Origin of the sequence: Fontibacillus forbon, from assembly GCF_046559655.1 — a bacterium.
Lineage (GTDB): Bacteria > Bacillota > Bacilli > Paenibacillales > Paenibacillaceae > Fontibacillus.
On the sequence record NZ_JBKGFV010000005.1, the window covers coordinates 461,372 to 502,577 of the forward strand.

Here is a 41,206-nt window from a genome sequence, read left to right on the forward strand (position 1 = left end):
TTTGGTACTCCTTCATGTCTTTGAGCGTAGAGTCGGATGCGAACCACCGTTTATAGTCGTAAGCCATGGATACGGCCTGACCGCCCCGGGAATGGCCGATGAGGGCGATTTGTCCAAAGTCGACCGCATCGTAGAACGGGGTGTCCGGATTCTCCGCAAAGCTGCCGATTTGTTGCAAATGCTTGAGGAGCATCCAGGCCCGGACCTTCATGTCATTGTCAGGGATGCCGGTCCACACGGAGTAATTGAGGAAATTCTCGTCCACCGAAACCGCGATGAAGCCGCGGCTGGCAAGCAATTCGCCGAGGTAAGCGTAACCGTCATCCGAGTAATCCTCCATGAGATGGTTACCGTGAACAATGAGCGCCAGCGGGAATTTCCCTTCCCCTTCCGGCATCCATACCCGCCCGTTCAAGGGCAGGGCGTGCTCGTTAAATCCCCAATAAAAGGTTCTGAAGCGGGACCACTTCTTGATGTAAGCGGACGCGTCCACCGAACTCGAGATCAGGTCGGTATCCTGCCCGTATTCCGGCTGCCAGAAATCCCGGCCGCTGCCGTAATAAAATGATTTTATTCCGTAAGGCCCGGGTTCGGCAGGATCGGTAGCCGTAGCCGTGATTTCCGGGAAGTCCGCCAGGTCTGCGGAGCTGGCGGGCTCGGCTTTATCCGGCCAAACCGCCGCGGACAAACAGATCAGAACCACCACGCCGGCGAGACAGGCTTTGAACCGTAAGGGGATTCTCCGTGATGCTAACATCCCAAGCAAAAGGCCGGACAGTATTCCGGCCAGGGTCACGACAGCCGAAACAATGGCCGAGATGGCGAAGGCTTCGTCCTCCTGAAAGAAAATTAGAAAGATGGCGGCCAAATCGAACAGGATGGCACCGAGAAAAAGGCGGGGAGCGGGAAGTCCGGTCAAAGACAGAAGCAGTGCGACCAGGTGCGCAACCACAAACAACGCGGCGGTACCTGCGAAGGCGAACGTCATAATGTCGAAAGCGGCGCCCAATCCCGTCGGCATTCCCAGCGCGGCGAGGGTAAACGCGAAGATGCCGGCCCCCCAGGGGCCGGCCATGCTGATCCGCCAAAAGGCGGTATCGTACTTATACGTTCGCCGGATGCGTTCCCGCAATCTAGAGCGAAGCGGTATTTTCGGTTGTTTGACGACAACGTATTCTGTCTGGAATTCCAGTTCCATAGTCTCCCCCAGCTTTTCTCTATATAAAGTGTCTATATTCGCGCGCATTAACAACCTTCATTGTAACACGCATAGAGGCGGGAGAGGAACAGGAGAATACCGGGTGATCAGCGGCGGGCGGACTCCCGTTTGAAGCGGAAGAAGGACCAGACCGTCAGTACGCACATCACGGCCAGACAGACGCCGATGCTGATCCGGTTTTGCGCGTCGAACAAAAAGAGCAGGGCGATGACGGACAGACAAATCACGGACGTAAACGTGATATAGGGATAGCCCCAGACAATAAATCCGGGTTTGACCGGATAAGTTTTTCGCAGTTTCCACTCTGATAACAGAATGCTGATCCACACGAGCAGAACGACAAATCCCGGTACGGCCATCAACAGGCGAAATAGGTTATCTTGCGCAAAGTATGCGATCATGGAACCCAAGATTAGCACGACCGCACTCAGTTTCAGGCTGTTTATCGGTACGCCTTTGGCGGACAGACGGGCTAGCCCCGCCGGGGCTTCACCATCGACGGCCATCGAATGCAGCATGCGCGTTGCTCCGTAGATTCCGGAGTTGGCCGCGGACAATACCGCCGTGATCAGGATGAAGTTCATCAGATGCGCCGAGCCTTGCAATCCCGCTGAAGTAAGCACCTGGACAAACGGGCTGGTATGCTCGCTTAGCGTATTCCATGGAATCAACCCGCAAATGATCAGGATCGGCAGGGTGTAGAACAAGACGACCCGGAGAATAAAGCTCTTTACGACTTTTGGAAGAACTTTCTCCGCATCTTGCGCTTCCGACAGCGTTAGTCCGATCAACTCGGAGCCGCCATAAGAGAACATGACGACAAGCAGTGCGGAAAAGATCGCCGTCCAGCCGTTGGGGAAAAATCCGCCGTAGGCGGTGAAGTTATGTTGCCATGGCGCACTCGCACCCGGGATGATCCCGAACAGCATACAGGCGCCCAAAACGATAAACACGATAATCATGGCGATTTTGATGCCCGCAAGCCAAAATTCGAATTCGCCGTAACCGCCGACGCTCATCATATTGACGGCCAGAATGAATCCGGCGCTTGCCAGGCTGAGCACCCATAGCGGGACGTCGGGTAGCCAAAATTGCAGAAAGCTGCCCGCCGCGATTACTTCGATCACGCAAACGGTGAGCCACATGAAACAATACAGCCAGCCAATGATGAACGAAACGCGTTCACCGAACGCTTTGCGAATAAAGTCTTTCATATTTAGTCCGGGGTACACGGTAGCCATTTCGGCGATGGCGCCCATGACGACCAGAAGCAATAAACCGGCCAGGGCATAAGAGAAGATGACGCCGGGTCCGGCCAGGCTGACCGTTTCGGCGCTCCCTTTAAAGATGCCTGTTCCGATAACCCCGCCCATCGCCATAAAACTGATGTGTCTCGGGAGTAATTTTTTTTGCAAGGGAGTAGGATTGGATTTCAATAGTATGGCCTCCTGAATAGCTGCGTAATAGATTTGCACTTGAACTATATTACAACAAAAACAGCTTCCATGTAATGATATATAACCCCTGTTGATTATTATCATTTTTCGTTGATTGGGCAGATAGTAACCCTGCGTTCATTTCTTTAAAATAAAGTTAGACGGAGAAAGCAGTTGGAGGAGGAACAGATATGGCGCAACTATCCGTAAAAAAGCCGATAGATTCGGCGCGCAGCAAACCGGGAGGGTTTGCCCGTTTTTTTAAGCAAATTGATTTGCAGCTTATGGTTATACCCGCTTTAATTCTGATTTTCATTTTTAGTTACATTCCGATGTACGGCATTTTGATCGCTTTTCAGGACTACAAGATTGGGCGAAGTTTTTCCAGCAGTCCCTGGGTGGGATTCAAACACTTTATTTACTTTTTCAATTCTCCGGAGTTCGGCCCGGTCATGAGAAACACGATCGTGATCAGCTTGCTGAAATTTTTCATAGGATTCCCGGCGCCGGTCATTTTAGCCTTAATGCTGAACGAAGTCCGAAAAATGGCGTTCAAACGGGTAGTCCAAACGATCACTTACCTGCCGCATTTTATGTCCTGGGTCATTCTGGGCGGCTTGGTCAGCGCCATGCTGGCCGTGGATAACGGAAGTATAAACATGTTGCTCGAGAAGCTTAATCTCATAGACAAGCCGATAAATTTTTTGTCGCTGCCGCAGTATTTCTGGGGCATTCTCGTAACGACGAATGTGTGGAAGGAAATCGGGTTCGGCTCCATTGTGTACCTTGCGGCGATTGCAGGCGTTGATCCAAATACATATGAAGCCGCTTCCATCGACGGAGCGAGCCGTTTTAAGCAAACCTACCTGATCACCATTCCGTCCATTATGCCCGTGGTCATCATTTTCATGATCCTCGCTATCGGGAACCTGCTGAGCGCCGGCTTTGAAGATATTTTGATCCTCGCAGCCAATCCGGCGATCAGGGATGTGTCCGATGTGTTGGATACGTACGTGGTGCGGGTCGGGATCGACAATTACCGATACTCGTATGCAACTGCCGTCGGAGTATTTAAAGCCGTAGTTAGCGTCGGTTTGCTGACCATGGCGAATTTCATAGCACGACGGTCGGGCAACAGTTTGTGGTAATCGGGATATATTCAGAGGAGGTTGCTTGATATGAGGGACACCATGGGTGATCGCATTATGATGATCTTTATCTATACATTTCTTATTCTGCTGGCGGTTTCGACGCTTTATCCTTTCCTGAACGCCGTTGCGGTATCTTTTAACCAGGGGATCGATACTTCCAAAGGCGGAGTTACGCTTTGGCCGAGAGTATTCACCTTGGAAAACTACAAAGTCGTATTTAAGGACGACCGTTTGATGAGCGGATTTATGATCTCGGTTCTCCGGACCGTTATAGGTACGGCAACCGCCATTCTGTGCACGGCAATCTTCTCTTACGGCATGTCCAAAAAAGAACTGATGGGCCGAAAATATTATATGGTCATGTGTATCATCACGATGTACTTCGGCGGCGGTCTTATTCCTACTTTCATGCTGATTCGGAACATCGGTTTGATGAACTCGTTTTGGGTTTTCATTATTCCTTCTTTGATCGGCGTATGGAACATGATTATCTTCAGAACTTTTTTCCAAGGGCTTCCGTCCGGGCTGGAGGAATCGGCAAAAATCGACGGATGCGGCAACTGGGGCACCTTGTTCCGAATTGTTCTCCCATTGTCGGGGCCGGTTATCGCAACTTTGGCGCTGTTTACCGCCGTGGGACACTGGAATGAATGGTTCCTTGCCGGGATTTACATCTCCGATCAGGATAAGTACCCGATTCAAACCATACTGCGGCAGATTCTGTTATCGAACATCGTTTCCGAACAGGCCGGTTCCCTGGATGCTTCGTCGCTGGCCCATTTGCAGCGGGCCAAAACGATTACCAGCAAATCGCTTTCGATGGCGACGATGATCGTTGCGACGCTTCCGATTATCTGCGTGTATCCTTTTGTGCAAAAATACTTTGTCAAGGGCGTACTGGTCGGTTCGCTGAAGGAGTAGGCTTAAATGGACAACCGACATTTCGAGCGGGTTTAGAGCACAAGCTTTAACCATAGATCAAATCATTTGTATTCTGAAAGGGGAAAGCAGCGATATGATGAAGAGGAGAAAATGGCTGGTTACTGTTTTATCGGTACTGACGATTATTGCGCTGATTGCAGGTTGCTCCGGTAAAAACAGCAACAACGCCAAGCCGGCCGACCAGACCGGCAACAGTCCGGAGCCGACAAACACAGAGGCTACCTCCGAAGGACCGAAGCTCTACGAGCTTGGAAAAGAACCGCTTAACATTTCTCTGTTCGGCAATTACGACTGGTATACGATGCCTAAGTGGGGCGATGACGTCACCACGAAATGGGTGCAGGACAACATGAAGATCACGGTAACGGAAGTGCCGAACGGCGGCAATGCTGCGCAAAAGCTGAATACGATGATCGCTTCGGGCGAATTGCCCGATATAGTTTGGGGCGAACGGGGTACCGATGTCGAACGGCTCCGCGAAGCGGGATTGCTCGTGCCGCTGGACGATTATATCGATAAATATCCGAACTTGAAAAAATGGCTCGATCCGAAAGCGTTGAACATGCTCCGTTCGCCGGACGGCAAGCTGTATCAATTCCCGAACTGGTACACCAACCGTCCGAACGGGAACGCCGGCTGGGTCATAAACAAGGAGATCTATACGTCGCTTGGTTCGCCAAAGCTCGAAACGACGGACGATCTTTACGCCTATTTGAAACAGGTTAAAGAAAAATATCCGAACGTGATTCCGTTTGAAACCGACCTCGCCGCGGAAGGACACGGTCTGGACCAAATTTATTCCGCCTTTAAGGAAAATAACTTGGGCTTCACCAGATTCTTTGCCGTTCCGGATGGCGACAAGATGAAATCGATCTATAAGGATGAGCCTTTCCGCGAGTCCGTGGTATTTGCCGCAAAATTGTTCCGCGAAGGCTTGATGACGCAGGATGCGTTTACGCAAACCCGCGACCAGGTCGACGAGAAGCTGATGAACGGCCGGGTAGCGGTATACGCTACGGCAAACCCTACGGTCTATGCGATGGCGGCGGATACCGAATTGAGAAAGAAAGACCCGAACGATCCGAATTTGGGATACTTCATGGTTTGGCCGATTCACAAAGAAGGATTGGATAAGAACAAAATTTATCCGGGGACTTACAACAAACTGGGCTGGAACGCAGCCGTCATCACGACGAGCGCCAAAGATCCTGAAGCGGTCTTCGCCTTCCTCGACTGGTGGACCGGTCCGCAAGGAACGACGCTGCAATTCTGGGGCGTAGAAGGCGAGTACTGGCAAGGTTATGAAGCCGATGGATATACGCCTAAGTTTACCGAGAAGTACGCTACCCAAAAAGATAAGCTGGCCGAGTACCAGAAGTTCATGGATCCGGTAATGTGGGTCGGCAACACGGTATTCGCGGACGACACGAAAGGCAAGTACGAAACGACCTTGGCCGAGAATGAACGGAACTGGGCGACTTACTGGCAGTATCAAATCACCTGGAAAACGCAAGGGGACGCTACGGAATTCGTCAATATGCCGCCAAGCCCGGACAGCGAAGCAGGCATTGCGTTCCAGCGCGCCAAAGATATCTGGGATCAAGTGAGAGCGCAAACCCTGTATACCAAGTCCGACGAGGAAACGTTAGCCTTGCTGGATAAGGCGGATGCGGATACGATGGCCGCCGGATTCGATAAGACGCTGGAACACTTCGCCAAGAAGTGGAGCGAGAACTTGGCGATGATTAACGGCAATTAATCTTTATCAAGAAAATGAAAGGGCCTGGTTCATCCGGGCCCTTTTTCCCTATCTTTCCCGGACGGTTATTTGTCTGTTCAGGGACATATCGGAACGGTATACTGGATTCAAGATCCTATCCTTGGGAGGATTCTCGATATGTATAAAGTGTTGTTGGCCGATGACGAATTGCTTGATTTGGAAGGGATGAAGCGGTTTATACCGTGGAATGAGCTTGGACTTGAAGTCGTTGATGCCGTCAGCAACGGTTTTATGGCTTGCGAGGTGATGGACCGGCAGCCGATCGATATTCTGGTTACGGATGTGAATATGCCGAATATGTCCGGGCTTGAGCTGGCCCGAATCGCCATCGAAAAGAAGGCGAATGTCAGGATTATTTTTGTAAGCGGTTATCAGGATTTCCATTACGTCAAAGAGGCCCTGTCGTTAAAGGCATGCAGTTATGTGCTGAAACCGATGGATGATGAGGAACTGATCGCCTCGCTGATCGGAATTACCGAGGAATTGAAGCTGGAGGCGAAGCAGCGGGAAGCCGAGGAGAATTACCGCCATATGAAGCCTATGGCCAAAAACGACCTCCTCGTCCGGCTGCTGGAAGGGGAGTTGGTCTGGGATCATTCCGACAGTCTGATGAAACTGGCGGCTTCCTATGATCTGGACCACTTGAAAGGACCGCTTCGCGCCGCAGTGCTTGAAATTGATGATTTGCACTGGCTGAAATCGAAGGATCTGGAGAACGATGCCCATAAAAAACTTGAAAGCTGCCTCAAGCAGCTTTACGAAGTGATCTACAGTAACGGGCTTCACAGCTGCAAATTGACGAGAAACCGGATGGCCGTCGTTCTGCATGGCTCCGGTCTGGGACGAAGTCTTGAAGAAATCCGCGGCTCGATCGATTCCACGATCTCGATGTCTGTAACGGTGGGGTTAGGCGAAGAAGTAGAGCATATCTCCGAACTGACGATATCCTATAAACAGGCGTTGGAAGCGTTGGACGGCAAAATGTTTTTTGGCCGCGGTCAAGTCATCAATTACGAGGATGTCAGAAGGGCGCCTGAGCTAAACGACGCCAAGACACTGGATATTCGTCTGGACGCCTTGTTCAAGGCGATGGCGAATTATGATCTCGTTCGCGTCCACGACGAAATCGACAATTTGTTCAAGTCGGTTTCCACGCTGCGTTCCAAATTTACGGTGTATAATCTGGCGATGTATATCGTGTTCAAACTCGACCATTATTTGCAGGAATTGGATGAGGACCTGTTTGATATGTTGGGGATGGAACTGCACAGCCTCGATGTTGTGCTTAAATTCGAAATGATGGGGGATATCCGTTCCTGGCTCGTCCGTAAAGTGTTTGAAATCTCCGAAATGATCCGGAAAAAGCGAGCTACCAAAAACAGCCGTCTGATCCGGGAAATCTTGAAGACGATGAAGGAGCGAATCAAAGAGAATATCACGCTGAAGGATATCGCGGAGCAATTTTCATTTTCTCCGAACTATCTGGGACATCTGTTTAAAGAAGAAACGGGCAAAAATTTCAGCGAAATGCTGATCAGTATGCGCATGGAACAGGCCCGGGAATTGCTCAAAAACCCGACTTCGAAAATTTATGAAGTTGCCGATCAGGTCGGCTACCGCTATATTCCTTATTTTAGTCGGCAGTTCAAGGAGACGTACGGGATTACCCCGATGGAGTTCCGTAAAGGAGAGCAGTGACGGAGGAAATGATCATGCCCACTTCAGTGAAGAAGCAGCAGCTTAAATATATTCCGTTCGGTTATAAACTGATGATTACCTACATGGTGTTCATTATTTTGCCTGTGATTGCCATAGGCTATTTTTCGCATTCTATGTATCAGGATTCGATCCGCCAGCAAACAAGGAACAATATTCAGGGAACCTTGATTCAAATGAAGGACAACATCGAGTACAAATTAAAAGACGTGGACCGGGTATCGGCGATGTTGTATGGCGACTATTCCCTGATTACCCAACTCAGGCATTATGAAAAAGGATGGGAGAGCTACGAGCGGACCACCAAAATCCTCAAACCCAAATTTTCGATCGCGGTGAAATCTACCGGATTGAATATCGCGATGTATTTATTTTTGGCGAACGAAACGCTTCCGGAGGTTTATTACGGTTCGCTCGACAACGAGCGGCCGGATGAACTCGAAGGAAATTATAATATATACCATTTGAAACGGATTGAGGATAAGCCCTGGCACAGAGAGTTTCCGCCGGAACAATTCGGGGAAACCAAGCTGTGGCAACGGGTAGAGCGGGATATGGAATTCGGACGGATTTCTTTGCTGCGCAGATTGGTCGATTTCGAAAAGCCGCTGGAGCTGAAGGAAATCGGGTTTATGAGAATCAGCGTCAGTACCGAGGAACTGTTTCAGTCGGTGGATTATAGTAAAATCGGGAATGGCAGCGCACTTGTCATCAAGGACGAATACGGGAGAGTTCTTTACCAGTCGGGGACGGTTCCGAAAACGTCCAATGAAAGTCATCCGAATGCGGAATATTTGACCATTCAGGAATCGGTCGGAGACCAGTCCTGGCAGCTAAAGGCCTATGTACCCATGACGGTAATGGAGCAGGATTCGAAAAAGGTGCGTATGTTCATTATCCTGATCTGTTTTTTGTGCCTGGTTATTTTCACCTTTGCGGGCATGTTCATCTCAAGATATTTTTCGATTCGGATGAACAAAATCGTATTCGTGCTGAACGCATTCCGCGAAGGGGATTTGCGCAAACGGATGGGCTACCGGGGGAAAGATGAATTTTCGCAAATTGCTTCGGCGCTGAATGAAATGGGCCGCAACATTGACCAACTGATCGAGCAGGTGTACGTAACCCAAATCGAAAAAAAGGAAGCCGAACTGGAATCGCTGCAAGCCCAGATCAACCCGCATTTTCTCTATAACACGCTGTCTTCGATCAGCCGCTTGGCCCAGTTCGGTGAAGTCGACAAGCTGCAGCGGATGGTGCTGGATCTGGCGAAGTTTTACAGGTTATCCCTGAATGAGGGACGGACCGTAATCCCGATCCGCAGCGAATTGGAGCAGGTTCAAGCCTATATGAATATCCAGACGACCAAATTCGGGGATTCGGTATCCATTTTTTACGATATTGACCCCGAGATTATCAATTTTGTTACCGTGAAGTTAATCTTGCAGCCCTTTATCGAGAATGCGCTGGAGCATGCCTGGTTCGGAAACAGCATCCATATTCGCGTTTCCGGGAAGCGGGAAGGAGCGAACATCGTATTCAAAATCATCGATGACGGCATCGGGATGTCCGAAGAGCTGATCCGGCAAATCTTTGATCCGGTGGAAGGTCTAAACACAGGGTATGGCATCAGGAACGTCAACAGCCGGATCCAACTCCATTTCGGCGCCCAGTACGGAGTTACTATCGGAAGCAGGCCGGGTATCGGTACAACGGTCCAGATCATAATACCTGCCGAACGTTGAATGTCATTGCATAAGGGGTACTTTATTCCTGATTTGGCTGACAGGCGTTTACGGGAAGTGCAAAGAGGGTAAGAGTAAGAGAAATGCGGCGCCGCGGCGAATCGGGATGCTGAATGTTGAATTTCGCATTGTGATTTGCAGCTAAGGCCAGTACCTTTTTTTGCAAAGGAGTTATGACATGAATCTCAGCGTACATAGCCCCGTGCCTTATCATTCCCAATACCCCAAGTCATCAGCGGCTAATAGGGAAAAAAGAAATGATAATCATAGTGCTTCTCTCAGTTTCCATGACATTTTACTTGAGAAAATGAAAACGAACCGGGAGCGGCAGCCATCCGGAGCAAATAGGATTACTGCGTCTGGACAAGTCTAAAGGCATGATTCATTACTTTGCTAAATAGTTTCTCTTCATTAAAATAGTTCCCCCTAGTCCAAAGTCATCGTCTGTTAGCGAAACAGCGACGGCTTTTGGACTTTTTTTCTTTTCCTTCGAATTTCTTGACAGATAACGGCATCTCGGTTTTAATAGTCCAATAGTTTTTAAATTCGATCAGGAAAGGCGTAGCTTATGAACGCAAACTTGAGACAAATTCATCCGTTATCATGGACCATCATCATTGGGACGATTTTTGGCCGGATGGCAACTTCGATGAGCATACCCTTTCTCTCCATCTACCTGATCAACCGGTTGGGCGCTTCGCCCTCGCAGGCAGGCATTGTGGTTGCGGTAAGTTCGCTGATTGGCGTATTTGCAAGCTTTTATGGCGGCTACATATCGGATGTCATCGGTCGCAAGAAGGTGCTGTTTATTTCAATTTTCGGTTGGGCTGTCGTATTTGTCGGTTTCGCTCTGGCGAATCAAATCTGGATGTTCTTCGTCATTAACGCGCTTAACGGACTTTGCCGCGCGATGTTCGAGCCGACGTCCCGCGCCCTGCTGGCGGACATCACTCCGCAAGAGAGTAAACTGCTCGTATTCAATCTCCGCTATGCCGCCATTAATCTGGGGGTCGTGGCCGGGCCGATTCTTGGATTGCAAATGGGCAATTCCAATTCGGGAAGCGCGTTCTACATAGCCGGCCTTGTTTACTTTTGCTATGGGGCGGTTCTGGTCGCCCAGTTTCTGGTGCATAAAGAGATTGGCGGGGTGTCGGAGCAAAGCAGTGACAGACTGACTCTAAAAGGGGCGCTGCGGATCACCGGAAGGGATCGTACATTTGTATATGTCTTGATCGGGATGATCTTTTGCGTGCTGGGTTACGGACATTTCAGCTCGACGCTGGCACAGTATTTGGAGTTAAGTCCAAGCTTCACGGACGGGGCCAAATGGTTCGGTTATATGCTGTCGCTGAATGCGGTCGTGGTATTGGTGGTTCAGTTCCCGCTGGTCCGGTTCTCCAGCCGCTTTTCTCCTATCGTGCCGCTGATTGCAGGGAATCTTTGCGTATCCTGCAGCCTGCTCGTATTCGGCCTTGTTCCTAATATTTGGACGATGATGTTTGGGGTTGTCCTGTTTACGATCGGCGAAGTTTTAATGTTCACCATGACGGATGTGCTGGTGGATCGGATCGCTCCGCATGAACTCCGGGGGACCTATTTCGGTATGTTCGGATTTAACAATCTTGGGAATGTTATGGCCCCATTGCTGGGCGGGTTTCTACTGGATGCGATTGGCGTAAGTCAGCCCTTACTGATCTTCGGGATCATCGCGCTTACAGCGGCGTTCGGACTGCCGTTCTTGCTTTTGGCCAAGCGGCATCTGCCTGAAGAACAAGCTCGAAGGGAATGACCGGAAATGATGTGAACGATGTTATATCCTTTTTATGGAATATGGAAGATATTTATGTAAAGTGCTGCTTAAGCGTGAAAGGAGGATCCGAAAAATGGTTTGGGTTATCGATTTCGTACTCGCTGGGCTCCATGCAAAGTCTGCAGGATCGACTGGGGCGATAACTTGCATGGAGCGGTAATGAATTATCGCCTATTTAAACGGAATGGCTATTTCCATTCATAGTTGATTACCGCAGGCTTTGCTCCCTTAAATTCAAAAAGAAATTAAGGAGCGGAGCAAAGATGAAATATATCAAAGCGGAAGTCGTTTTACCGGAAGATTTATTGAGAGAACTCCAGAAATATGTTCAAGGAACTACCCTGTACATTCCTATGTGTGAAGGGGTACGCAAAAAGTGGGGCGAAAACTCCGGAAGCCGGGATTTGCTGAGTCATCGAAATCAGGAAATTCGCAATAAATTCCGAGAGGGACACTCCATTGATTTTCTCGCCGAGTCCTTCTGTCTCTCTTACGACAGCATTAAGCGCATCGTCTATTCGAAACAACGATAAAATCAAAGCCCGACCGCTGATCTCTAGCGGCGGGCTTTTTTGTTTTTACAGCACCGATGTGTCAAGAACAGGTAGGAACCGAACTTGATGTATCGATCGCAAGTTTGATCCATTAAGGTTAAAGGCATAAGCCAGGCATAAAGGAACGATGGGTTATGGTTTCTGCGGAAATAGCTTTAATACTCGATAAGTATCGCCATAAGATCAAAGCGGTCGGCATGCATCATGAAAAAATAGTGGAACTCAGGCGCATGCTGAGTCACGGTACTGCCGAACAGTCACGGCTGCGATTTGCCGCCGAAGGGATGTGGTCGCAGCAAAAACTGCTTACGGCGGGGCTGCCGATTAGCGCCTTCTTTTTTTGTCCGGAATGCGCATATAGCCAGGAAGCGGTGCAATTGGCCGAGAAAATGATCCATGCGGCCGGCGAGGTATACTTGATTTCCCAAAAGGTACTTGAAAAGCTGGGCGACCGGGATAAACCCGACGGCTTCCTGTCGATTGGGGAATTGCCCATGATTACGGCACAGGAGCTTATCCTGCCGGATAACGCTCTGGTTATGGTACTGGACGGCCTGGAGTCGCCCGGTAATATCGGCACCATCCTGCGGAGTTGCGACGGAGCGGGAGTGGACGCTGTATTGATCTGCAACACCAAAGTAAAACTGACCCATCCCAAACTAATCAAAGCCAGTATGGGGGCGGCATTTGTGGTCCCCGTGGTTTGTTTTGCGACAGCGGAGCATTGTGTGGATTGGCTGGTTTCCCGGGGGTACGAGATTTATCTGGCTGATTCCTCGGCGGAGGAAGGTTATAAGGCAGCCCGGCGGCGCGGCGGCAATACGGCCCTCGTTGCGGGCAGTGAACGCTATGGCCTTTCCGAAGCTTGGCACGGTGGAGGGGAAGCGATCCGCAAAGTTTCGATCCCGATGCACGGGATATGCGATTCCTTGAATGTCGGGATTGCCGCTTCGATCCTCATTTATGAGCTAAGTACTACACCGTTGGGATAGATGCCGTTAGAGACCGGATGAGGTGTTGCCTTTGGTTTTCGCCTGTCTGGGCCAAATGAAGTAGCTGCATGTGATGATAAAATCGATGCCCAGCACAAGGCACCATAATTTAAGTACGCCGCTTAGCGCCTCGGTTCTGGCAGGGTCATCAATCCAATAAATGAGGCCGATGAGCAGTCCGGCTCCGATCAGGAACGACAGGATATGGCGGAAGAAGCCTTTAAGATAATGCTTTGCGTAGTCCATTCCGTACCGTTTGACCGGTTTTGCGGCGACCTCTTTGGCGATATAGTACCGGAATCGTTCATCGGCCCAGCCGATCATGACTTTGCCGAAAGCGATCGATACGCCGATATAGACGGCGGCAATGGCATGGGCCGTAGTGGCTTCAGCTCCGCGATGCAAATCGAGGCCGGTCATGACCAGGAGGATCAGATCGATCACTGGAGTCAACGCCAGCAGGAATAACCCCAGCTTTGGCAATTTGAAAAAATATCGTACGGTCAGACCGGCAATGATGACGACCCAAAAGGCAATTTCGCAGGCAACAATCATCCAGGCTACGTTAGTCATATTCTCTCCTTTTTGAAAAATAAAATTTGATGGTTTTGTTTTTATATAATACATTTGTATTAAAAAAATGTCCATCACGTTTTTTTTCTGATACACTGGACATATGCCAAAACAAGTAGATCATGAACAAAGAAAACAAAATATCGCGGAAGCTACATGGCGGGTCATTGTAAACGAGGGTATGGAAGGAGCCACCGTGCGGAACATCGCCAAAGAAGCCGGCTTGTCGCTAGGCGCGCTGAGGCATGACTTTCCTTCCCAGGAGAGCCTCTTGGCTTACGCTATGAACCTGGTGAAGGAGAGGGCAGGGCAACGTATCGCGTCTATAGCGGCTCAGGATATTCCTGCCAAGGACAAAGTACTTGGCATGCTGTTGGAAATCGTACCGACCGATGACCAAACAAGGGCGGAAATGGAGGTATGGTTTGTATTCACGGCCTATTACAGCCATAAGCGGGATAGCTTCGATGCTCAACATGACGGGATATTTAGCATGGTTAAGATTATTCTTGCTCATCTAGACCAAGCTGGGCTATTAAAGCAGGGAGCTCGGATGGACATGGAGGCGGAGATGCTGTACGCGTTGGTGGACGGCCTGGCCATGCATGCTTTGCTCGATCCGCAGCGACTGGACAAAGAGCGGGTCACCCGGGTGCTGGAAAGCTATCTGGATTCCATAAGCCATTTTCCGGCAGAAAAATAGTGAGACGTCCCGATGAGCCGGGACACCTGCCCAATCTTTCTTGGAGTTTGGCACGTATACTGTGTCATGACCTAGAGGAGGTGAGGGATTTTTGACGGCGACGGCACGTGGAAATCTGGCCCGGAAGTATCTGGGTAAGCCGGTTCGGATCAAGACAAAAACCGGAGCAGTCTTCTACGGTAAGATCGTGAAAGTAGGAAACGGCAGGCTGTATCTCAAGACCGACGCGGTTCATAGCAAAGGCAGCAAGGCCCACGCGACCTTTGCTCCGATTATTTTACCTCTGGTACTGTTCGATTTGCTGGCGATCCTGCTGCTGGAGAGAAGACCGAGACGGAGGAGAAGACGGCGGTAATCAAAAAAACGGTTGGCGCAATGAACAATTTGCCCAACCGTTTTTGATTACAAATAACTGTATTACCTACAGTTAATTCGGGAGTTGAAGCTCTTTTTGTGAATTAACTGGAAAACCTCCAGCTAAATACGAGATTTTTGCAGATATCGGCCTGAAACGGAAGATATAACTGTAGGTTTTACAGTTATTATCTATCATGAGCCATTTAGTATGGAAATTAGCTGCATGAAATCCTGTTAATCTTCTTCAGGTGCTTCGGAAATAGTCCAGTCCCATCGCTTCGCGCACCTCGGACAAGGTTTCCCGCGCAATCTCCCGGGCCCGTCTCGTCCCCTCCATGAGGATCTCGTCGAGGTCGCGAGGGTTGCCCGCATAACGGGAGCGCCGTTCGCGCATCGGCTCAAGCAGCGTGTTGAGCGAGGCCGCGAGGCGAAGTTTGCATTCGGTGCAACCGATCGATCCGCGTTCGCAGGCTTCCTGGATTTCCGGGGCTTCCGAAGGCTCGAATACTTTGTGGTATGCAAAAATCGTACACACCTCTGGATGTCCGGGATCATGTCTTCGGACCCGGGCCGGGTCTGTGACCGCCCGGCGGATTTTATGGGACAATTGTTCCGGCGTAATGTCCAGTTCTATGGCGTTGCCGAGGCTTTTGCTCATCTTCGCGTTGCCGTCGGTGCCAACCAGCCGCGGCGTTTCGCTGATCAGCGCTTGCGGTTCGGGAAATACGGGCCGGTACAGCTCATTGAACCGGCGCACGACTTTCCGGGCAAGCTCCAGATGAGGGAGTTGATCTTCGCCTACAGGGACAATCGAGGCTTTGCAGAAAGTAATGTCGGCCGCCTGGCTTACAGGATAGCCTAGAAAACCGTAATACAGTTCGTCGAGGCTGTTGCCTTTCGACTCGGATTTGATCGTAGGGTTGTGGCGCAGTGCATTTACCGTGACGAACATAGAGAAGAAAACGGTCAGTTCGGCGATTTCCGGAACCATGGATTGGACGAATATCGTAGCCTGATTAGGATCGATCCCAACCGCCAAATAGTCGAGGGCCACCTCGCGCAAATGCTCCCGGATAGAGTCCGGTCTGTCAAAATGGGTTGTCAGCGCCTGAACATCGGCGAGAAGAATATAAGAGTCATACTTGTTTTGCAGTATCACGCGGTTTTGCAAACTGCCGACGTAATGGCCGAGATGAAGTTTTCCGGTCACGCGGTCGCCCGTAAGCATCCGCTCTTTGTGTTTCTGGTTCATTTGATTTCCTCCTTAAATTGAGAACCCGATTCTCCGAAGAGAACAGGTCATTGTAAACGGGAACTGAACAGCGAATCGAGCTGCGCCACCACCAGCCATCTTCCACGGCCATCACCTCCTTGAAAAAATAAAAAAAACTCCGTCCGCATAAGGACGAAGTTATCGTGGTACCACCTTAATTGACCGTTCCGCCTCTGTAATGGGGGGAAGGGCCGTCTCGACCGGTACGGAGAATGAACCTGAACTATTATGAAATCCCGATATTCTCGATACCTGTCCCTTGATAACGGCGGGAATCCCGGCTATACCTACTTTGTCCTGGGCGGACAGTTCGGCAAAGCAACTCCGAAGGCCATTCGATCAAACGCGGAATACCGGTTCACAGCGGCCACCGGCTCTCTGAAATCCCTGCATGTCTGTCTACTTACCCTTCATCACAGTTGTTCACAAATATAGATTTATATTACTTCTACAGCCGCGCAAGGTCAACGTAAAATGAAACCGTAAGAGAAGTCTCTTTCGGCCAAGCCGGAACTCGTCTGCATAATCGGCCAAGTTCCCTCATAGACATGTATCAGTTTAGGAAATCAAACTGCAGAGGGGATGATCTCATGCGTCGGATCGCAAAGATGCTGACTATTTTGATCGTGTTAAGCATCGTACTGGCCGCATGCGGGAAAAAGGATGCCGCCGGCGTCGTCAAGGATTTGGACAAAGTGGTTACCAAATTGGAAAGCTATCAGGGCTCCGGCATCATGACGTTGTATACAGGTGAGAAGCCCCAGGAGTACAAAGTCGAGGTCTGGTATCAAAATCCGTCCTTTTACCGGATCGCGCTTACCAATGCCGAGAAGGACGTGACCCAGATCGTTCTCCGCAATGAGCAGGGCGTATACGTTCTGACTCCAAGCCTGAACAAAAGCTTCCGCTTCCAGAGCGATTGGCCGGAAAATCAGGGCCAGGTATACCTTTATCAAACATTGGTACGAAGCATTTTGAGCGACGGCTCCCGTCAATTCGTGAGCGACAAGGACAGCTATGTATTTGAAGTTGCGGCCAATTATAATACGCATGCGCTCGTGCGTCAGAAAATCTGGCTGGCAAAAGATAACTATGCGCCAAAACAGGTGCAGGTTTCGGATTCTCAGGCTAAGGTAGTCGTCGAGGTCAAATTCGACAAATTTGATTTTAACACCAAGTTCGATAATAAATCTTTCGATATGCAGCATAATCTGGATACGGCGGCCCAGGATGCCAAAGGAACGCTGCTGGAAGTCGATGAGAACGGTATGCTGGTTGAAAAGGCACCGGAGGCGGACCAGAATGAACAGGCATCGGAGGATACCGCTACTGGGGGGGAAGATGAAACAGGAAACGCTGCGCTTCCGGCAATATCCGATCCTTTTGGCGTAATCATTCCGACCTATTTGCCTGACGGTGTTGTTTATCAGGATGATAAAATCGTCGAAGACAGTGACCGGAGTCTGGTGCTTCTGCGCTATGACGGTACATATCAATTCACGCTCACGGAAACCAGGTCTCCGGACCGGACGGCCTCGCTGGTTCCCGGCGAATTGATTGACCTTGGCTTTACTGCCGGATTGTTGACCGGCGATGAACTTCAAACGTTGACGTGGACCACGGACGGCTTGGAGTTCCGGATTACGAGCGATAATCTTCCTGTCACCGAAATGGTGAAGATCGCCGCTTCTATGCAGGACCAAACGGGTAAATAATATAGTATAGTAGGCGGATTACGGACGTTCAGGTGAAATGCATCATCTGGAACCCGTCTATTCGCCTCTTTCTTCATTAGATGCCTTCTCTCGGATTTGACAGCCGCTCCCCGGGACATTACCATTAGTGTATTGTTTGAGTATTTATTTTGGAGCATGGACTTTCAATCATTAGAGAAGGTGACCTAGAAGTGCAAGTGATGTATCGACCGACCCGGGCATTAATTGATTTGGACGCATTGTATTCCAATTATGCGGAACTGCGGCAGGGATTGCCGGCAGACATGAAACTGCTCGCATGTGTAAAAGCTAATGCTTATGGACATGGCGCAGTGACTGTAGCGAAGGAACTAGAACGGTATGGAGCGGATTATCTCAGCGTCGCTTTTCTGGATGAAGCGCTGGAACTTCGCCATGCCGGGATCAAACTCCCGATCCTGGTGCTGGGATACACGCCGCCTCATGGCGTGAGAGCCGCATGGGAGCATGATATCACGTTGAATGTGTTCAGCCAGGACGTGCTGGAGTATATCGGAGACCTTGATCCTTCGGCATTTTCGCACAGACTAAAAGTCCATATCAAAATCGACTCCGGCATGGGACGCCTTGGCTTGCTTCCCGGAGAAGAAGCGGTTGCGTTCGTTCGCACTGCACAGCAGATTCCGCATCTGGAAGTTGAGGGGTTGTTCACTCACTATGCCACGGCGGATGAAGAAGACAAGAGCTATACATTGGAACAATACCGGCGTTTTCAGGACGTGGTCGATGCGCTGCGGGAGGATGGATTCCACATCCCGATTATACATACGGGCAACAGCGCCATTGCCATTGATTTGCCGGAACTGTCGTGCCGAATGGTGAGAATCGGCATCGCTTTATACGGTCTTTATCCTTCAGACGAAGTCGAGAGGGACCGTATTAAGCTAAGCCCCATTTTAACGTTGAAGACGGAATTGGTGAGGGTCAAAACGATGCCCCCCCATTCCGCCATTAGTTACGGGGCTAAATATGTAACCGACCGGGAGGAAAGAATAGGTACGCTCCCGATCGGCTATGCCGACGGTTATTCCCGGATGCTTGGCGGCAAGGCGCAAGTATTGATACGCGGACGCCGCGTTCCTGTGGTCGGAACAATCTGTATGGACCAATGTATGGTATCGCTACAACCTTTGGCCGATATGGCCGAAGAAATTCAAGCCGGCGAGGAGGTTGTGCTCATCGGCCAGCAGTCCGGCGGGCAAATTACCGCAGACGAACTGGCCTCCGCATTAGGAACCATCCACTATGAGTTGGTATGCATGCTGGCCCATCGTGTTCCCCGAGTGTACGTCAGCTCAGGGAAATCCGATATTGTGGTCAACCCTCTTTTGCCATAAAACCAGAGGGTATGACAAAAACCAACAAAACTTTTTTCCTGTATGAAGGAATTTATGCCAGTACTAGCGAATGAATAAACATGGAAATGATCAGGTATGTACGGCAATGTCATTTTTGTTTATAATGAGATGCAGCATACTTGATATACTGACGGCATATACTTCTTTTGTATATATTTCCTTGAATAATGCTATACTGAATGACAAGGAATCAGGGTCGACAAGGTTTTGGGGGTGGAAGTTAGGGATGGCCAACATGCATAACACCAAAAGAATCATGATTAGTTTACCGGATCATCTTTTGCAAGAAGTGGATGGAATCGTGGCGATGGAGAATTCCAATCGCAGCGAGTTGATCAGGCAGGCCATGAAACTGTACTTGAATGAGCGGAAGAAAAGATTTATCCGTGAATCGATGCAGCGCGGCTATATGGAGATGGCAAAAATCAATTTGTCCATGGCCTCTGAAGCATTCCATGCGGAGGAAGATGCAGACATCACTCTGGACCGCCTAGTAAGCGGGGTGTAACCATTGATCGTAAAGCGCGGCGACGTTTTTTTTGCAGACCTCTCCCCTGTGGTAGGTTCCGAGCAGGGAGGGGTAAGACCGGTGCTTATTATCCAGAATGATATCGGCAACCGATTCAGCCCTACGGCGATCGTTGCCGCCATCACGGCACAAATTCAGAAAGCGAAGCTGCCGACTCATGTAGAGATCGATGCGGCGACGCATGGATTTGACCGGGATTCCGTTATTTTGCTGGAACAAATCCGCACGATCGACAAACAGAGATTAACCGACAAAATTACGCATTTAGACGAAGAGACGATGAAAAAGGTGAATGACGCTTTGTTGATCAGTCTCGGTTTAATTGATTTTTAACTATACAGCCAGGCAGGGTCGATGATCCTTGCCCGGCCGGGCGCTCCGAACGGCTTGTTCGGGGCGCTTTTTTCTGCTTGAAAAAAGCAGCGGCATGCCTCTATGAAAGAAGCAAACCGCTGTTGATGTATCGTATTGCTTGAAGTGATATCAATCCGTGCGCAATGCGTAGATCGGCCTCAGCTTGGCGGCCTTGTTGGCCGGGATCATGCCGAATAGGATACCGATGAATAAGGAGAACCCGAATGATATAAACACGATCGGCATGGAAACCGAGGTGGAAAGGGAAGAGTAATGACCGATCAATGAGCTTGCTCCATAGCCGAGCCCGACCCCGATCAAACCTCCAAGGCCGCTTAATGCCGTGGACTCGACCATAAACTGCAACAGAATGTTTCTCTTTTTTGCTCCGATAGCCTTGCGTATTCCGATCTCACGCGTCCGTTCGCTCACGGAGACGAGCATAATATTCATAATCCCGATCCCGCCTACTAGCAGGGAAATGCCGGCTATTCCGCCTAGCGCAAGCGAGAGCATTTGCGTCGTGGAGTTTAAAGTGTCGAGCATTTCCTGAGAATTAAATACGGTGTAGGCATTATCCGCGTTCAAGAACTTTTTATCGAGCGCGGCCTCCAGCGCCGTTTTTACTTGATCGATTTGCTTCGTATCTTCAATCTGAACGGTGATAGAACGGACGCCCCGGCTTCGCAGAAAGCGTTCCGCCGTGCTGATCGGAATCAGGATTTTATTATCGTTGGAACCGGTCAGGCTGGAACCCTTCGATTCCAGCAGGCCGACGATTTTGAAGCTGGTCCCGTTTAACTGGATACTTTGGCCGACGGGATCTGCCGTTCCAAGAAAGGTGCTGGCCGTTTCAGTCCCGATCAAAGCGACCTTCATCCTGAATTCATTGTCCAGATCCAGAATGTAACGCCCGGCCTGGACGTGGAAATCCTGCACCTCTTCATACGACGGCGCAATGCCCTCGATGGACACGGTATCGTTGACCGTGTCTTTTTTGGCTGTGGCGGACCCGCTCACCACGGGGGATACCGCCTTTACTCCCTCGATGTCGGCAAGCTGCATCGCTTCCTCGTAAGACAGCGAAGTCGTATTCCCGCGTCCGGTAATGCTGACGGTCAACAAATCCGTACCCAGACCTTCGAGCTGTTCCGTGATTTGTGAGGTAGTTCCTTGCCCCACGGATACAAGCGTAATGACGGAAGAAACCCCGATAATGATGCCAAGCATGGTCAGCAATGACCGTATCTTTGAACCGATAATACTTTTCCAGGCCATTTTGATGCTTTGCAGCAAATTCATACCGCAAGCCCCCGATCCTCGACGATCATCCCGTCCTGAATGCTGATGATTCGCTTGGCCTGCTCCGCAATGGAGAGGTCGTGGGTAATGATAATGATCGTATGTCCCAGCCGGTTGAGTTCTTTCATTTTTTCCATAACTTCGATCCCGGTTTTGCTATCCAGCGCTCCAGTGGGCTCATCGGCCAAGAGTACGGGGGGATTTCCTGCGATTGCTCGCGCAATGGCTACCCGCTGCTGCTGTCCGCCGGACAGCTCGGAGGGCTTATGATGCATCCGGTCGGCCAAACCAACCAGGCCAAGCGCTTCCTCGATGGCTTTTTTTCGCTCTTTGGACGGTACATTGCGGTAAATAAGAGGGAGCTCTACATTTTCGAATGCCGTAAGCTTGGGTAGAAGATTGAACTGCTGGAAGATGAATCCGATCTTTTCATTTCGGATCACGGCCAGTTTATTGTCCGATAGCTTTTTGACATCTTGGCCATCGAGCAGATAAGTTCCTTCATTAGCTATATCCAGGCAGCCGAGCATGTTCATCAAGGTAGATTTGCCGGAACCGGAAGGACCGATGATGGCCACAAATTCTCCCCGATGAATCTGGAAACTGATGTCACTGAGAACGGGAACAAGCTCTCCGGCCATGCGGTAGCCGTGTCCGAGAGAGGAAACGCTGATCATAGGCTGCTGCAATTCAGACACTATCTTCCACCTCCGCCGCGTCCGGATCCTCCGGTGGACATGTCGCCGCCAGGCATCCCTCCGCCACCGCCGGACATACCTCCACCGCCGCCTGGAAATCCTCCGCCGTCAGGGGCAGCGCCGCCTCCGAATCCACCGAAGCTGCCTTGCATCATTTGTTCCTGCTGCTGATTTGCTGAGGAGGATGTACTGATGACCGTCGGAATGACGACCTCGTCTCCTTCATTCAACCCGCTGACGATTTCGATGGAGGTTTCATTATGGACGCCGATTTCGACTTCCCGCATGTTTGCTCTGCCGGTGTTTCTTGTTCTTTGCTGGGACGAGGCATTAGGTTTGCCGGCAGTGGCGTCTTGCGAACTGTCGGCCGGCGGCCCAATCGGCATTTCCCGCTCACTCGTCGCTGGGGTCTGCATTTCCCCGTCGCCCGTCGGTTGGGACGGCATATTCGCATCCCCGGTCGCCGGGCTTCTTCCGCCGGTACGATCGCCCGCTGAGGCCGACTCCGTATCCGCCGACGGCAGAATCACGAAGTAGGTGTCGTCTCTTTTTTGTACGGCTTCCACCGGTAAGGTCAGAATGTCACTTTTGTCCGAAAGGACAATCGACGCTTCAGCCGACATGCCGACCCGCACGCCGTCAGACTGATTCAATTTGACCGTCACGTCGAACAGGGACACTCCATTGGAAGCGGAGCCTTCATTCGCAATGGCGGACACTACGCCGTCAATGCTCTGGTCAGGAAGCGCATCGAGTTGAACGGTCGCCTTCATCCCGATTTTTACTTGCGGGATATCCAACTCGTCCACTTGAATTTGAACGCTCAAATTTTGATAATCGTTAATTACGAATAGTTCACTTCCGCTATTCGCCTTTTCGCCCGCTGTTATGCTGACCGTAGTAACGGTACCGTCCATAGGCGAAACCAAAGGATCCGGAGGAACCATATCTTCCTTGATTGAAGCTATTTCTTTCTCGGTGCTCTTGATGTTTAATTCCTGTTTATTGATGGATTTCTGAACCTCGTTCAACGCTTCCTCGGAGGCCCCCTCATAAACCTGGCGTTTGTATTGTGCTTGCAAATCCAGCAGATCCATTTTTTGCGACTCTAAGGAGCTCTCTTTGGTTTCAAGGCTATCCGATAGGTCTTCGGCCTCAAACGTCAACAAAGTCTGGCCTTTTTTGACGATATCGCCGGCTTTGACCAGTACTTCTTTGACTTTGCCTTCATCTTTGGTGCGCACGTTCTGGCTGTCCGTCGATATTACCGACCCGGAGCCCGATACACTGACAAGGATGTTCCCTTTGGCTACCTTGGTCGTCCGTTGAACGGGCGTGTTTGCTTCCGTATTTTTGTCCGGAAGAATCAGCAGCAGGACTGCCAGGGAAATTAATATAATACCAACCGCGCCGCCGCCTATCCATATCCATTTTTTCTTTTTCATCGGCTCACTCCAACTTCCCAGGGGTTTATGAGACATAAGATCGTATGTATCAAGAACCATCGTAAGCGGCCAAGATTAAAGCAATCTGAAATGAAACTTAAAGCTATCTGAATCCAAACTTAAAGTTAGCTGAAAATTTTGCCATTCTATAGCAGACTTCAATGCATAAAAATGCGTGTTCAAAAAATCGGCGTTTCCGAGTTAACGATTTTCATTGCTTCGTGATCCAAGATGACTTTTTGAATAACCTCCTAAAAATGGTTGGCGCCAAACAGTTAGATGAAGTACAATAATCATAGTTTATGGAGGAGGTACTTTTTTAATGGATCAGAATCCGTCAGATCAGTATCAATATTCGACGTTTAATAATTACCCGCAGGGCTACACGCCTGCGCCGCAAGGACCAGCCAAAACAAATGGAAAATCGATCGCTTCGCTCGTTCTGGGTATTTTGTCCATCGTAATCCCTTACGTAGGTTTTCTTATGGGAATTGTGGCTATCGTGTTCGCCAGCCTGTCATTTAAAGAGCTGAAAAGAACCGGGGAGCAGGGACGCGGTCTATCGATCGCCGGCCTGGTTTGCGGAATTATCGGTACGGCGATTTACGGTATCATTTTGTTGCTTCTGATTTTGGCCGTATTTATTTTTGCATCCGCAGGGATGGAGAACTACTCCACATTTTAATGAAGCAAGAAGGAAGGAACACCGCCGCCTGTACTTGGGTATCAGGTCCGGTGTTTTTCTTGTTTTTGCGGGGATGGCAATCACAAAACCGCACCGGCGCTGGAAAAGGCGAAGGAAGTTTGTGATAATAAAGAGATAAGGCATTTTTTGAATGAAAGAGGGATATCATTGTCGCAATCGCAATCGGATACGAACGCAACACAGGAGAAGCAAGGGTCGGGAGACCGTGAACGTATTGTGCAGCAGGTGGCAAAGGAGCTTACTCTGTCCCTGAAGCAGGTACGGACTACGATTTCGTTGCTGGATGAAGGGAACACGATTCCGTTTATTGCCCGGTACCGGAAAGAGATGACGGGCGAGCTCGATGAGAACCAGCTTCGCGATATCGAGGAACGTACGAACTATCTCCGGAACCTGGAAGAACGGAAAGCGGAGGTTATCCGCATCATCGCGGAGCAGGACAAGCTGAGTGAAGAGTTGGAGGCAGCCATACGCAAAGCGGTCAAGCTTCAGGAAGTGGAAGACTTGTACCGTCCTTACCGGCAGAAACGGAAGACACGGGCCAGCGTCGCCAAGGAAAAGGGACTTGCCCCCCTTGCCGAATGGCTGCTTTCCCTGCCGAAACAGGGCAATGCTTTGACGGAAGCCGCTAAGTATATCCAGCCTGACAAAGGCGTTGAAACGGCGGAAGAAGCATTGCAAGGCGCTATGGATATCGTGGCGGAAAATATGGCGGATGAAGCAGCGACGCGGGCTTGGGTCCGCAAGTATACGATGGATCACGGCATGATGGTATCCGAGGCGAAGTCGCCGGAGGCCGAGTCCGTGTACGAGATGTATTATAACTACCGGGAAGCGGCCAAAAGAATGCCTTCTCACCGGATTCTTGCGATGAATCGTGGAGAACGGGAAGAGGTGCTCAAGGTCTCGCTCGAAGTCGAAAATGAGCCGATACACCGCTATATCGCGGGACGATGGATCAAGGGCGGCTCCGCGGTGGGGGACGTGCTTCACGCCGTTGTGGAAGACGCTTATAAGCGCCTCATCGCCCCTTCCATCGAGCGTGAAGTGCGCGGCGAGCTGACGGAAAGAGCCGAGCAACAGGCGATTTCCATCTTTGCCGGCAATTTGCGCAGCCTGCTGCTGCAGCCTCCGGTCCGCGGCAAAGTCGTGCTCGGCGTCGATCCGGCCTACCGGACCGGCTGCAAGCTTGCGGTCGTAGACGATACAGGCAAATTGCTCGAGGTTGCGGTGACCTATCCGACACCGCCGAACAACAAGAAGCGGGAAGCGGCCGCCAAGATTAATGAGCTGATCGACCGGTACGACGTATCGCTGATCGTTGTCGGCAACGGAACCGCTTCGCGCGAGACGGAACAGTTCGTGGCGGAAATCATCGCGGAACGGAAGGATAAGCAGCTCGCTTATTTGATCGTCAATGAAGCCGGGGCGAGCGTGTATTCCGCCTCCAAATTGGCGCAGGAAGAATTCCCCGATCTCGACGTTGCCGAGCGGAGCGCCGTTTCGATTGCCCGCCGGCTGCAGGATCCGCTAGCCGAGCTCGTCAAGATCGAACCGAAGGCGATCGGGGTCGGGCAGTATCAGCATGACGTATCCCAGAAGCACCTGGACGAAAGTTTGACCACGGTCGTGGAGTCGGCTGTAAACCATGTCGGGGTTGACGTGAATACGGCTTCTCCGTCACTGCTCTCGTACGTCTCGGGAGTAAATGCGACGACGGCCAAGAACATCGTCAAATTCCGCGAAGAGAACGGGCGGTTCCGCAGCCGGAAACAGCTGCAGAAGGTGCCGCGGCTCGGCGCCAAAACTTATGAGCAGTGCATCGGGTTCATGCGGATCAGCGAAGGCGAGCATCCGCTTGACCGCACGCCGATTCACCCTGAATCGTATGAGGTGGTGAACCGGTTGTTCGCGGAGCTGGGCGTGAGTCTCGATCAGCTCGGCTCCAAGGAACTGGCGGCGAAGCTGGCCTCGCTGAGTCCCGAGACGCTGGCGGACCGGCTGGAAGTCGGAGTACCGACTTTGCGCGACATTCTCGATAGCCTTCAGCGTCCGGGCCGCGATCCTCGCGAGGAACTGCCGCTTCCAATCTTCCGCACCGACGTGCTGAAGATTGAAGATTTAGCACCGGGCATGGAGCTTCAAGGCACGGTGCGCAACGTGATCGATTTCGGCGCCTTCGTCGATATCGGGATCAAGAACGACGGACTCGTTCACATTTCCCAATTGAGCGAAGGCTTCGTGAAGCATCCGATGGACGTTGTATCCGTCGGCGACAATGTGACCGTCTGGGTGCTCAACATCGATATCAATAAAGGCCGGGTCGGATTGACCATGCGCAATCCGAAGGGCCGCCAGGACTAGCGAGACGCAAGGCAAAAAAAGCCCGCCGATTCCGGCGGGCTTTCATTTTGGTTTGGCTCCTTGTCATGGGCAGCAGGCTCCCTGACACAGATAGGCTGCTTACTTACTGCAAGTTGCTGGATTCGTTGTTTCCGTCGCGGCGATTATAATAGAAAAACCAGCAATCATTGAGCAGACGGATCTGGCGGCGGTCACGCTTATGGAAGGCGCGCATGATTTGGTTGCTGAGCCATTTGGGCAACACGATCTCCTCCTCCGGCGCTATTTGTAGGTAGCATATGGGTGAATGCCGGAAACGGTGCATGTCCAAGTCTCTGCTTATGAAGTTACGCGATGCCTTCTTCTTCGTACCACTGTTCCAATTGAGCTTGAAGGGCGCGAATTTCCGTCAGGAGAGAGATCAGCGGATAATTTTCTTCCTGGATGGAGGAGAACGCCGATTCCAGTTCATTAATATAATCCAGGCCGCCGGTAATTTGCAGCGATTCTTGCAGCAGATCCAGGCCGTCGCATTCCGCGATGGCTTGCGGCAAGGATGGAATTTGCTCTGCCGTCAATTTGTCGATCTCTTTATTCAGCCGCAGGTTCAGTGCGCTTAACTGATAGGCGTAGTCGCCGGGCATTTCCACGAACAATAGTTTCCGGTCCTGCTGTAAAATAACGTATCTCATAACGGCCATGTCACATTGATCTCCTTTTCGTTCATTCCTACTTGACAGTGTAGCGTAAGGAGAAGTTAAAATTCAAGTACATCCTAAGAACAGGGAGGAGTTTAAACCTTGAACGACAAGCAGCTTCAAATCTGGGTGGAAGAGATTTCACTCCGCAGTTTCGGCGTGCCGTTCCGTCATCGGGCCAGGTTTAACGGACGGCTCAGAACGACCGGGGGAAGGTATTTTATGAAGAGCCATGATATCGAAATTAATCCAGCCCAGTTGGAAACCTACGGAATGGACGAAGTGGAGAAGATCATCAAACATGAGCTGTGCCACTACCATCTGCATTTGACCGGGCGTGGATACAGACATCGTGACCCGGAGTTCAAGGCGCTGCTGCAAAAAGTGGACGGAAGCCGCTACTGCCAGTCACTGCCGGGACAAGCCCGGCGTAAACCGCTCCCTTACCGGTATAAGCTGGTTTGCTCCAGCTGCGGGATGGAATATCTTCGTAAACGCCGGGTAGACCCGAAGCGCTACCGATGCGGCAAATGCAAGGGAGTTCTGAAACTGGGCAATGTGTGAGGAGGGTCTTCCTAAACCAAGGAGAAGATAGTGGAATATGCTATAATAAAAATACCAAAATTCAAGGAGTGATATCCGTGGCCAAATCGCAAGCGCAGAAATTGCGACAGAAACAGGTCCGGGAAGGAAAACGGAATCCGGAGCTAAGCCGCAGCCCGTTCGCCTTCACCGACATGAGAACGAGAAAAACGAAGAGTAAGCAGGAGCAACTGAACACGAGCAAGCATAAGAACCGGATTTCCTATTATGGAGATGATGGTTCTTTTTTATTTTTATGAGAATGCTCCGGATCTTGACCTTTGGCCATCGTAAAAAACACTTCATAACTTTCCCGAGGTTCGGAGGTTTCGTTTTTTTGATGCTTCATGCAAAACTGATAGATCCAATCCGTTAATTCCTTCGCTTCATCCTTCGTTAAAAAAATATCGTGATTCATTAGCGTTCCCGTAGGCGATGGCCCCTGGTTCGCAAGCAAAAAGCGTTTTTTGCTTTCCTCAAACAGATTACTCAGCAAGTTTTGCGTTTCGGATAAAAACACCTGTTGCACGGTTTCGTCAAACTCGCTCTTTTTGATCGTAATCTGCCCTTGGAACGGTTCGTAATATTTGGCGGTGATTCCGTTTACGAGCTTGGTGTCCACCAAGGAAACCAGGCCGATGCTCTCCAGTTTCTTTACATGATAATGTACCTTGGCCGGAACCTCATGCAGCGAATCGGCAATTTCCTTAACGGTTGCCGGACGGCCCGCTTTCTGGAATTCGTTCATGATTTGAATGCGGTACGGGTCCGAGTAAATTCGGATTTCTTCCAGTGTTTTGAGTTCCTTGTACATTTTTTTCCCCCGAAGTGCTATCTGAATTTGTAATAAATTCTTATTTGTTATTAGTATAACGCATGATCGGGAGAGCACACAAAGGATTATGAGGGTCACAGTTGCATGAAGCTGCGGTGCTTGAGCAACAAAATGCCCGGTATGATCAAAAGAACGCCGAATGTCAGGTAGAGAGAGTGAATTTGCATCCATTCTCCCATCATTCCCGCAAGCATGCTGCCAAGCGGTATGGCACAGGTGCATATCATGCTGAAAAGCGCACCCACTCTTCCAAGTAGCTCTCTTGGTACGGTTTCCATGAAATAGGTGGTTGCCGGCGTGCTGGACAGCGAAACCGCAACGCCCATTCCGAAACTGAATACCGCGGCGAGATAAAGGGGATGAATCGGAATATAGGCCGGTAAGTACAAAAGCGCATAATTTCCGCCCAGAAGCATAAACCCGGCAATGATCAGGTGGCTCTTTTTGTAGGAGCTTCCTTTCTTGCTAAGCCAGAACCCGCTAAGTACCATGCCGCAGAGAAGCGTTATTCCCAGCAGGCTGAGGCCGGCAGGTCCGGATTTCAGGATTTCGTCGACGTATACCGGATTAAGTACGTTGTAGGCCGATAAACAAAGATTTACGTAAGCGGCGGCAAGTACGATGGTTAAGATCAGTTTGTTGGCAAAAACGAATTTCAACCCTTCTTTGATCTCCTGAAAGAGCGTCGATTCTTCCGTGCTTTCGGTGTCTTTAGGCTCGGGGGGGATACGAATCAGCCCAATGAATGCCGCCGCTGCGAAAAAGGTCAATCCGTCGATCAATATTGCACCGGAAATACCGGCGAGTGCGATAATGCCACCGGCAACCGCCAGACCGGCGAGCTCGGAAATTCGGGAAATGGAAGTACTGATGGAGTTTCCGCTCATGAGTTTTTCCTTGGGGAGAAGACGGGGAACCAGCGCCATTTCGGCGGGAGAGGAGAAGCATTCCAATGTGGAAATCAGGAACGTAAGTACGTAAAGATGCCATGGCCTGAGCAAGGACGAGGCGTACAAGAAGGCGGTAAGGACGACTAAAAGCCCTCTGCCCACGGAAGCCAAAAGCACCACATGCCGTTTGGACCAACGGTCTACCAGCGCACCAGTAAAAAAGCTGAACAAAATGCTCGGTACGTAGTTTAAGGCAAACAAGGATCCCATCATTAACTTCGAGCCGGTTAGCATGTAGACCATCCAACTGTACGCGATTGAATCGATGGAGTCTCCAAACCGGGAAATGACCCTGGCGGCCAGCAAATACATGAACGGTCTGTGTTCGGTTAATCCTGCCAATCTTTTTGTTTTTGGTAATGCTTCTACAGTCATGAGCAGCAATCTCCTTTAGTGAAAAGTGTTGTAAAATATTTTTAACGTTAAATTTATTTTATCGATAAAAATATTTATTTCAAGACCTGAAATTGGTAAATTTCCAAAACTTTTCGTTTGTTTTATCTGGGGGAGAAACGGCTTTCATTATTGACTTCGATACGGAAACGTGATAAATTAAAACATGTTCTGATTGTAATATTTCTGCTATTCCCTGATAGCTCAGTTGGTAGAGCACTCGACTGTTAATCGAGTTGTCACAGGTTCGAGTCCTGTTCGGGGAGCCATTTTCTTGGAGAGATACCCAAGTGGCTATAAGGGGACCCTCTGCTAAGGGGTTAGACTGCGTAAGCGGTGCGAGGGTTCGAATCCCTCTCTCTCCGTTCTGAATTACATCGATGAAACGGCCTGCCGGATTGCCCGGCGGGCCGTTTTTTTGCATAGGAGTTAATACTGCTCAAATAGTCGACTGCTAAACTGGTAGACAAGACTTATATGAGGCAGGTGGAAAACATGGGCTACTACCCAATCATCGCTTCCGTAACGAAAGAGGAGCAGTTTGAGCAAGTTCTCCAGAGCGAGGTTACAAGGGTAAATTTGATGATAGGACATATCGGGAATATCGAGGAGTTCATCTCCCGGCTTCACGATGCGGGCAAGCAGGTGTATGCCCATATCGAGATGATTGCCGGACTTGGAAGAGATGCTCATTCCATTGCTTATTTATGCGACAAGTTCAAAGCCGACGGCATCGTTACGACAAAATCCAGCGCCATAGCAGCAGCGAAGCAGGCAGGCATCAAAAGCATTCAGCGCATTTTCGCGATCGATACCGCCGCAATGACAACGGCGGTGAAGATGATTAACAATGGGAATCCCGATGAAGTGGAACTGATGCCCGGCCTGATGCCGCGGGTGACAAGGGAATTGAAAAGCATGATAAAACAGCCGTTGATCGTAGGCGGGCTGATTCGTCATGAACATGAAATCATTGAAGCTCTGGCAAGCGGCGCGGACTATATTTCCTCCGGCGATCCGCTCATGTGGAAGCAGATGAAGGCAAAGGCAGAAGCGGGAAGTTTGATCGGTTAATGCAAGGCGTAACCGGCATTCCGGGTGTTTACACAAAAATTACATCGGCTTGATGATACGATGACAAACCCGGCTTATACTTTTCTTGTAACCAACGTTTACTGTAATTACGGGTTGAGACCAGGAGAAAACCCTTGTTCGGTAATGAGGATACGGCAAGACCTTAATGGGTCTTCTTCCGCATCCCATTGCTTCGGGCAAGGGTTATTTTGTTTGAAAGGAGCAGCTTGGTAAACAAATGCAGCAGACCCACTTGCGTGATTATTCCAGTTATCTGTTTGATCTTGACGGCACGATTTATGTTGGCGATAAGGTATTGGACGGAGCAGCCGCAACGATTCAAGCCTTGCAGGAATCAACGAAAAAGACGATGTTCGCCACGAATACTACGTTGTACACCAGGGAGGAAGTGCGGGACAAGCTAGCGGGCTTCGGCATTTCTTGCAAGACGGAGGAGGTTATCACTGCCTTATCGGTTGCAGGCATGTATTTCCGAGATTTTGCGACGGGATCCAAGGTGTTTCTTCTCGGATGCGATGCGATGGAGGAGGAGATGCGCCGTTTCGGAATTGCGGTTACCGGGGAAGTGATGCAGGCCACTCATGTGCTTGTTGGGTTGGATCGGACCTTCGATTTCGATAAAATGACCGCCGTCGTGAATGCCATAAGGAACGGTGCGCAGCTGGTTGGCGCCAATCCCGATCCTTTTTGCCCGGTAGAAGAAGGCGTCATTCCGGACACCTGGGCTTTCATAAAGGCAATCGAAACAGCGAGTGGAATTCCGGTTAGCGTAACACTCGGTAAGCCCACAAATTATTACGCTTCTTATGCCCTGAAACAGCTCCGGAATGGTCCGGAAAAATGCCTGATGGTCGGTGACCGGCTGGATACGGACATCGCTTTGGGAAAAAGCATCGGGATGCATACCGCGCTTGTGCTTACCGGCGTGGATTCGCGGGAATCGATTGCGCGGACGGGGATTCATCCCGATTACGTCTGCTCTTCCATCAAAGACATTCTGGAAGAACATCGGTTTGAACCTGAAGCAAATTTTTATCCTGGCAATAACCTTCATCTTTCGATGAAGGAAGGAATATAAGCTTGTCTTAAATTAAGGAGGGAGAAACATGAAAAAGTTCAGTCTTCTCATCGTTGCTGTGATGCTCTTGCTTTCGGCATGCGGCAACGCCGGCAGCACCAAAGGAAACAGCGGTAACAGCGTCGCATCGGCAGAGCAAGGAACGGAAGGAAACAAAGAGCAAAAAACGTCCGGGGAAGAGAAGCCCGTGGAACTCAGCTTCTATTTTCCGGTAGCGGTAGGGGGACCGATTACCGGCTTTATCGATAAGCTGGCCGCGGATTTCCACCAGGAGAATCCGTCGATTACGGTGAAACCGATTTACGCAGGCAGTTATCAGGATACGATGACCAAGGTCGTTACGGCGGTGCAGGGCGGCAATTCGCCTGATTTGGCCGTGTTGCTCTCCACCGAGTTGTACAGCCTGCTCGAAATGAACGCGCTTGAAGAACTGACCCCGCGTTTTTCGCAGGACTATTTTAACGGATTCTATGAAGCGTTTATGAGCAATACCAAATCCGGCGACCAGGTATGGAGCGTGCCGTTCCAACGCAGCACCATTGTCATGTACTATAACAAAGACCTGTTTAAAGCAGCGAATCTGGATCCGGAGAAGGCGCCGGCCAACTGGAACGAACTGAGGGATTATGCCGAAAAATTGACGGTCAAGGACGGTTCGGGTGCAGTAAGCCAATGGGGCCTGGAAATTCCGAGCACGGGTTATCAGTATTGGATGCTTCAAGCTCTTTCCCTTCAGACCGGCACCAACATCGTATCCAACGACGGAACCGAGGTTTATTTCAATAAACCGGAAGTTAAGGAAGCTTTGCAATTCTACGTCGATTTGGGGCGTAAAGACAAAGTAATGCCGGAAGGGGTGCTGGAGTGGGCGACGGTTCCTTCCGATTTCATCAGCGGCAAAACGGCGATGATGTTCCATACGACGGGGAATTTGTCCAAGGTGAAGTCCGACGCGAAGTTCGATTTCGGGGTATCTTATCTCCCGGCCAACAAAAATTACGGCTCGCCAACTGGCGGGGGCAATCTGTACGTATTTAAAGACATTCCGGAGGAGCGGAAAGCGGCTGCCATCAAATTCATCGAATTTCTTACGGAGCCGGAGCGTGTCGCACAATGGTCCATCGATACGGGGTATGTAGGTACAACAAAAGCAGCCTATGATACGGAACTTTTGAAAAACTACGTAGCCGGGTTCCCTCAAGCCGCAGTGGCGCGCGATCAGATGGAATATGCTTCAAGCGAACTGTCCACCTACCAAAATGGTCAGATAACCAAGCTGTTTAACGATAATATCCAATCCGCGCTGCTCGGGGAAATGACTCCGGATGAGGCGCTTGAGAAGTCGCAGCAGCAGGCGGACGGAATTCTGAAGAAATACCGCAAATAAACAACGATTATAGTGAAGAAAGAAGTGAGACGTTCGTGACACGGCACTTGCTGCAAGTATTCCGCAGATACAATTGGAAGGATAACATTCTGGCTTATGCCCTGCTGCTTCCTTCGCTTGTTTTTCTAGTCCTATTTACATTCTACCCCATGATCAAAGTGTTGGATTGGAGCTTTTATACGTCCGCCATGAACGTAAAGCAGTTTGTCGGTCTGGAGCTCTATGGGCAGGTTTTTCAGGATGAAGTCTTTTTAAAGGTACTCCGCAATAATATGCTGCTTGCGCTTGTGACCGTGCCGGTGAGCATCTTGCTTGCGTTATACATGGCGGTTTGGGTCAACGGCAAACTGCGGGGAAGGAGCCTGATCCGGGCAGCGCTCTTTTACCCGACGCTGATTCCGATGATTGCGATCGCAAACATCTGGCTGTTTATTTATACGCCGGATTACGGACTCCTGGATAAATTCCTGGGTTTGTTCGGCGTGGGAGGTCCAAGCTGGCTTGGGGATCCCGCATGGGTGCTTATATCCATGATGATCATGCTGATTTGGAAGGAGGCCGGATATTTTATGATTTTCTTTCTGGCCGGTCTCCAGGCTTTGCCCAAGGAGGTTTACCAGGCCGCCGAGATGGACGGAGCGGGACCGATTCGGAAGTTTCGAACCATTACGCTCCCTTTGGTAATGCCGACCACGCTGTTTGTTCTGATTATTGCAACAACGAATTCCTTTAAGATGGTCGATCATCTGTACATCATGACCAAGGGCGGCCCAAACAATGCGAGCAACCTGCTGCTTTATCATATTTATGAAACGGCATTCAGCTTTTGGGATATGGGAAAGGCGTCCGTATTAACTGTGATTCTGCTCGTCATTCTGCTGGTCATTTCGATCTTCTATTACGGATATCTGGACAAGCGGATTCACTATTAGAGAGGAGTAAAAGCGATGCACCGCCTGATGAACCAAATCGCCATATCCATACTTGCGATCATTTTCGCCGTTCCATTGATCTGGGCCGCTGTAACCTCCGTAACGCCGGCGGATGAAATGCTTACAAGGGCCAATCCGTTTGCCGTAACGCATGCTACGTTCGCAAATTATGTCCATGCATGGCAAAGTATTCCTTTCCCCGTATACTTTTGGAATACCTTGCTGATCGTAGCCGGTGTGCTGTTCGTACAGTTACTGACGTTGACGTTGGCGGCATATGCATTTGCCAGAATACGTTTTTTCGGTCAAGGATTGTTATTCGTTCTGTTTCTTGTTCAGATCATGATTCCCCCGGATATTCTGATTTTTCCTAACTATACGATTATGAAAGAACTCCATCTTATCGATACGAAATGGGCGGTTATGATTCCGTTTTGGGCTTCGTCCTTCGGCATCTTTCTGCTTCGGCAGACTTTTAAGCAAATCCCTTTTGAGCTGGATGAGGCGTCAAGAGTGGACGGCTGCAGATGGTGGCAAAGTTTGCGGCACGTATATCTGCCTTCCGCGCGGCCGACTTATGTCGCGTTTGCGCTGATATCGATCAGCACCCACTGGAGCAATTTCATGTGGCCGCTCATCGTGACCGATTCCGTGCATAACCGGCCCCTGACCGTAGGGATCGCTATCTTTGCCCAATCGTTCGAAACCGGTGCGCAGTGGGGAACGGTTACCGCTGCGACCCTGATGGTCATTGCTCCTTTGCTGGTCGCGTTCTTCTTTTTCCAGAAACAGTTTGTCGAAAGCTTTATGCACGCCGGCATCAAGTAAACCGAACTGAATAAAACGGGGTAGGAGACGTGGAGAAAACCCTTTATGCAACATAGGACCGCTTATTGGCTTTTTTGCGGGTTCCTGCTTGTTGGATAAAGGGTTTTTATCGTTTTCGCCGCGAAAAAGAGAGGAAGAAAACCATGAGATCCTGTATAAAGTATTTAAGCCTTTGCCTGCTTGTCGCACTTCTCGGGAATACCGTCCTATCCCTGGCTTTGCCGCTATCTTCGGCGGCCGCCGCGGAACCCGGCCGAAAGATGATGAACGTCGCCAGGACTTTGACGGCACCGGTGATTGACGGCAAATTCGATGAATCATTCTGGTCTCTGACGGAAACATTGGAGATGCCTTTAGGTGAAGGACTAGGCACTCCGGCCAAACTCGGGTTACTCTGGGATCATCAATATCTGTACATCGGTATGGAGATGGAGGATGAGCAGTTGGTAACGGATGCATCCGGTTCTTGGTTTGAACAGGACAGCGCCAGCTTGTTCTTCGATCCCACTCTTCATCAATCCGCTCCGTATATGGACAGCGATATGCAAGCGGGCTTTGTGTACAAGCCGAATACGACAACGCCGGAGTTCCATTTTGGTGCGGCGCTTGGCAATCACGGGAATAAGGATGAGAAGAACATATTGAGAGCTATTCAAACGGCAGATCATGGCTGGTCATTGGAGGCCGCAGTGCCTTGGAGCATGCTGGAGATGAATCCGGTCCTCCAGAAGCAGTTGGGCTTTGAGGCCACGGCTACTGACCGGTATGGGGCCGATGCTGCTGCGCAGCGGGTCAATGCCTGGAGCGCGTATCAATCAAGTTCCTTCTGGAACGATACGCAAGGGTATGGCATCCTTACGCTAACCAATGATCATCCCGTTTCGGGGATCGTTAATCCGATACTGCTTGAAGAGAATTTCGATGCCTATGGAACCGGAGATATTCCTTACGGATGGATCTCGGACGTGAACGAAGGGAGCACTCCGTTTTCGGTAGTTCAAGATACCTATGGCAACGGTAGAATGACATTTGCCGGAACAGCGTCCAACAAGCAGGGACGCATCAGCGCTCCGGTTCAGTGGGACAATTACACGGTTGAGGCCGACGTTCGTTTTGACAGCGTGTTGAATTCCGCCCGTTGGGCTTCCCTTATGTTCCGGGGGGCGTCGGACGGCAAGGCTCCCTATAATCAAATGGCTGTCCGGCAAAACGGTACGTATGAAGTGGCTTACCGGAAGCCCGATAACAGCTGGTCGGTCATCGCCAGCGGGCCTTCGCAAGCTTTGGAATTGAATAAGGACTACCGGTTCAAGGTCCGTGTCTTCGAAAATAACGTTAAGGAGTACATTAAAGCGAACGATGAAACAGACTACAGGCTTCTTGTGGACAAAAGTTTCGATACGGAACTGCTGGCTCGGGGAAAGGTCGGATTTCAGGCAGATCAAAGCACGGTTTCTTTTGACAACCTGAAGGTTACCCGGATTACGGCGGACGAACTGCGTCTACAAGCACCCGATTCGGTCGAAGCTTTGACAGGCCCATTATCCGTAACGGGAAGCGTGTATTATTCGGACGGATTGACGGAACCGCTGGAAGAAGGGCAGCTTCGGTTTTATTCATCGGACGAAAGCGTCTTGAAAGTGAATGGCGACAAGGTATATCCGGTAAAAGAAGGAACGGCGACGCTTACGGCGGTTTACGCCAATGCGGAATGGTCCGGTTACGTAACGGTCACGCCAAGCTCCACGGGACTAGCCGTGACCTCTCTTGCTCATGAAACCGGCTACGTGCTGGCCGATACGAGTCAAGAGCTTGACCTGAATGGGCTTGAGTTCCAGGCCAAGTTTAATGACTTTTCGGAAGGACCTGTAACCGGAGCGGAACTGGAGTGGACCTCGAGTGACAGTAACGTTTTGATCACTGACGGAAAGTTGATTGCGCAGCAAAAGGGGATATACACCGTTGCCGGTCAGAAGGATGAAGCTGCGGTAAAGTTGATGATCGTGGCGAAGGACATAGGGGACGCCGAGTATGTCCTCTATGAAAATAACTTTGACCAGGAAACGGAAGGCGAGCTGCCGGACGGCTGGACAAGAATCGAAGGTTCTTCGAAGGATAAAGCGGCCGTTACTGCAGGAGCCTTCGTGATTCAGGCGGGTTCGGCGCCGGATAATCCCTCAAGGGTGCTGCTGCCGGAATATCTGCAGCTGTTCGGCGATTACAAAATCGAAGCGGACGTAAGTCATCTCGCAGCTAATGATCCGGCCAGATGGCATTCCATCATGTACCGGATCCAAAATCCGCAAAACGGCGGATATCCTTATTATCAAATGGCTGTCCGGCAAAATGCTACGGCAGTCAACGGCGTGGAGTTCGCCGAACGGACGCCTTCGAATGCCTGGAATGTCATGAATAAGGGTTCCTTCACCGAAAACATCAGTCCGGATAAAATGTACCATTATACGGTTACTACCTACGGTGATCGAGTGATGGAGTCGATCAATGATCAAGTAATCATCAATACGGCTAACGGAGGTTCCTACTTGAAGGGCGGCATCGGGCTGCAGGCGAACGGGAGCGTCATGAAGCTGGATAACCTGCGGATCACGCTCCAACTGGAGGAACTGCCGCCGCTGCCTGAAGAACGCTTCGTTTCGGTAGCGGAAACGGATACGCGGATTGCCCTTGCCCCATCCGTAATTGCAGAACTGGAAAGCGTACAGCAATTGAATGGGTTTAAGGACGGAAATCTACCCGCTACCCTCGTTATTCATGTGGACAAGGATTTAAATGTGATGTCATCCGGCAGCGGCAAAGCCATCATGAGCTTAAATAAGGCGCTGGAGACTATTGATGCGTTGATGATTCCCGCTTTTTACGTCAAGGATGAACAAACGGTCGAAGCCCTGACGGAGTATTTGAAAAGCATCAATTTGGAGGATGTCTTTATCGTATCCTCTGATCCCGACCTTGTGAAAAAGGGCAGGGAGTCCTTTGGGATGATCCGCGGAATTATCGATTTCAGCGGGATTAAGACCGCAACCGAGAAGGAATTGATGGAATTACGGAAAAAGGCAACGCTTAGCAAAGCCAAAATCGTGATTCTTCCTCAAGCCGTGGCGACAAAGGAGAATATTTCTTACCTTCAGCAGCGGACAATGGTGGTTTGGGTCAAAGAAAGCGTGACAGCCGACAATCAGGAGAAAGTGGTGAACTTGCACCGCCTGATTACGGCAGGAGTCAACGGGATCGTAACTCATTCACCGGAGATGGCGAGAAGCGCGCTTGAGCTTTACTCGCATGAGTCTACGCTGATCCGAAAGCCTTATATTATCGGTCACAGAGGGATGCCTTCCGTTGCTCCCGAAAATACGATCATCAGCAACAAGCTCTCTCTGGATGCGGGTGCCGACTTTATTGAGAATGACATCTATTTGTCCAAGGACGGACACCTGGTCATTATCCATGACAGCGTGGTTGATTCGACAACCGACGGCACGGGTCTGGTAGAAAACATGACCTTGGAAGAACTGCGGAAACTAAAAGTCAATCAGGTACCCGGAACTGATTATCCCGAGGCGCGAATCGCAACCCTGGAGGAGCAGATCGACCTGGCCAGAGAACGGGGCGCCATGATTTACGCGGAAATAAAGACAGGCACTCCTGCGGCGGTGGATGCCTTTGTGAAGCTGGTTAAAGAAAAGGATGCCGAGGATTTAATTAATGTCATGTCATTCGATACGAATCAGCTGATCCGGCTTGCCGAGCAAATGCCCGACATGCCGCTGGGGCTGTTGACCGGAGGATACGCGAACGAGAACCGGGTTAACGGCGCGCTTCGCGAGACGCTTACAGTGATGCAGCAGTATAACACGACTTTAAATACCAGCTATGGCGGACTGGGGCCGAAGTTTATGGAAGCAGCCCATCATCGCGGCCTGCTCGTTTCACCTTGGACTTATAATAACAATGCCGATTTTAAATCGATATTTATGACGGGCGTCTTCGGAATTACGACGGACTATGCGTTTTGGGCAAAAGATTGGGACATTACGCTGGAAGCCGGGCAAAAGGAAGTAGCGCTTAAGCAGGGAGAGAGCATCAAGCTATCGGCCACAGCGGAGAGCTACAGCCATAACTTGAAGGCGATCAGCCCGGATATTGTGCTTTTGGATGACAACGGGGTTATTAAGCTCGATGAGACGGAACAAGGCCGAATTACGGCGTTGAAACCGGGCCGTACCTATGTTTTGCTCCGTTATACCGCGTCCCTGGACGAGGAGAAGCCCTATGATATCTATACGGAACCGGTGCTGATTCGGGTTTCCGGAAACGGGAACGGCGGAGGAGATAACGGCGGAGATGGAAATGGCAACGGAAACGGAAACGGAAACAACGGAAATAATAACAGCGGTAATGGTTCGGCAAATAACGGAAACGGCAGTGGAGGTAACGCCGATCCCGGTAACCCGGGCAACAACACCGGCAATAACGGAAACACCGACAATAACGGCAATAACGGCAATAACGGCAATAACGGTAATAACGGAAACAGCAACGGTGCAACTCCGGCACGGCCTTTGCCGACGGATGTCGCTAATCACTGGGCTGCGGCTTCGATACGGCGTCTGGTTGAACAAGGCATAATGAACGGTTATGGTGACGGTACGTTTAAGCCGAACCTTATGATGAGTAGAGCCGAGTTTGCGGCAGTGGTTTCCCGAATGCTCGATTTTGACGGGACGTCAAGTACATCATCGGCCTATAAGGATATCGAAGCCGGCGCTTGGTATGCCGAGTACGTAAACGGGCTTCAGCAGGCCGGACTGATCGGCGGCTTCTCGGACGGAACTTTTAGACCGGGTCAAAAGATCACGAGAGAAGAAGCGATGGTTATTCTCTACAGAGCGTTGAAGGCGGATATGCCGCAAACAGATAAGGAAGCTCTTGATTTTAAGGATGAGAACAAGATTTCTAGCTGGGCTTATGAAGCGGTTCAAGCCTGGGTTTCTGCCGGCGTTGTTTCCGGTTATCCAGACGGAACGATAAAGCCGAAAGCGAATATTACCCGGGGTGAAATAGCAGCCCTCATCGCCCCTTTGCTTAAATGATTTTGAATTTGGATCAGACAGGCCCCCCGTTCGATTGAATCGGATGGGGGGATTATATGAAATCGAAAAAAAGAGATCAAAAAAGTGTTGCAAGGTACATCTGGATTTGTTATACTAATTCTTGTCGCCGCTTCTGGGCGGTATTGAATAAGGCCCGTTGGTCAAGGGGTTAAGACACCTCCCTTTCACGGAGGTAACAGGGGTTCGAATCCCCTACGGGTCACCATTTGTTTATTGAATATGCGGTCGTGGTGGAATGGCAGACACGCTATCTTGAGGGGGTAGTGGGCGTACGCCCGTGGAGGTTCGAGTCCTCTCGACCGCATCATGTGTTAAAGGAGCAGTCCCGAGTAGTTTTGACTACGAGGGGGGTGCTCCTTTTTCCTTTGAACGTAAATCCGATTTTTCGTTCGATCTTCATTGGATAAAATCCAATGAAAGGGGGCGAATTGGACTTAGACTATTAAGTGGACACACCTCTAATGGAACCTGCTAAACTAAAAGAAATAATGTTGAGGTGTGACATGGGACAAAAACGGAAACATTACACTGAAGAATTTAGACGAAAAACGATTGA

35 protein-coding genes, 4 tRNA genes and 1 other annotated feature (1 of these 40 only partly in view) are annotated in these 41,206 nt (G+C 50.3%); of the genes, 28 read left to right on the forward strand and 11 right to left on the reverse strand.

Annotation, left to right across the window (positions count from 1 at the left end; all coding sequences use genetic code 11):
* Both ACLB09_RS20895 and ACLB09_RS20900 read right to left on the reverse strand, forming a co-directional pair.
* A protein-coding gene (locus tag ACLB09_RS20895) for a poly(ethylene terephthalate) hydrolase family protein (RefSeq protein WP_410771783.1) crosses the window boundary here: on the reverse strand, window positions 1-1,198 show its 5' portion. It extends 1,079 nt beyond the left edge of the window; only the first 1,198 of its 2,277 coding nucleotides appear in the window; its start codon is at window positions 1,196-1,198; its stop codon lies off the left edge, out of view.
* Window positions 1,199-1,305: 107 nt separating this feature from the next.
* Window positions 1,306-2,655 carry an amino acid permease gene (locus tag ACLB09_RS20900; protein ID WP_410771784.1) on the reverse strand — a complete coding sequence of 450 codons (1,350 nt, stop codon included), beginning with the start codon at window positions 2,653-2,655 and terminating at the stop codon, window positions 1,306-1,308.
* 191 nt (window positions 2,656-2,846) lie between these two features.
* Here ACLB09_RS20900 and ACLB09_RS20905 point away from each other — a divergent pair, with 191 nt between their 5' ends.
* The 8 genes from ACLB09_RS20905 (at window position 2,847) to ACLB09_RS20940 (ending at window position 13,345) form a co-directional block, all read left to right on the forward strand.
* Entirely contained in the window at window positions 2,847-3,803 is a 957-nt protein-coding gene (locus ACLB09_RS20905; RefSeq protein ID WP_410771785.1) for an ABC transporter permease, read from the forward strand.
* Window positions 3,804-3,833: 30 nt separating this feature from the next.
* Window positions 3,834-4,727, forward strand: a complete 894-nt coding sequence (locus ACLB09_RS20910; protein WP_410771786.1) for a carbohydrate ABC transporter permease — start codon at window positions 3,834-3,836, stop codon at window positions 4,725-4,727.
* Between the two features lie 94 nt (window positions 4,728-4,821).
* Window positions 4,822-6,507: an extracellular solute-binding protein gene (locus ACLB09_RS20915; RefSeq protein ID WP_410771787.1), complete on the forward strand. Its 1,686-nt coding sequence runs from the start codon at window positions 4,822-4,824 to the stop codon at window positions 6,505-6,507.
* A 138-nt stretch (window positions 6,508-6,645) separates the two neighbouring features.
* Window positions 6,646-8,226 carry a response regulator gene (locus ACLB09_RS20920; RefSeq protein WP_410771788.1) on the forward strand — a complete coding sequence of 527 codons (1,581 nt, stop codon included), beginning with the start codon at window positions 6,646-6,648 and terminating at the stop codon, window positions 8,224-8,226.
* Between the two features lie 14 nt (window positions 8,227-8,240).
* On the forward strand, window positions 8,241-9,989 hold the full coding sequence (locus ACLB09_RS20925; RefSeq protein WP_410771789.1) for a sensor histidine kinase: 1,749 nt from the start codon (window positions 8,241-8,243) through the stop codon (window positions 9,987-9,989).
* Between the two features lie 568 nt (window positions 9,990-10,557).
* Window positions 10,558-11,778: an MDR family MFS transporter gene (locus ACLB09_RS20930; protein WP_410771790.1), complete on the forward strand. Its 1,221-nt coding sequence runs from the start codon at window positions 10,558-10,560 to the stop codon at window positions 11,776-11,778.
* Between the two features lie 284 nt (window positions 11,779-12,062).
* Window positions 12,063-12,332 carry a CD3324 family protein gene (locus ACLB09_RS20935; protein WP_410771791.1) on the forward strand — a complete coding sequence of 90 codons (270 nt, stop codon included), beginning with the start codon at window positions 12,063-12,065 and terminating at the stop codon, window positions 12,330-12,332.
* Window positions 12,333-12,487: 155 nt separating this feature from the next.
* Window positions 12,488-13,345 (forward strand): TrmH family RNA methyltransferase, encoded by an 858-nt coding sequence (locus tag ACLB09_RS20940; RefSeq protein WP_410771792.1) that lies wholly within the window; start codon window positions 12,488-12,490, stop codon window positions 13,343-13,345.
* 6 nt (window positions 13,346-13,351) lie between these two features.
* On the opposite strand, the gene ACLB09_RS20945 is transcribed toward ACLB09_RS20940, so the two are convergent.
* On the reverse strand, window positions 13,352-13,918 hold the full coding sequence (locus tag ACLB09_RS20945) for a hypothetical protein (RefSeq protein WP_410771793.1): 567 nt from the start codon (window positions 13,916-13,918) through the stop codon (window positions 13,352-13,354).
* Between the two features lie 103 nt (window positions 13,919-14,021).
* On the opposite strand from ACLB09_RS20945, the gene ACLB09_RS20950 reads away from it, so the two are divergent.
* Window positions 14,022-14,621, forward strand: coding sequence for a TetR/AcrR family transcriptional regulator (locus ACLB09_RS20950; protein ID WP_410771794.1), 600 nt, complete (start codon window positions 14,022-14,024; stop codon window positions 14,619-14,621).
* Between the two features lie 91 nt (window positions 14,622-14,712).
* Window positions 14,713-14,976: a hypothetical protein gene (locus ACLB09_RS20955; RefSeq protein WP_410771795.1), complete on the forward strand. Its 264-nt coding sequence runs from the start codon at window positions 14,713-14,715 to the stop codon at window positions 14,974-14,976.
* Window positions 14,977-15,222: 246 nt separating this feature from the next.
* Here ACLB09_RS20955 and trpS read toward each other — a convergent pair whose 3' ends face one another.
* Entirely contained in the window at window positions 15,223-16,230 is a 1,008-nt protein-coding gene (trpS, locus tag ACLB09_RS20960; RefSeq protein ID WP_410771796.1) for a tryptophan--tRNA ligase, read from the reverse strand.
* Between the two features lie 146 nt (window positions 16,231-16,376).
* Window positions 16,377-16,677, reverse strand: a binding site (T-box leader).
* Window positions 16,678-16,841: 164 nt separating this feature from the next.
* Here trpS and ACLB09_RS20965 point away from each other — a divergent pair.
* The 4 genes from ACLB09_RS20965 to ACLB09_RS20980 all read left to right on the forward strand — a co-directional run bounded on the left by ACLB09_RS20965 (window position 16,842) and on the right by ACLB09_RS20980 (window position 20,225).
* The gene (locus ACLB09_RS20965; protein ID WP_410771797.1) at window positions 16,842-17,966 is read left to right on the forward strand and encodes an outer membrane lipoprotein-sorting protein; all 1,125 of its coding nucleotides are present in this window, start codon (window positions 16,842-16,844) and stop codon (window positions 17,964-17,966) included.
* Window positions 17,967-18,157: 191 nt separating this feature from the next.
* A complete protein-coding gene (gene alr, locus ACLB09_RS20970) occupies window positions 18,158-19,342 on the forward strand; it encodes an alanine racemase (protein ID WP_410771798.1) in 1,185 nt (394 codons plus the stop codon).
* 247 nt (window positions 19,343-19,589) lie between these two features.
* Entirely contained in the window at window positions 19,590-19,871 is a 282-nt protein-coding gene (locus ACLB09_RS20975; protein ID WP_018750966.1) for a CopG family ribbon-helix-helix protein, read from the forward strand.
* A 3-nt stretch (window positions 19,872-19,874) separates the two neighbouring features.
* Window positions 19,875-20,225, forward strand: coding sequence for a type II toxin-antitoxin system PemK/MazF family toxin (locus ACLB09_RS20980; RefSeq protein ID WP_114496546.1), 351 nt, complete (start codon window positions 19,875-19,877; stop codon window positions 20,223-20,225).
* A gap of 150 nt (window positions 20,226-20,375) precedes the next feature.
* On the opposite strand, the gene ACLB09_RS20985 is transcribed toward ACLB09_RS20980, so the two are convergent.
* From ACLB09_RS20985 to ACLB09_RS20995, 3 genes are read right to left on the reverse strand one after another with little or no spacing between them, the layout of a single operon-like run.
* A complete protein-coding gene (locus ACLB09_RS20985; RefSeq protein ID WP_410771799.1) occupies window positions 20,376-21,548 on the reverse strand; it encodes an ABC transporter permease in 1,173 nt (390 codons plus the stop codon).
* Window positions 21,545-22,225 (reverse strand): ABC transporter ATP-binding protein, encoded by a 681-nt coding sequence (locus tag ACLB09_RS20990; protein WP_410771827.1) that lies wholly within the window; start codon window positions 22,223-22,225, stop codon window positions 21,545-21,547. Before ACLB09_RS20990 ends, ACLB09_RS20985 begins: the two co-directional genes overlap by 4 nt.
* Before the next feature lie 20 nt (window positions 22,226-22,245).
* Window positions 22,246-23,691, reverse strand: coding sequence for an efflux RND transporter periplasmic adaptor subunit (locus ACLB09_RS20995; RefSeq protein WP_410771800.1), 1,446 nt, complete (start codon window positions 23,689-23,691; stop codon window positions 22,246-22,248).
* A gap of 322 nt (window positions 23,692-24,013) precedes the next feature.
* Here ACLB09_RS20995 and ACLB09_RS21000 point away from each other — a divergent pair, with 322 nt between their 5' ends.
* Together ACLB09_RS21000 and ACLB09_RS21005 are read left to right on the forward strand one after the other, a co-directional pair.
* Window positions 24,014-24,376 carry a DUF4190 domain-containing protein gene (locus ACLB09_RS21000; RefSeq protein WP_410771801.1) on the forward strand — a complete coding sequence of 121 codons (363 nt, stop codon included), beginning with the start codon at window positions 24,014-24,016 and terminating at the stop codon, window positions 24,374-24,376.
* 168 nt (window positions 24,377-24,544) lie between these two features.
* On the forward strand, window positions 24,545-26,761 hold the full coding sequence (locus tag ACLB09_RS21005) for a Tex family protein (protein ID WP_410771802.1): 2,217 nt from the start codon (window positions 24,545-24,547) through the stop codon (window positions 26,759-26,761).
* 103 nt (window positions 26,762-26,864) lie between these two features.
* Here the strand turns inward: ACLB09_RS21005 and cmpA are convergent, their stop codons facing one another.
* Together cmpA and ACLB09_RS21015 are read right to left on the reverse strand one after the other, a co-directional pair.
* Window positions 26,865-27,002, reverse strand: coding sequence for a cortex morphogenetic protein CmpA (gene cmpA, locus ACLB09_RS21010; protein ID WP_410771828.1), 138 nt, complete (start codon window positions 27,000-27,002; stop codon window positions 26,865-26,867).
* A gap of 85 nt (window positions 27,003-27,087) precedes the next feature.
* On the reverse strand, window positions 27,088-27,441 hold the full coding sequence (locus tag ACLB09_RS21015; protein WP_410771803.1) for a hydrolase/acyltransferase: 354 nt from the start codon (window positions 27,439-27,441) through the stop codon (window positions 27,088-27,090).
* A gap of 99 nt (window positions 27,442-27,540) precedes the next feature.
* Here ACLB09_RS21015 and ACLB09_RS21020 point away from each other — a divergent pair, with 99 nt between their 5' ends.
* On the forward strand, window positions 27,541-28,002 hold the full coding sequence (locus tag ACLB09_RS21020; RefSeq protein WP_410771804.1) for a SprT family protein: 462 nt from the start codon (window positions 27,541-27,543) through the stop codon (window positions 28,000-28,002).
* Window positions 28,003-28,079: 77 nt separating this feature from the next.
* Window positions 28,080-28,280 carry a hypothetical protein gene (locus tag ACLB09_RS21025; RefSeq protein WP_410771805.1) on the forward strand — a complete coding sequence of 67 codons (201 nt, stop codon included), beginning with the start codon at window positions 28,080-28,082 and terminating at the stop codon, window positions 28,278-28,280.
* On the opposite strand, the gene ACLB09_RS21030 is transcribed toward ACLB09_RS21025, so the two are convergent.
* Together ACLB09_RS21030 and ACLB09_RS21035 are read right to left on the reverse strand one after the other, a co-directional pair.
* Window positions 28,247-28,834 (reverse strand): ArsR/SmtB family transcription factor, encoded by a 588-nt coding sequence (locus tag ACLB09_RS21030; protein WP_410771806.1) that lies wholly within the window; start codon window positions 28,832-28,834, stop codon window positions 28,247-28,249. The two genes, ACLB09_RS21025 and ACLB09_RS21030, sit on opposite strands and share 34 nt — an antisense overlap.
* A 95-nt stretch (window positions 28,835-28,929) precedes the next feature.
* Window positions 28,930-30,180, reverse strand: a complete 1,251-nt coding sequence (locus tag ACLB09_RS21035) for an MFS transporter (protein ID WP_410771807.1) — start codon at window positions 30,178-30,180, stop codon at window positions 28,930-28,932.
* A 211-nt stretch (window positions 30,181-30,391) separates the two neighbouring features.
* On the opposite strand from ACLB09_RS21035, the gene ACLB09_RS21040 reads away from it, so the two are divergent.
* From ACLB09_RS21040 to ACLB09_RS21085, 10 genes are all read left to right on the forward strand, one after another.
* Window positions 30,392-30,467, forward strand: a tRNA-Asn gene (locus ACLB09_RS21040).
* A gap of 7 nt (window positions 30,468-30,474) precedes the next feature.
* Window positions 30,475-30,563 (forward strand) — tRNA-Ser (locus ACLB09_RS21045).
* A gap of 130 nt (window positions 30,564-30,693) precedes the next feature.
* Complete coding sequence (locus ACLB09_RS21050) at window positions 30,694-31,272, forward strand: glycerol-3-phosphate responsive antiterminator (RefSeq protein ID WP_410771808.1); 579 nt, start codon at window positions 30,694-30,696, stop codon at window positions 31,270-31,272.
* Between the two features lie 238 nt (window positions 31,273-31,510).
* Window positions 31,511-32,371, forward strand: a complete 861-nt coding sequence (locus ACLB09_RS21055; protein ID WP_410771809.1) for an HAD-IIA family hydrolase — start codon at window positions 31,511-31,513, stop codon at window positions 32,369-32,371.
* Window positions 32,372-32,399: 28 nt separating this feature from the next.
* The gene (locus ACLB09_RS21060) at window positions 32,400-33,758 is read left to right on the forward strand and encodes an ABC transporter substrate-binding protein (protein ID WP_410771810.1); all 1,359 of its coding nucleotides are present in this window, start codon (window positions 32,400-32,402) and stop codon (window positions 33,756-33,758) included.
* A 35-nt stretch (window positions 33,759-33,793) separates the two neighbouring features.
* Window positions 33,794-34,690 carry a carbohydrate ABC transporter permease gene (locus tag ACLB09_RS21065; RefSeq protein ID WP_410771811.1) on the forward strand — a complete coding sequence of 299 codons (897 nt, stop codon included), beginning with the start codon at window positions 33,794-33,796 and terminating at the stop codon, window positions 34,688-34,690.
* A gap of 15 nt (window positions 34,691-34,705) precedes the next feature.
* Window positions 34,706-35,518 carry a carbohydrate ABC transporter permease gene (locus ACLB09_RS21070; RefSeq protein WP_410771812.1) on the forward strand — a complete coding sequence of 271 codons (813 nt, stop codon included), beginning with the start codon at window positions 34,706-34,708 and terminating at the stop codon, window positions 35,516-35,518.
* Window positions 35,519-35,661: 143 nt separating this feature from the next.
* Complete coding sequence (locus tag ACLB09_RS21075) at window positions 35,662-40,629, forward strand: S-layer homology domain-containing protein (protein WP_410771813.1); 4,968 nt, start codon at window positions 35,662-35,664, stop codon at window positions 40,627-40,629.
* 151 nt (window positions 40,630-40,780) lie between these two features.
* Window positions 40,781-40,855 (forward strand) — tRNA-Glu (locus tag ACLB09_RS21080).
* Between the two features lie 16 nt (window positions 40,856-40,871).
* Window positions 40,872-40,954 (forward strand) — tRNA-Leu (locus ACLB09_RS21085).
* Window positions 40,955-41,206: the final 252 nt, after the last annotated feature.

Bases quoted from the DNA above. Each gene is read 5' to 3' on its own strand.
- ACLB09_RS21060 (WP_410771810.1), top strand. From the start codon at position 32,400: ATGAAAAAGTTCAGTCTTCTCATCGTTGCTGTGATGCTCTTGCTTTCG.
- ACLB09_RS20930 (WP_410771790.1), top strand. From the start codon at position 10,558: ATGAACGCAAACTTGAGACAAATTCATCCGTTATCATGGACCATCATC.
- ACLB09_RS20915 (WP_410771787.1), top strand. From the start codon at position 4,822: ATGATGAAGAGGAGAAAATGGCTGGTTACTGTTTTATCGGTACTGACG.
- ACLB09_RS20935 (WP_410771791.1), top strand. From the start codon at position 12,063: ATGAAATATATCAAAGCGGAAGTCGTTTTACCGGAAGATTTATTGAGA.
- ACLB09_RS21075 (WP_410771813.1), top strand. From the start codon at position 35,662: ATGAGATCCTGTATAAAGTATTTAAGCCTTTGCCTGCTTGTCGCACTT.
- ACLB09_RS20950 (WP_410771794.1), top strand. From the start codon at position 14,022: ATGCCAAAACAAGTAGATCATGAACAAAGAAAACAAAATATCGCGGAA.
- ACLB09_RS20920 (WP_410771788.1), top strand. From the start codon at position 6,646: ATGTATAAAGTGTTGTTGGCCGATGACGAATTGCTTGATTTGGAAGGG.
- ACLB09_RS21030 (WP_410771806.1), bottom strand. From the start codon at position 28,834: ATGTACAAGGAACTCAAAACACTGGAAGAAATCCGAATTTACTCGGAC.
- ACLB09_RS21035 (WP_410771807.1), bottom strand. From the start codon at position 30,180: ATGACTGTAGAAGCATTACCAAAAACAAAAAGATTGGCAGGATTAACC.
- ACLB09_RS20940 (WP_410771792.1), top strand. From the start codon at position 12,488: ATGGTTTCTGCGGAAATAGCTTTAATACTCGATAAGTATCGCCATAAG.
- ACLB09_RS20965 (WP_410771797.1), top strand. From the start codon at position 16,842: ATGCGTCGGATCGCAAAGATGCTGACTATTTTGATCGTGTTAAGCATC.
- ACLB09_RS20985 (WP_410771799.1), bottom strand. From the start codon at position 21,548: ATGAATTTGCTGCAAAGCATCAAAATGGCCTGGAAAAGTATTATCGGT.
- ACLB09_RS20945 (WP_410771793.1), bottom strand. From the start codon at position 13,918: ATGACTAACGTAGCCTGGATGATTGTTGCCTGCGAAATTGCCTTTTGG.
- ACLB09_RS20925 (WP_410771789.1), top strand. From the start codon at position 8,241: ATGCCCACTTCAGTGAAGAAGCAGCAGCTTAAATATATTCCGTTCGGT.
- ACLB09_RS20910 (WP_410771786.1), top strand. From the start codon at position 3,834: ATGAGGGACACCATGGGTGATCGCATTATGATGATCTTTATCTATACA.
- ACLB09_RS20995 (WP_410771800.1), bottom strand. From the start codon at position 23,691: ATGAAAAAGAAAAAATGGATATGGATAGGCGGCGGCGCGGTTGGTATT.
- ACLB09_RS21015 (WP_410771803.1), bottom strand. From the start codon at position 27,441: ATGGCCGTTATGAGATACGTTATTTTACAGCAGGACCGGAAACTATTG.
- ACLB09_RS21055 (WP_410771809.1), top strand. From the start codon at position 31,511: ATGCAGCAGACCCACTTGCGTGATTATTCCAGTTATCTGTTTGATCTT.
- ACLB09_RS21000 (WP_410771801.1), top strand. From the start codon at position 24,014: ATGGATCAGAATCCGTCAGATCAGTATCAATATTCGACGTTTAATAAT.
- ACLB09_RS20990 (WP_410771827.1), bottom strand. From the start codon at position 22,225: ATGATCAGCGTTTCCTCTCTCGGACACGGCTACCGCATGGCCGGAGAG.
- ACLB09_RS20975 (WP_018750966.1), top strand. From the start codon at position 19,590: ATGGCCAACATGCATAACACCAAAAGAATCATGATTAGTTTACCGGAT.
- ACLB09_RS20905 (WP_410771785.1), top strand. From the start codon at position 2,847: ATGGCGCAACTATCCGTAAAAAAGCCGATAGATTCGGCGCGCAGCAAA.
- ACLB09_RS21070 (WP_410771812.1), top strand. From the start codon at position 34,706: ATGCACCGCCTGATGAACCAAATCGCCATATCCATACTTGCGATCATT.
- ACLB09_RS21050 (WP_410771808.1), top strand. From the start codon at position 30,694: ATGGGCTACTACCCAATCATCGCTTCCGTAACGAAAGAGGAGCAGTTT.
- trpS (WP_410771796.1), bottom strand. From the start codon at position 16,230: ATGAACCAGAAACACAAAGAGCGGATGCTTACGGGCGACCGCGTGACC.